The sequence below is a fragment of the Bradyrhizobium sp. CCBAU 11361 genome (genome assembly GCF_028128935.1).
GTDB lineage: Bacteria > Pseudomonadota > Alphaproteobacteria > Rhizobiales > Xanthobacteraceae > Bradyrhizobium > Bradyrhizobium niftali.
In genome coordinates this window covers 111528-167073 of the sequence record NZ_LBJZ01000189.1, presented here as the reverse complement: position 1 = coordinate 167073, position 55546 = coordinate 111528, and the positions used below count along the sequence as shown (strand labels likewise).

Below are 55546 nucleotides of genomic sequence, written 5' to 3'. Positions count from 1 at the left end.
CCCGCGCCACCGCCGCCAGCCAGGAGCCTCGACGCCGACACGCTGGCCGGCCTGATGGCGCGCGCCAAGAGCCTGTTGACCGTCGGCGACATCGCCGCGGCGCGGCTGCTGCTCGAGCGCGCGGCGAATGCGCAGGATGCGACGGCGGCGTTCCTGCTGGCGCAGACCTACGATCCAGCCGTCCTGGGCACCAAGGACACGCGGAGCATCACCGCCGACGCCGTCGCCGCACGCGACTGGTATCAGCGGGCCGCCAGCCTCGGATCGGCGGAAGCGCGAAAGCGCCTCACCCAACTCTCGAACTAGAACTCTTCAGGGGACATCATGCGTAACGCTCTGGGAATGGCGCTTGCCGCCATCATGACCATCTGTGCCTTCGCGGCCCGCGCCGAGCAGACCGAATACGATCCGGCCAAGGTCTCGGACAGCCTGAAGGCGATCTTCCAATTCGGCTCGACCTCGACCAAGCAGTCGCTCAACGCCAACACCGTCACGCTGATAACAGGCACGATCGGCGGCACCTATGTGCAGTTCGGCGCGGACCTTGCCTCCGTGCTCGACGACGGCAACAAGATCCGCGTGCTGCCGATCGTCGGCCGCGGCTCGGTGCAGAGCGTCGCCGACATCCTGTTCCTGCAAGGCGTCGATCTCGGCATCGTGCGGGCCGACACGCTCGACTATCTCGAGCGCAAGGGTTTTGCGAAGGATATCAAGAAGCAATTCACCTATGTGACCAAGCTCTACAATGAGGAGATGCAGGTGATCGCGCCGAAATCGGTCGCGACGCTGAAGGACCTCGAAGGCAAGACGGTGAGCGTCGACCTGCCGAACGGCGGCACCTTCGTCACCGCGCTCACCGTGTTCGAGCGGCTCGGGATCAAGGCGAAATTCGTCTATGTCGAGCAGCGCATCGCGATGGAGAAGCTGAAGGCCGGCGAGATCGACGCCGTCATCGTGGTCGGCGGCAAGCCGTACAAGTCGGTCTCGACCTTCGGCAATGACGGCCGCTTCCATCTTGCGAAGGTCGACTATGCAAAGCCGCTCCAGAGCGACTATCTGCCGGCGACGCTGACCGCAAAGGACTATCCGAACCTGATCAAGGAGGGCGAGAGCGTGGACACGATCGCGGTGCCTGCGGTGCTGGCGGCCTATAACTGGGCGCCCAACACCGAGCGCTATCGCAAGCTCGCGCTGTTCGTGGACGCGTTCTTCACGAAATTCCCCGCGCTCCAGAACCCACCCTTCCATCCCAAGTGGAAGGAGGTCTCGCTCGCGGCGCCCCTGTCCGGCTGGAACCGATTGCCGGTGGCGCAGCAATGGCTCGACAAGCATGGCGTCGAGCCGGTGACCCGCCAGCGCTTCGAGGCGTTCCTGAAGCAGAGTCCGACGGCAGCGAACGTTTCCGATGCGGACAAGGAAAAGCTGTTCAGACAATTCCAGGCATGGGACGCGGAGAAGGCGCGAGCGCAGGCGGAGAAGAAGTAGCGGTTGTCGTTGCGACCAGTAGTGTCGCAGGCGCTAGCCACGCACTCACTGTCATCGCCCGGCTCGACCGGGCGATCCAGTACTCCGAAGCGCCAGTGATTGAACCGAGAGGCCGCGGCGTACTGGATTCCCCGCCTTCGCGGGGAATGACCAGCCGTGGGGTGAGGCTACGCCGTGCCGCCAACATCTACTGCGCCACGTCAGCCTCGTCCACGCCCCGCTTCAACGCGGCGCGGGCGGCTTCGCGGTGCTCCGTCGTGATGTGGCTGGCGACCATGCGGATGGCGGTGGCGAGCACGGCGGCATCATCGGTGAAGCCGAGGATCGGCATCACGTCGGGGACGAAATCGAACGGCAGGATGAAATAGGCGATCGCCCCCAGCAACGACGCCTGGACATGGCGCGGAGTCTGCCGGTCGAACGCGCAGTAGTAGGCCGCGAGCAGGTCTTCGGCGAACGGCAGATGCGCGGCGACACGCTTCAGCTTGCGCCAGAAGCGGCGACGAACGCTTTCACGATCTTCCGCGAGCCGATCGGCCGGCTCAAAGCCGACGCTGTGTTCGGCAGCCATGCTCCAAAACTCCCCGTTCAGCCGGGAGCGGCGGATCGCCGCATCCCCTGCTGATCACAAGATGGGGATGCAGCCGGTCGCTGCAAGACGTCAGCCCGGTGTAAGCTTGGCGATGGCGTTCATCGCCCTGGCGAGCTCGATGTCGAGTGCCGTGACGCCGCCGGCGTCATGGGTCGATAGCACCACCTCCACGGTCTTGTAGACGTTGCGCCATTCGGGGTGATGATCCATCTTCTCGGCGACCAGCGCCGCGCGGGTCATGAAGCCGAAGGCTTCGTTGAAATCCTTGAAGACAAAGGTTTTCCCGATGGCGTCGCGGCCCGAAACTTCGGTCCAATCAGGTATTCCGCCCAGCGCCTGCTTGCGCGCCTCCATCGTCAGCCGTTCTGCCATGATCGTCTCCGTGCTTCAGGGAACTTTACCCTAACACCGTGCTTACGCCCGGGTTCATGCGGGATTTGCCCCATCCGCTAACCATGACGGAGAAGTAACCCCGCCGGACAAGAAATTTGCTACAATTGCGGGCGTAAATCGCCGGCCAAGATGAAACTGAGCCTCAAGCGCCTGTTTGGGAGATCGATGACCGGGGGATTGGACCTGGCCGAAGCGCCCACCCCGCCTTCGCCGCGATCAACGGCGCGGAAGACGGCACTCGTGTCTCTGGCGCTGGTGCTTGCGATCATCGGTGCGCTCGTCGGCGGCTACTATTTCGCGATGCGCCCTGTGACGCTGAAGATCGCGGTCGGTCCGGCCAATAGCGACGACCTCAAGGTCGTGCAGGCGCTGACGCAGGCTTTCGCGCAACACAAGAACTATGTGCGGCTACGCCCGATCCAGACCGACGGCGCCACCGCCAGCGCCGATGCGCTCGCGGAAAACAAGGTCGATCTCGCCATCGTGCGCGGCGACGTCGACGTGCCGAAGAATGCGCAAGCCGTCGCGACCCTGCGCAAGAACGTCGTGGTGCTGTGGACCGTACCCGGCAAGGGCAAGAAGAAGGGCGCGAAGATCACCAAGATCGCGCAGCTCGCCGGCCATCGCGTCGGCGTGGTCGGCCGCACGCAGGCCAACGTCAATCTGCTCAAGGTGATCCTCCAGCAATACGGCGTCGATCCCGCCAAGGTCGAGATCGTGCAGTACCCGGCCAACGAAGCCGCCGAGGCGATCAAGGCCCAGAAGGCGGACGCCTATCTCGCGGCCGGACCGGTCAACAGCAAGATCACGTCGGACGTAATCGCGGCTTCCGCCAAGGACAGCGGCACGCCGACCTTCCTCGCGATCGATTCCGCGGATGCGATTGCGCAGAACCATCCGGTCTACGAAGCATCGGAGATTCCCGCCGGCACCTACGGTGGCTCGCCCGATCGTCCCGACGACGAGGTCAAGACCATCAGCTTCTCGCACCACATCGTGGCGCGCAAAGCCGTGTCCGACACCACCATCGCGGCGTTCACGCGCCAGCTCTTCGCCGTGCGCCAGCAACTGGTGGCGGAATTCCCGATGGCGGCGAAGATCGAGACGCCCGACACCGACAAGGATGCGGTGATTCCCGTGCATCCGGGCGCAGCCGCCTTCGTCGACGGCGAGGAAAAGACCTTCCTCGACAAATACAGCGATTACATCTGGTGGACCCTGATGGCGCTCTCGGCGATGGGCTCGCTCGGCGCCTGGTTCGCGGGCTACCTGAAGAAGGACGAACGCGACAACAACAGCCATTTGCGCGACCGCCTGTTCGACATGATCGCGGCGGCGCGCAAGAGCGAGACGACGGAAGAGCTCGACCAGATGCAGACCGAGGCTGACGAAATCTTGCGCGACACGCTGCGCTGCTTCGATCACGGCGCGATCGAAGAGGGCGGACTCACCGCCATCAACATCGTGCTCGACCAGTTCCACGCCGCCGTCGCCGACCGCAAGGCCGTGCTGTTTGCCATGCCGCAAAGCCTGCAGCGCGCAGGCGCGCAATTCAGGGCCGCCGGCAACGCGTAATCGCTGCGTCACATTGTCTCAATATAGCTTTCGTTGTCATTCCGGGGCGCGCGTAGCGCGAATCCGGAATCTCGAGATTCCGGGTCCGGTCGGTCGGACCGGCCCGGAATGACGACACGAGATGCGCACGAGACAGCCAGCAAAGCCGCCATGAACATCAAATTCTCCCGCCGCCGTTTTCTCACCACCGGGGCCGGTGCGCTCGGCGCGATCGCGATGCCTCATCTCTCGCGCGCGGCCGACCGGCCGGCGGTTACGCATGGCGTGCAGTCCGGCGACGTCACGGTCGACGGTGGCGTGGTCTGGGCGCGCGCCGATCGTCCGTCGCAGATGCTGGTCGAGGTGGCCACGACCGAGTCCTTCAGGGACGCCCGCGCGCTGCCGCCGATCGCGGCACTGCCGGAGAGCGACTTCACAGCGAAGATGCTGATCGAGAACCTGCCGAGCGGACAGGACATCTTTTACCGCGTCCGCTTCCGCGACCTCTCGCACAGCGCGATCGAGGGCGAAGCCGTCATCGGCCGCTTCCGCACCGCGCCGGCCGACCGCCGCGACGTCAGCTTCGTCTGGGGCGGCGACGTCGCAGGGCAAGGCTGGGGCATCAATCCTGATGACGGCGGCATGTTCACCTTCTCCGCGATGCGCAAGCATCGCCCGGATTTTTTCCTGCACTCCGGCGACACGATCTACGCCGACGGCCCTATTCAATCCGAAGTCAAGCTCGCCGACGGCAAGACCTGGAAGAACGTCACCATCCCCGAAAAGGCCAAGGTCGCGGAGACGCTGGACGAGTACCGCGCCGCGCACAAATACAATCTCACCGACGACAACGTCCGCGCCTTCAATGCCGAAGTGCCGATCTTCGTGCAGTGGGACGACCACGAGGTGACCAACAACTGGTCGCTGTCGAAGGAGTTGCCGGCGTCCTACAAGGTGCGCGACATCTCGCTGCTCGCAGCCCGCGCCGGCCGCGCCTTTCACGAGATGTATCCGATGCGCGAGAGCATCAATGAGCCGGGCCGCGTCTATCGCCAGATCTCCTACGGCCCGCATCTCGACGTGTTCGTGCTCGACGAGCGCAGCTATCGCGGCCCGAACGGCGCCAATCTCGAAACCGCCTACGGCCCCGCCAGCTACTTCCTCGGCCCGGACCAGATCGCCTGGCTCAAGCGCGGCCTGCTCAACTCGCGCGCGACCTGGAAGGTGATCGCCTCCGACATGCCGCTCAGCCTCGTCGTGTCGGACACGCCGAAGGGCGGCTCTGAAGCCATTGCGCAGGGCGACGGCCCGGTGCGTGGCCGCGAGTTCGAGATCGCCGACATCCTGCGCTTCATCAAGATGGCGCCGATCAGCAACACGGTATGGCTGACCGCGGACGTGCACTACGCCGCCGCGCACTACTACGACCCGAACAAGGCGCAATTCCAGGATTTCGAGCCGTTCTGGGAATTCGTCTCGGGCCCGCTGCACGCAGGCACCTTCGGTCCGAACGAGCTCGACAACACGTTTGGGCCTGAGGTGCGCTTCGTCAAGGCGCCCGGCAAGGACAGCCAGAACCTGCCGCCGTCGGCCGGCATGCAGTTCTTCGGTCACGTCAAGATCGACGGCGCCTCCGGCCAGATGACGGTGACCTTGCGCGACCGCGCCGACGTTGCGCTGTGGTCGACCACGCTCGATCCGAAGCTCGCCTGAAGCCGCCTCAGCCAGAGCGGAGCGTCATGAACCGCGCGACCGCAGCGCGGCCTCGAGCGCATCGCTCGAGCACGGCTTTTGCAAACGCGGCCGGTTGACGAAATCGGGAGCGATCCGCGTCTCGTCGCCATAGCCGGTGACGAACACGAAGGGAATTTCCAGGGCCGCCAGCCGCTCGGCGACGGCAAAGCTCTTCTCACGGCTGAGCTCGACGTCGAGCAATGCGAAGTCGGGCGCGCGCTCCGCGATCGCGGCCAGCGCCTGCGCCACCGAGCCCACGGTGCGCACGCTCGGTACGCCAAATCCGAGCAGGCGATCCTCGAAATCGATCGCAATGATCGGATCGTCCTCGACGATCAGGACATCGGTGGGGACGTCGGACGAACCGTCCGGGGAAGCAGGTATCATGATCCTGGCTATTGAGGGCTGCATGTTCTTACCGATTAAGGACAGCCTCATCCCGACGCCTGCGCCCAGCGCACCGGAGGGTTCCCGGAACGAAACTCACCACAGAACAGTTCTTACGTCTGTCCACTTGTGCACACAGCCGGTGATCGAGACTGGCTAGTGTTGAAAGGAGAGCAGGGGACTGACGATGGACGCGCGTATCGGGAAGGCGACGGAGATCGGCAGCCGGCCGGCCAACAATCTGCTGCGACGCTTGAGTCCGGCCGACTATGCGCTGCTCGCGCCACACGTCATCATTGACGACGCCGCGGCCAACGAGCTGCTCTACAGTCCCGGCGACGATGTCCAGGTCGTGCACTTTCCCTGCGGGCCATCGCTCGCGACCTTTCTCGTTCCCAACGAAGACGGCCGCGACGTCGAGACCATCCTGGTCGGCCGCGAAGGCGCGGTCGGCGGCATCGTCAGCGAGGGATTTCTGCCGGCCTACACCCGCATCTGCGTGAAATTCGGCGGGCCGTTTGCACGCATTCACGTCGGCAAGCTGGAGGCGGCCAAGCTGCGCTCGGCCTCGCTGCGCAACATCTTCGCCCGCTATGCCGACTGCATGCTGGCGCAGATCTTCCAGTCGACCGCCTGCAACGCCATCCACTCGATTGAGCAGCGCACGGCGAAATGGATCCTGGCGGCGATGGAGCGTACCGGCGACGAGAGCAGCGTGCCGCTGACGCATGAGCAGCTCGCGACGCTGCTCGGGGTCGGACGCAGCTATGCGAGCCGCGTGCTCCAGTCGTTCAGGGCCGAAGGCATCCTCGACACGCGGCGCGGCTCGATCCTGGTCCGCGACCGCGACGGACTGCGCCAGCGCGCCTGCCTCTGCAACGAGGCGGTGAAAACCCATTTCGAGGAAGTGCTGCGCGGCGTCTACCCGACGGAGGAGGCGAGCAGCACCGGCTAACCCTCTCCGCCGCGCTCCCCCTGACCTGCTGCTCCATGGGAGGATGCCGGCGTACGACACCGCACGTCCGCTGTGCTATACCCGCTCCGCATGAGCGGGGCATTCCTTCACACTGTCTTCGATATTGCGGCGTGGCTGGCAGCGGGTGCGGCGGTCTACTGGCTGTCGCGACAAGGCTTGCGGTTTCCGGCGCAATCCTTCGAGCTGCCCTACATCGCCGCGCTGGTGTTCGGCGCCGGCCTTGGCGCCTATCTGTTCGGGTCCGCCAATCTGTGGCTGTCGGGCGAGAGCGGCGTTGCGCGCTCGGTCGAGGGCGCGCTTGCCGGCGGCATCGTGGCGGTCGAGCTCTACAAATGGACCGCCGGCATCGCCTTGCGCACAGGCGCCCGGTTTGCGCTGCCGCTGGCCCTCGGCATCGCGATCGGACGGCTCGGCTGCTATTTTGCGGGCCTCGACGATTTCACCTACGGCACGCCGACGGCATTGCCCTGGGGCCATGATTTCGGCGACGGCGTTCTCCGCCATCCCGTGCAACTCTACGAGAGCGCCGCGATGGGCGTGTTCGCGCTGCTCTACGTGCTGGCGGTCTTGAACCGGAGCGCGTTCGCGATCACCAATGGTTTCTACCTGGTTCTGCTCTACTATGGAGCGCAGCGCTTCCTGTGGGAATTCCTCAAGCCCTATGGCACGCTGATCGGCCCCCTCACGCTGTTTCACCTGCTGTCGCTGTCCATCCTGCTCTACGCCGCAATCATGCTGGCGACGGCGCCCAAAGCGAGACCTGTGCATGAACGCGCCGTTGCGTAAGTCGCGCCCCTACATCTTCTGGGGCCAGACCCAATCCCTTTGCGAAATCTGCCTGAAGCTGGTGCCGACCAAGATCCAGATCCTCGACAACGAGGTCTGGTACGAAAAGCGTTGCAGGGAGCATGGTGTCCAGTCGACTCTCGTTTCCACCGACGCGGCCTATTGGCGTCTGTGCAAGGACTTCATCAAGCCAGGCGACCGCCCGCTGCAATTCCAGCACCGCACCGAATTCGGCTGCCCCTATGACTGCGGCCTCTGTCCCGACCACGAGCAGCATTCCTGCCTCGCGCTGATCGAGATCACCGAGCACTGCAATCTCACCTGCCCGGTCTGCTTCGCCGAATCCGCGCCAACGCGAACCAAATTCACCCCGCTCGCGACGGTCGAGAAGATGCTCGACGCGCTGGTTGCCAGCGAGGGCGAACCCGACCTCGTGCAGATTTCCGGCGGCGAGCCGACATTGCACCCGGAGTTCTTCGAGATCCTGGACGCCGTGCGCGCCCGCCCGATCCGCCATGTCATGATCAACACCAACGGCCTGCGCATCGCCCGCGAAAAGGATTTCGTGGCGCGGCTCGCCGAGAACAAGCGCGGGCTCGAGGTCTATCTCCAGTTCGATTCGCTGCAACGCGATGCATTGGTCAATCTGCGCGGCGCGGACCTGCGCAAGATCCGCCAGCAGGCGCTGGAGAACCTCGAGCATTTCGGCGTGTCGACCACGCTGGTGGCGACCATCAAGCGCGGCGTCAATGACGCCGAGATCGGCGACATCGTGCGTCACGCGCTGACCTGGAAATGCGTTCGCGGCGTCACGCTCCAGCCGGTGCAGGATGCCGGCCGCAACGAGAATTTCGACAAGACCACCGACCGCATCATGCTGTCGGAGATCCGCAAGCGCGTCGTCGAGACCGGCGTGTTCGGCGACAAGGACATGATCCCGCTCCCCTGCAACCCCGAGAGCATCTCGATCGGCTACGGCCTGCGCAATGGCGAGAAGGTGCTGCCGCTGACGTCGCTGATTCCGCAGGAGCAGCTGGTTGCGGTGATGCCCAACACCATCAGCCCGGAGAAATATCCGGTGCTGCGGGAGAAATTCGTCGATCTTTTCTCGCTGTCGTCGGGGCCGCTCAACACCTCCGAACGGGTCTGCGAATTGCTGTGCTGCCTGCCGAGCTTCGAGGTGCCGGAAGGACTGTCTTACGAGAACGTGTTCCGCGTCACCATCGTGCAGTTTCTCGACCGCTTCAATTTCTGCGTCGGCAACGTCAAGCGAAGCTGCATCCATTTCGTGACGGAGCAGGGCGCGATCATTCCGTTCGACACCTATAATCTGTTCTATCGCAACGGACAGATCGACGGCATCCGCGCTGCGCTGGCTGGCGAGACCTATCGCGAGGCACGCCAAAGCGAGGAGGTCCCGCGGTGAGCGATACCGGTGCGCCTCCCCCAAGTCCGAAGCGGCCGCTTCAAGCGGACGCGTCTTCGATAGCGCCGCCACGGCGCGACGGTTGCCTGACCGCGTTCATGGTGGTCGCCGGCGTGGTGCTGCTTTTCCCCGGCCTATGCTTCCTGGCATTCGGCGGCCAAGGCGCCCCCTTTGTCCTGATTGGGTTTGTCCTGATCGGAATTGCGGTCTTCCTCTTCATCCGCGCGGCGACCCCACCCAAGCCCCGGCAGTAGCGTCGCATCATCATGAGCAACATCGAACCCCCGTCCCCTCCCCCGCTTTCGCTGCCGCCGCCGAACCAGCGCGGCGGCTGCCTGACCGCCCTGATGGCAGGCTTGGGCGTCCTCATGCTGCTGCCCGGCCTCTGCGCGCTCCTGTTCGGCGGAATGTCGGTGCTCGAGGACGGCAGAATCGGCTCCGACATGGCGCCACTGGTCTTCCTGGGACTGGTCGTCGGCATCGGAGGGGTCGCCCTGATCTGGGCGGCCATTAAGGGGCGGAAGGCCCCCACCCATCCCGGAACCGAGCCTTAACCCCCGGAGATTCCCGGACAAAATTCAGTCAACCAACCGGCAAAGAACACATTGTTTTTTGGCGTTTTTTGCATATATTGCGCCGCAACGCGCAGGGTGCCCGGTCGATATGGCCGGGCTTCCCTTTTTGGGCGGAAAGCGCCCGTTTCCAGTCTTCCAGCGTTGTTTCGAGAAGAGGTCCCGGTCTGACCGGCGAGATCGCGCTTAACCCATTGTTCGAACGCAAAGAAGCTCACTCATGAACCTCCGCAACGTCGCCATCATCGCCCACGTCGACCACGGCAAGACGACCCTGGTCGACAAACTCCTCCAGCAGTCCGGCACGTTCCGCGAGAACCAGAAGGTGACCGATCGCGCCATGGACTCCAACGACCTGGAGCGTGAGCGCGGCATCACCATTCTGGCCAAGGCGGCCTCGGTGCAGTGGAAGGACACCCGCGTCAACATCGTCGACACCCCCGGCCACGCCGATTTCGGCGGCGAGGTCGAGCGCATCCTCAACATGGTGGACGGCGCGCTGGTGCTGGTGGACGCCGCTGAAGGCCCGCTGCCGCAGACCAAGTTCGTGGTCTCCAAGGCACTGAAGGTCGGCCTCAAGCCGATCGTCGTCATCAACAAGGTCGACCGCCCCGACGCGCGCCCGACCGAAGTCATCAACGAGGTGTTCGACCTGTTCGCGGCGCTCGACGCCAGCGAGGAGCAACTCGACTTCCCGATCCTCTACGGATCGGCCAAGCAGGGCTGGATGGCCGAGAGCCCCGAGGGTCCGCAGGACAAGGGCATGGAGCCGCTGTTCGACCTGATCCTGCGCCACGTCGCGCCGCCGACGGTCGAGGAAGGTCCGTTCAGGATGATCGGCACCATCCTAGAGGCCAACCCCTATCTCGGCCGCATCATCACCGGCCGCATCTCCTCCGGCGTGCTCAAACCGAACCAGCAGGTCAAGGTGCTGCATGCCGACGGCAAGCTGGTCGAGACCGGGCGCATCACCAAGATCCTGGCGTTTCGCGGCCTCGAGCGCACGCCGCTCGACGAAGCCGAAGCCGGCGACATCGTCGCCATCGCGGGCCTGACCAAGGGCACCGTCGCCGACACCTTCTGCGATCCGACCGTCGAGGTGCCGCTGCCGGCACAGCCGATCGACCCGCCGACCGTGTCGATGTCGTTCATCGTCAACAACTCTCCGCTCGCCGGCACCGAAGGCGACAAGGTGACGAGCCGCATGATCCGCGACCGTCTGCTGCGCGAAGCCGAGGGCAACGTCGCGCTGCGCGTCGTCGAAGCCGCCGACAAGGACGCGATGGAAGTCTCGGGCCGCGGCGAATTGCAGCTCGCGATCCTGATCGAGACCATGCGCCGTGAGGGCTTTGAGCTCTCGGTGTCGCGCCCGCGCGTCGTGTACCAGAAGGACGAAGCCACCGGCGCCGCCATGGAGCCGATCGAGGAGGTCGTGATCGACGTCGACGAGGAGCATTCCGGCGTCGTCGTGCAGAAGATGAGCGAGCGCAAGTCCGAGCTGGTCGAGATGAAGCCGTCCGGCGGCAACCGCCTGCGCCTGGTGTTCTACGCGCCGACCCGCGGCCTGATCGGCTACCAGGGCGAGCTGCTCACCGACACCCGCGGCACCGCGATCATGAACCGCCTGTTCCACGGCTACGCCCCGTACAAGGGCGAGATCCAGGGCCGCCGCAACGGCGTCCTGATCTCCAACGACCAGGGCGAGGCCGTGGCCTACGCCATGTTCAAGCTGGAAGATCGCGGCCCGATGATGATCGAGCCGGGCTGGAAGGTCTACAAGGGCATGATCGTCGGCGAGCACACCCGTGACAACGATCTCGAGATCAACGTGCTGAAGGGCAAGCAGCTCACCAACATCCGCACGACGTCGAAGGACGAAGCCGTGCGCCTGACCCCGCCGATCCGCATGACGCTGGAAAAGGCGCTCGCCTATATCGAGGACGACGAACTCGTCGAGGTCACCCCGAAGTCGATCCGCCTGCGCAAGAAGCACCTCGACCCGAACGAGCGCAAGCGCGCGGAGAAGTCCAAGGAAGCGGTGGCTTGAGCTAGCGCTCTTAATGACTGTCATGCCCCGGCTTGACCGGGGCATCCAGTACGCCGCGGCTTCTCAGTAGACGACTACTGTCTCTGGAATACTGGATCACCCGCTTTCGCGGGTGATGACAGCTGTGCACGTGACGGCTTCAGCACCCCCAGCGAACGTGCTAGAGCCCGCTCATGAGCTCCCTTCCCTCCTCCGTTGATGTCGCAATCATCGGCGCCGGTGCCGCCGGGCTTGGCGCGGCGCACGCGCTGGCGGGCTCAGGCCTCTCCGCCATCGTGCTGGAGGCCCGCGACCGGCTCGGCGGCCGCGCCTGGACCGTGCAGGCCTCGCCCGAGGTGACGTTCGACGTCGGCTGCGGCTGGCTGCATTCGGCGGACCAAAACTCCTTCGTCGCAATCGCAAAGCAACTCGATTTCGAGGTCAACAAGGACCTGCCGCCCTGGCGCGAGCGCGCCTTCGGCAACGCGTTTCCGCAAAGCCAGCGCGACGAGTTCATGCACGCCATGGACGCGTTCTACGAGCGGCTCTGGCAGGCCGCGCAAAAGGGCAAGGACGAGCCCGCGAGCCTGAGCCTTGAGCCCGGCAATCGCTGGAATCCCATGATCGACGCGATCTCGACCTACATCAACGGCTGCGAACTCAAGGACATGTCGACGCTCGACTGGGATGCCTATGAGGACACCAATTTCAACTGGCGCATCCGCCGCGGCTACGGCGCGCTGGTCGCGGCCTATGGCGCACCCTGCCCGGTGGCACTGAACTGCATGGTCACGCTGATCGATCATTCCGGCCAGCACGTCCGCCTCGAGACGTCGCAGGGCACGCTGACCGCCGGCAAGGTGATCGTCACCGTTCCGACCAATCTGATCGCCGATGAGGCGATCCGCTTCTCGCCGCAGCTCCCGGCCAAGGTCGATGCCGCAGCCGGCCTGCCGCTCGGCGTTGACGACAAGGTGACGCTGGCGCTTAGCGATGCCGAAGCCTTCCCGAAGGAAGCCAATTTGCGCGGCGCCACCATGCGCACCGCGATGGGCACCTACCACATCCGCCCGTTCGGCCAGCCCTGCATCGAAGGCTTTTTCGGCGGCAGCTTTGCAAGACAGCTTGAGCACGCCGGCGGGGGCGCGATTGCCGCGCAGAGCATCAACGAGATCGCGGGCTTTCTCGGCAACGACATCAGGCGAAAGCTGAAGCCACTGTATGAGTCGCGCTGGGCGCGTGATCCCCTTGCCCGAGGCTCGTATTCACATGCGCTGCCCGGCCATGCCGGCGACCGTGCGGTGCTGGCCGCGCCGGTCGATGGCCGGCTGTTCTACGCCGGGGAGGCGACGTCGCCGAACTTCTTCACGACGGCGCATGGGGCAAGGGACAGCGGCGAGCGGGCGGCGAAGGAAGTGCTGGGGGCGATTGGGAAGCGCTGACTAAACGCCGTCGCTGCGGCGTCATACTCCAGCGTCGTCCCGGCGAAGGCCGAGACCCATACCGCGTGATTTCTCGATGAAGCGCGGTGCTTGTACCGCGGATTGATCCCCTCACTTCTAGTCTTCGCCAAACTCCGCCCTGTGGTTATGGTCCCGACCTTCGCCGGGACGACACCGAATTCGTGGGGCCGCCGTCGCGTCACTCGATCACCCGCGCCCGCAACTCGGCATCAGGCACGAAGCAGGCGTCATACTTCCCGAAGATGCGATAGCGGTTGCGGGCGATGAGGCTGTACACCGCATCGCGCAGTGGCTTGGGCACGGCGAATAGCATGCGCACCCAGCCCCATCCCGGCAATTGCGACAGCACGGTCAGTGCGGCGTCGGATTTCATGAGCGCCTCGCCGCCGTGGATCACGGCGTTGGTGTCGGGATCATCAGGATCGATGCCGAACGTTCGTGCGAGCCGCGTTCCATAGTCCGACTGGATCGGCGTGAAACGAAACCGCCTCGACGTATCGCGCTTTGCCACGAAGCGGACCCAGCGCGAGCAGAAGATGCAGACGCCGTCGAACAGGATCACGTCGTCGTCGGGCCATTTTGGCATCAGATTCTCTTTTTGACGCGTTTTCTTCACGCGAACCGGGATCCACTTCGCTCGAAAACGCTATCGATTATCCAACATCAGAAGCGCGACGAGCATCAGCACGATCGCCGGTCCCGTCTTCACAAGCGCACCAAGCGGCTCGATCCAGAGATCGGGCGTCAGGATCGCGGCACCGAACATATAACCGAGCGAGGCGGCGATGCCTGCAACCAAGCCGATCGCCGCGGTGCGGCGGAAGGCGATCAACACGCCGATGCTCATGTCCATCAGGCTGGTGCCGATCGTGATGGGATCGACCAGCGCCGGCGGAAAATTGTGCCCGCTCAGAATGCCGGCGGCGGCGCGGTAGGAGACGAACAGCGCGATGAAGCCGGAGACGACCCAGAACGCGACCAGGCTCGCGAAGATCAGCGCCTTGACCAGGAACAGCCGCGCGAACCATTTGTCCTGGACGGTGGCGGGGTGGCGCCCGATCGTCTCGGTCAGCGTCTTCGGCACGATGCCCGTGGCGGCAATCCACGCCGAGGGATCACCTCGCACGCCGCGGCGCAGCTCGGCGATGGCGGTGGAGCGCATCGGCGGCATCCAGCCGAGATGACTGGTGAGATCGCCAATTTTCGCGCCGAGATCGAGCATGACGGACGGCATCGCGACGTGCGGCCAACCAGCCGTGCCGAGCGCGAGACGAAAATGCTTGATGATTCCGGCCATTGTGACTGGCTCTGATAGCATCAGGTCCCAGCTCACTGATTTCACGGATGCATCTTCGCTGTCGCGCGCGGCGAGCCAGGCGATGGTGGCAGCGATGTCCCCGACCGCGACGGGCTGGAACGGCATCGCCATCTCCTCACGCGGCAGGTCGAGTGGAAAGGCCGCGAGCGCGCGCAGCATGGCGCTGCCGCCATAAGCTGACGGTGCGACCACGAATCCGGGCCGCAGGATGGCGTGGTCAACGCCGGAGGCCGCGATCAACCGTTCGGCTTCGCGCTTGGTCGTGGCGAAAGCGGTGCGGTCGGCTTCGGCCATTCCCGGAATCGAGATATGCACGAGGCGGATTGCGCGGCCGCTGCCGCCGATCGCCTGAAGCAGACGCGCGACGAAATCGCGATGCACCGCGCCTGTGTCGCTGCCCGGCCCATCCTGCAGCACGCCCAGACAATTCACGACGACATCCACGGCCTGCTCGCGCAGCAGGCGCGTCAGCGCGGCTGCATCAAGCGAGAGGATCGGCAGCTCAATGTCCAGCGCGCTCATCCTCTGCGCCTGCGACAGGCTGCGCGCCACGCCGACGACGCGAAAGCCTCGCTCGCGCAGATCGTCGGTGACGAAGCGGCCGATCAGGCCGGAGGCGCCGAGCACCAGGATGGTTCGCTGGTTCATCATTCCCTCAAAACGGCTTGGCGACCATCAGCCAGAGGATCAGCATCGTCGCGCCGAAGCCGGGGAAGCCGAACGCGAACCAGCGGCGGAACAGGACGAAGTAACGCTCCGGCAGGGCGGCGCGCTGCTCGGAAGCCTTGCGCGCGAGATCGCGCATCTCGATCTGCATGAAGACGACGGGGATCCAGAACAGGCCTGCGATGGCATAGAGCACGAGCGAAGCGAGCAGCCAACGCTCGGTGAACGACGTGGCCGAGAGCATCATCAGCAGGCCGCCGCTGACCGGCTGCAAGATCACGGCTGACAGCGTGAAGATCGCGTCGGCAATCACCACCACCGAGGCGGTGCGCGCAATGAAGTCCACATCGTTCGTGCGATGCGCCATCAGCATGAAGAAGGCGATGCCGGTTCCGGTACCGAGGATGACGATGGCACCGAGCACGTGCAGGTATTTGACCAGGAAATACAGCGTCATGGTTTCTTCGCCAACGCCGGCTTCAGCGCGCGCTCGAGCTCGCTGCTGGCGGCGTTGACGCCGGCTTCGGTCTCGATCATCCAGTGCCCCTCGCTGCCCACCGCCGGCAGTGCGCGGAAATCGACCTTGCCGCCACCGCCGCGAAATGCATCTGCCAGCGACTTCGAAAATGCCGGCGGGAAATAGCTGTCATTGCCCGCAACGAGCCATGTGACGGGAATGCGCGCCGCCTTGCCGAATTCAGCGGCAGCCGCGAGAAGCGAGTGTGGCGCACAGATCCGGTTCGGTTCGTCATTGGCATGGCCGCCGCGCCCCGGCGCAAACACTGTGATCGCCGAGATCGTCTTCGGATCGGCATTGGCAAGGCGCAGCGCGCCCCAGCCACCGGCGGAATGGCCGACCACGATCGCGGCATCCTGGCGGATGAAATCCTGCTTTCGCAAATGGTCCAGTGCCAGCGAAATTTCTCCGGCCGTCGCACGACCCGAGCGCGCGTAATCCGCTTCGTCGCAGCCGCCCTGGTCCTCGACATAGCGACCACCGGTTGCCCCATGGCCGAGCCGTTCCGGCACCAGCACGGCAAAGCCGCGCGCGACAAGGAAGGCCGTGAGCGCGCGGTATTCCGGCTGCGGCATTTGTGCGCGACGCAACACATTCTGCGTCGAGGCATGCGCGATGACCGCGAGCCGGAATGGCCCGGGTCCGAACGGGCGAAACAGCAGCGCATGCGCGGCAATGTCGCTATCCGGCGACGGCACACGCCATTCCTGCCGGCGAAACGGCTCGCCCTCCTCGCCCGATGCACCGAACGTGACCTGAGCGCACAGAGGCGGCGCGGTCAGCAAGGCCAGCAGAGGCAGGAGCGCAAGGATGTTGAAGAGCCGCATGAATTGCCGGAGGCGAACACGGACAGCGAGGGCCACACTAACGGGAACGAATCATCCTGGGCGGACTTTCTGCGTTGCCATCGCCGTTCATTGGTTGCCGCAACAGAGTTTTGCACCGACACATGGCAGTTCGTTGCCGTTCAAGGCAGCGCCTTGTCCTCTTTCGGTACAACAACCGTTAAATACTGATGCAGAAAGTCCACAGGTTAACCGATAATTAACGTTAGGTCTTGCCGCCGACGCGGCGACTTGATTTGATCGTGTCCATGAGCACAACCCTGATCGAGGTCCGGCCGGCCAAAGCCGCAGATGCAACTGCGGTGGCGTCAACCCATGACGAAGCCTGGCGTTCGGCCTATCAGGGCATCATTCCCGGCGCCGAGCTGGAGAAGCTGATCAACCGCCGCGGTCCGCAGTGGTGGGACAGCGCGATCCGCAAGGGCAGCCGCGTCAGCGTATTGGTGTTCGGCGACAAGATCGCGGGCTATGCCAATTACGGCCGTAACCGTGCCCGCAGCCTGCACTTCGACGGCGAGATCTACGAGCTTTATCTGCGCCCCGAATTCCAGGGCCTCGGTTTCGGCCGTCGCCTGTTCGCCGCCGCCCGCCGCGACCTGATGCAGAGCGGGCTGAAGAGCATGGTTGTGTGGGCGCTCTCGGACAACGATCCGGCCACCGAGTTCTACCGGGCCCTGGGCGGCCGCATGGTGGCGCGTTCCTCGGAACGATTCGGGCCGAAGTCGCTCGACAAGGTTGCCTTCGCTTGGACCAATTGAGCTGCTGAAAGTCTAGCCGGCAGCGTTTCCCATCCGTCGATACCGTTTGCCGCTTGAGCCGGTGATCGCTGGATTCATTATTTCACAAAAACACGATGGATTGGGGGGCCAAGCCCGCGTATGACAGCGCCAAAATCGCTGCCGGGCGCGATTTAACGTCGGCAACAACGGAGCCTTGAATGCGTATCGATGCGGTCTCGATCGGGAAAGACGTCCCACAGGACGTCAATGTCATCATCGAAGTCCCCGTGGGCGGTGAACCGATCAAATACGAGATGGACAAGGAGGCCGGCACGCTGGTGGTCGACCGCTTCCTCTACACGCCGATGCGTTACCCCGGTAACTACGGCTTCATTCCGCACACGCTGTCGGACGACGGCGATCCCTGCGACGTCCTGATCGTCAACACCCGCGCCATCATCCCCGGCGCCGTCATGAGCGTGCGCCCGGTCGGCGTGCTGTTCATGGAAGACGAAGCCGGCGGCGACGAGAAGATTCTCGCCGTGCCGTCGTCGAAGCTGACGCAGCGCTACGACAAGGTGAAGACCTATTCCGACCTGCCGGACATCACGCTGCAGCAGATCCAGCACTTCTTCGAGCACTACAAGGATCTCGAGAAGGGCAAGTGGGTGAAGATCTTGCGCTGGGGCGGCCCGGAGGAAGCGCACAAGCTGATCCTCGAAGGCATGGACCGCGAGAAGAAGAAGAAGGGCTGAGATCTGCTCCCTCGCCCCGCTCTTGTCCGCCGAAGCCTTTGGCGAAGGCGGATGCGGGGCCGCGACGAGCTTCGCTCGCGCTGAGAGGGTCGGGGTGAGGGGGAGTCTCCGCAAGGACAGTGAGAGTTGGACTCGCGGAGAGTCCCCCTCACCCGGAATTCAAGCTACGCTTGAATTCCGACCTCTCCCCGCAAGCGGGGAGAGGTGAAGAAAACCTACACCGCCGGCTTCGCCAGCCCCGCGATCGCGCAAGCGGCGCGCAGCGTATTCACCAGCAAACACGCGACCGTCATCTGGCCGACGCCGCCCGGCACCGGCGTGATGGCGCCGGCCACCGCGAGCGCTTCCTGATAGGCGACGTCACCGACGAGGCGCGTCTTGCCGTCGTCCTTCGGGATCCGGTTGATGCCGATGTCGATCACGGTCGCGCCCGGCTTCAGCCAATCGCCGCGCACCATCTCGGCTCTGCCGACCGCGGCGTAGACGAGATCGGCGCGCCTTACGAGGCCGGGCAAATCGCGCGAGCGCGAATGCGCGATCGTCGCCGTGGCGTTCTCGTTCAGCAACAACTGCACCAGCGGGCGGCCGACCAGGTTGGAACGGCCGATGACGATGGCGTTCATACCCTCGAGCGAGGCATGCACGCTCTTGGTCAGGATGATGCAGCCGAGCGGTGTGCAAGGCGACAGCGCCTCCAAGCCGCCGGCAAGCCGGCCGGCATTGTTCGGATGCAGGCCATCGACGTCCTTGGCGGGATCGATGGCGTTGATGACGGCCTCGGTGTTCAGACCCTTCGGCAGTGGCAGCTGCACCAGAATGCCGTGCACGGCCGGATCGCGATTGAGTTTTGCGACCAGCGCCAGCAGATCGCCTTGCGACACGTCGGCCGGCAGCTTGTGCTCGAACGAGGCCATCCCGGCGGCCTGGGTCTGGGTCTGCTTGGAGCGGACATAGACCTCGCTCGCCGGGTCGTTGCCGACCAGGACCACCGCAAGGCCCGGCACCAGATTGTGCTCGCGCTTGACGCGGGCGACCTCGTCGGCCACGCGCGCCCGGAGTTCCGCGGCAATGACTTTTCCATCTATGATCTTGGCCGTCATGTCAGTTCCCTTGGTCTGTCGATTTGGCCGAAGCAAGCCGGCGCAGGGCTTCTCCAAGCCGCGCGGGATCGCCGTCGACCGCGATCTGCTTCAGCCGCGAGGTCGCTCCGGACAGGAGTTTTACGCTGGACTTGGGGACGCCCAGCGATTTCGCCAGCAGGACCAAGACGGCCTTGTTGGCCTCGCCGCCATCGGCGATCGCGCGCACTCGCACCTTGAGCACGCTGCGGCCATCGGCCAGCCGCTCGATCCCGTCGATGTCGTCGCGGCCGCCGCGCGGCGTCACCCGCAGCGCGATGCTGATGCCCGCGGCCGAGTAACGCCAGGGTTCCTTGCAAGCGTCGTTGGCAACCAAGGCGCTCCAGCCTGCCTAGATCACGTTCGGGTAGATGTAATACAGGATCACCCGCTCGATGAACATGATGAGCAGGATCAGGATGATCGGCGAAATATCGAGCCCGCCGAGGCTGGGCAGGAAATTGCGAATCGGCGCCAGCAGCGGCTCGGTGATCCGGTAGAGGAACTCCGCCACCGCCGAAACGAACTGGTTGCGGGTGTTCACCACGTTGAAAGCGATCAGCCAGGACAGGATCGCGGAGGCGATCAGCAGCCAGACGTAGAGGTCGAGCACGATGATGACGATGTCGAGAACGGCACGCATGGCTTTTGATGACTCTGGCTTTTGAAAACTCTGGCTGCGGTCGGGATTGACGCCTTTTGCTAGATATCGGTTCCCCCCGGCCCAAACAAGGGAAGTTCGGGCGGCGGAATGGCTAAAACCGCGTTACGCCCGTCCTTGACTTGACCTTGGCAGGGACTTAAATGGCGCCCGGTTGTCGGCCGCATTTACCAGAGCGGCCAGCAAACGGGGCCATAGCTCAGCTGGGAGAGCGCGTCGTTCGCAATGACGAGGTCGGCGGTTCGATCCCGCCTGGCTCCACCACGCTTCGCCCTTCGGGCTACGCGTGGCGCAGCCGCGCGGTGCCCGAAGGGCGAAGCGTGGTGTCCGGCGAAGCCCGCAGGGCGAAGACGGACCATTTCAGCAAATCAACAAACTTGGCCAAGACCGCTCCGGGCTACGCGTGGCACAGCCGCGCGATGCCCGAAGGGCGAAGCGTAGTGTCCGGCGAAGCCCGCAGGGCGAAGACGGACTGCTCCCCTACCTCCCCGTAAACCGCGGCGGCCGCTTCTCCATGAAGCTCGCGACGCCCTCCCGGAAATCGCTGCCGCCCAGCGCCACCATCATCTCCCGGTTGGCCTCGATCGTGGCCTCGGCCAGCGTCTGGAACGGCACCTCGTAGAGCTGGCGCTTGATCACGGCCATCGCGCTCGGCGAGACGAAATCGGCGAGGTCGCGCGCATAGGCGTAGGTTTCCTCGCGGAGCTTCTCCGGCGAGCACAGACGGTTGACCAGCCCGATCCGCAGCGCCTCGTCGCTCGAAACACGGCGCGCCGAGAGCAACAGATCCATCGCGTTGGCATGGCCGACGATGCGCGGCAGCATCCAGCTGATGCCGTGCTCGGCAATCAGGCCGCGCCGCGCGAAGGCGGTGGTGAACACGGTATTGTCGGCGGCAAAGCGCAGGTCGCAATAGAGCGCGTGCACGAGGCCGATGCCCGCGGTCGCGCCGTTGAGCATGGCGATGACGGGCTTTCCGATCGACGGATAGAAGCCGTAGCGCGTCTGCCAGTCGGGCCGGCGATTCATGTCGAAGGGCGGCAGGTTCGATGCGCGCCTGACGTCGTCAGGGTCGAGCCCTTTCAACGCATCCATGTCGGCGCCGGCGCAGAAGGCGCGGCCCGCGCCGGTGAGCACGATGACGCGGACATTGTCGTCGGCGCTCGATGCTTCCATCGCATGGCGCACGTCGCGCTCCATTGTCGGCGTCCACGCGTTCATGCGGTCCGGGCGATTGAGCGTGATGGTCGCGACCTTGTCGCTCACCTCATAGAGAATGTGTTCATAGGCCATGACGCTCTCTCTTGTCTGCCGGCGCAATTTCGCGCGCGCTCGTTGGGAGCGAGCCTAGCATATCCAGGGATGAAGCAAGGGCCTGCGCGCTGTCAGCGCGATCACTCGGCGGCTTGCGCCAGCAGCGGCCGGCGCGCCAGCCAGCCATTGATGAAGTGATCGAGCCAGGCGCGTTCTGCGACATCGTACACGGCACGGTCCGTGAAGTGATGATGCCGCTCGCGCGCACCGGGCGCGCTGAACCCGTCATAGCCGCGCGTGGTCCAGCGATGCATCATGGCGTAGGTCACGTCAGGATGAAACTGCACGCCGAAGGCGTTGCCGGCGCGGAACGCCTGCACCGGAAAATCATCGCCTTCCGCAAGCAGCTCAGTGCCATCAGGCAGTTCGAATCCCTCGCGGTGCCAGTGATAGACCTGCGCCGGCCAAGCCGGGCAGAGCGCGTGGCCCGCGGCCGTCGGGCGGATCGGGTAGTAGCCGATCTGGGTCAGCGCCTCCGCATGCGGCGCGACGCGGGCCCCGAGCTGCATCGCCAGCATCTGCGCACCGAGGCAGATGCCGAGAAACGGCCGCTGTTCGCGGAGCGGAATTTCGATCCAGTCGATCTCGCGGCGGATGTAGTCGTCGCGATCGTTGGCGCTCATGGGGCCGCCGAAAACCACGGCGCCGGCATGCTGATCAAGCGTCTGTGGAAGGGGATCGCCAAAGCGGGGACGGCGGATGTCGAGGCGATGGCCGAGCGCGCGCAGCGCATTGCCGACACGGCCGGGCGTCGAGGATTCCTGGTGCAGGACAATCAGAACCGGCAACCGGGCTTCAGGACGAGCAGCAGATGCGCCTAGTGCCCTTCTCTTCGGGAAGGGGACCAATTCCGCGCCACCAAACCTGTCCGTCCGGAACGACATTGCCTTTCCAAATGCTATCGGTTCAGAGCGCCAGCATAGCTAAGCGATGGTTAACATCGTGTGAGTTCGCGCACACACGACACCGATTAAGGAAGCAAGCTCCGGGCCACGACAGGCGCTACGAGCGTTCTCTAGTCCCTCTGCCGCTGGAAGCGACTGGTGGCGGACAAAATGAAGCCGCGCGGAAAGAAACGCAGCGCGAATGGCACAATCTTGATGCAGAGACCGGGCAGCACTGCCCGTTTATTTGCCATCAGCCCACGATAGGCCTCCCGCGCAACATCGGAGGCAGGAACATTGAGAAGGGCCGTATTATGTCCGGATCCAACACCGGCGCGCGCCTGGAATTCGGTAGGCACCGGACCCGGGCAAAGTACGGTGACGCGGACGCCGCGCGGCGCGAGCTCCGCCCGCAGGGCCTCGGTGAGAGAAATCACATAGGCCTTGGACGCGTAATAGACCGCCATGCCGGGGCCGGGCAGGAAGCCGGCGATCGAGCCGACATTGAGAAGACCACCCTTGTTCCTGACGAGCTGATCGGCAAATCGCAGCGACAGATCCGTCAGAGCCCGGACGTTGACATCGACGATGCCAACCTGCTCGTCGCGATCGCACTCGATTGCATCGCCGAACACGCCGAAGCCGGCATTGTTGACGAGATGGTCGAGCTCGACGCCTTCGGCGGCGAGCGCTGCCGCGATCTTTTCTCCGGCGTCTGCTTCCTGAAGATCGCAGGCGATGACGATCGGCTTCTTGCCGCCCTTGGCGGCGAGCTCGTTCGCGAGCGCCTCGAGCCGGTCCGCGCGCCGCGCCGTCAGCGCGAGACGGTGTCCATTCGCGGCGAACACCCGCGCCAGCTCCGTGCCGATGCCCGCCGAGGCACCGGTGATCAACGTTACCCGCTCAGTCACGATCGAAGTCTCTTGAATTGAAGTTTTTTAGGCCTGCAATGGCGGAACGAGAGCATAGGCCGTACGCGACAGGCAAGCGGGCTGACAGCATGGCCGCTTGAGTGGGCACCAGGGAGGGCAGAAAACCCACAGATTTACCGGCAAACCCGGGACAAGGCGGCCGGGGGCCACATTAAAGTTTTGTCATGTGATCTGCACAACCGGCCGTCCGCCGTGCTGACGAAATCAGCCGCCGACGGCGCCGTCCTTCACCTGGCTACCGGCGCGGTCCGCCACGGCGTGCTTCAGGTCAATCCGGTCGCGCTGGGCAATCCCGAGCAGGTCGGAGGCGCGCCAGACCACGTTGTCCTCGAACTCGGAGACCTGGCCGTCGGCATAGACCAGCTCCCACATCATCTGGACGATGCGCTTGCGGCCCGCTTCGTCGAGCGAGCGCATGATGACGCTGGTAAAGTGATAGAGGTCGACCGCCTCGCCCTCGACCTGGGTTGCATCGGCGATCAAACGATCGGCGGTGCCGCGATCAAGCCCGAAATGGCTTTCGATCAGGCTGTGCAGCTTGCGCTGCTCGGCCGCCGTCGGTTGGCCGTCCAGCGAGACCACGTGAACCAGCAACGCGGTCGCCGCCAGCCGATAATCGCTGTCGCCGAATGCGCGGTCCTGGGCTTGAGGAGCCACAATGTCGGCGATGAATTGGCGCAAGCCGTCCAGCATGAAGTCCTACCGAAAACAATGACGCCGCGGGGGCGCGGCGCCTACCAGCATTATATGTGCGGGAAACTCAACCGGCGCAACGTGTGTCGGTTCCGCGCGCGGCATTACGTTTCGGCAATCTGTTCACTGTCACTCCGGGGCGCGCGAAGCGCGAACCCGGAATCCCGCGCTACAATCTCGAGATTCCGGGTCTGGCCCTTCGGGCCATCCCGGAATGACGGCGACTCACGGTATCTCGTACACCACCATCTTGTCGGCGATGCCGCGCAACGCGGCCTGCTTCTGGATCGGCTTGATCGCGCGCTGCTCCAGCACTTCCGCCACGGCCGGCGCATCCAGCACTGGCCCCGTGATGTGGATCTCCTGCGCGGTCGACAGGCTCTGCACGCGCGCGGCGATGTTGACGGTCTGGCCGAAATAATCCTGACGCTCGTTGAGCATCACCGCGAGGCACGGCCCCTCATGGATACCGATCTTGACGATGAGGTCGGCGGTACCGCGCTGTTTGTTGAGCTCGTCCATCGCCGCGCGCATCCGCAGGCCCGCGACGATTGCGTGCTCGGGACGGATGAAGGTCGCCATCACGGCATCGCCGATGGTCTTCACCACCGCGCCCTTCTCGGAGGAGATGATCTCGAGCAACGCATGGAAATGCGCGCGCACGAGATCGAAGGCGGCGAGATCGCCGACCCGCTCGTAGAGCGCGGTCGATCCCTTCAGATCCGTGAACAGAAATGTCAGGGACGTGATCTGGAGCCGCTGGTCGACACTGAGATTGTCCGCCTTGAACACATCGCGGAACGTCTGGTTCGACAGCATCCGCTTGGCGGTGAGGAACGGCTTGCGCTTACCGATGAGGTGATGAAGCGCCTCGGCCGCGATGAAGACCGACGGCAGCACGCGTATGCCGGCCTGGTTCTCCAGCGACAGCCGCAGCGGGCCCGGCCGCAGTGTCGTGGTGCCCGTTGGCGCCTGCACCCTGTTGTACATGATGGCGAACTGCTGGCGATCCTTGGTCGGCTCGCCCTGCACGTCGATGAAATGAGCGGCGTGCGTCACCGGCTCGAAGATGATGATGAAGTCGTTCGGCAGCTGCAGCGACATGGTCGCCTTCTCGCCGGCCGGCAGCTCCATCGTATCCAGCGTGACCTCGTTGGCCAGCGTCGCGAACGATTCCTTGTTGAAGTCGACGCCGGAGCTCCAGAACACCTGCTTGAAATACTCCCACACCGGAAGCGTATCCGGGTCGTGCGCCGCGATGCGCCGGACGCGTGGATTCACGGTGAAGGAAACCTCGACCTGGTCGTCCACGGAGGCCTTGTAGCCGCAGGCACAGAGTGCGCAGTGGTAATCGTCCGGCTTGAGCGCCTTCAGCGTCGCGTGAGCACCGAGCACACCACCGCAGCCCGGACACAGCACGTTCCAGCCGAGATCGAACAGCCCGAGCCGCGCTGCATGCAGGAAGGCGGAGATCGCGCGCTCTTCGTCGACACCATGCTGCCTGGCGAAATCGAGGACATTGACGCGGTTGAGCTCGTGATCCTCTCCGTCCTCGATGAGGCGCGCAATTTCATCGACCGCCTTCGGATCGGCGGTCTGCTTCAGAACGGAAAACTGGGCCTGGATGTCGCTCATGGCGTAACTCTATCTAGGGTCGATCACGCCATTGGCCAGGCGATCGCCTGTCACCGACGCGTGATGCGGAACATGGGTGAACGATCCGGCTGGGTCGTGACGACGCCATGCGGGATCACGGGAGCCGTATCGACCAGCTCGACGCGGAACGCACCGATCAGCCGGGCCAGCGCAAGCACGGATTCGGCTTGCGCAAACGGCGCGCCGACGCACACGCGCGGACCCGCGCCGAACGGCAAATAAGCGAAACGGTCGGGTGCTTCAGTCGACATGAAGCGCTTTGGAACGAACGCGTCCGGCTGATCCCACAGCTTTTCGTGCCGGTGCAGCAGCCAGGGCGCGATCATGATGATGTCGCCCCTGCCGATCTCGATTCCGGCCACACTGTCCTTGTCGCGCGCGGCACGCGCGATGAGGAAGGCGGGCGGATAGAGCCGCATGGTTTCTTCGATCACCGCGCGGGTGAATTTCTGGCGATCGATGTCGGCCATGCTGTCGAGATGTTCGCCGCGGGTCTCGGAGGCCACCTCCTCCTGCGTATCAGGGTCGAGCGCGAGCAGATAGAGCGCCCAGAACAGCGCGGTCGCCGTGGTTTCGTGACCGGCGAGAATCATGGTCGCGACTTCGTCGATGAGCTGCGCGTCGGAAAAGCCCTTGCCCGTTTCAGGATCGCGCGCCTCGTCCATGAGGTCGAACAGGTCGCGCGGCGGCGCGCCGTCCTTTTTCCCGGCGGCGCGCCGCTCGGCGATCAGCATCGCGACGAATTCGGTCCAGCGCTTGCGGAATCGGGCGCGGGCAAAATCCATCGGGCTCGGCCAGGACACCGGCAGCAGCATGTCGAGGAAATAGGGCCGTCCCAGCCGTTCGCCATATTCCATGACGAAGTTGCGCAAGGTGGGGCCATGCCGGTCCATGCCGAAGGAGAACATCGTGCGCCCGGCGATCTCGAGGGTCATGCGCTGCATGGTCTCGCGCAGATCAACGGTCTCGCCGTTGCGCGCATCCAGCTTCGCGATGGTCTCGTCGAGCACCGCAGTCATGTGCGGAACGAGATTTGCGGTGGCGCGCGGCGTGAAGGCCGGCGCGAGCGTGCGGCGCTGGAACGTCCAGGCATGACCTTCCGCAATCAGAAGGCCTTCACCGAGCACGGGACGCAGCATGCGGATGCCGGCCGGCGTGCGCGTGTAGTTCTCGTAATTGCTGAGCAGGACATGCCGGATCGCGTCCGGACGGTTCAGGATGAAGCTCTTGTGGAGGAAGAAGCGGCCCTCGAGAACGTCCTCCTCATAGGCGCGCTGCCCCCACGTTGCGATCATGTTCTGCCGGATCACCGCGACCCGGCCGAAGAACGACATGTCGTCCGGCGCACGCGGCGGCGTCGGAGGGACGATGGGCCGACGCACGCTGGCGATATTCATGGCTCTCTCCCGCAGATGTGACGCAGGCAAATAGCTAGTAAGTCAGCTCGGCGACCGCAATCCTGTTCTCGGAGGCAGGCCAGAGGCGTGCCACAATCCGTTCTTCGCCGAACTGGGCCACGATGTTACGCCCGATCTCGCTGGCCGGAAGCCGCAATGTTGCTGCCGAATCCGTGGGCACGCCCGGCTTGACGTCGGCCGGCTCCTTGCCGTCGAGCAGAACGACATCCCGCGGCAGGCCGAAATAGCCGCGCGGACGTGACATGATCAGGACCGCTCCGGCGTCCTTGTCCGCCGGCCCGAGCGGACGCGCGGCGCGCAGGTGGACGACGTCGGACGAGCGCGGAAAGGGCGAGCGATAGAAGTGCGTGGTCGGCGCATCCGGCGACGCGAGGGCGAATTCGAGCGACCAGGAGGATTCGACCTGCGCCGGCCCCCAGCGGCCGTCGGCGCCGGTCTTCGAGCTGTGCACGGCATTGCCCTTGCGCTCACCGGTATCAGGATCGACGCGGAAGATATCGACGGTTGCGCCCGCCACCGGACGATTGGTCGGCACGCCGCCGGGCGTTCCCGTGACGAGGCCACTCAGCCTGACGCTCGGTTCCGGCACGATCGCGAGGCGCGTCGGCTCGCGGCCGGCGATGAACTTGTAGATCTCGCGGAACGCGCGCGGGTGAAACGCCACCTCGCGATGATCGAGCGCACCGAGCACGAGGTTGGTGGCCCCCTGCAGCTCCGGCCCCTCGGTGGCGACACCGGTCGGCGTGCCAGGCTTGCCGATGAAGCGGCCGTCGGCTTGCGCGTATTTGTCCATGCCATCGCTGCGCAAGGTGAGGAAAGCCGTGCCCGGCGTCACCTCGCTCTCACCCTCGTTCAAGCCGCGCAGGAATGGACCGCGGCCGTTGAACTCGTTTCCGAGCTGGTCGTCGGTCGCGAACACGCCGTGATTGGGCGTGCCGCACAGGACGGCGTGGCTGACGTCGGCCACACCGCCGTTCCTGATGACATTGCGGATGGCATTGCCGCCGCGCGAGCTGCCGACCAGCGCCACGCGCGGTGCGCCGGTACGGCGCTTCAGTTCAGTGATGGCGGCAGTGAGCTCGCGGCGCTGGTCCTCGGTCGAGGAGCGGTTCGCCTGTTCGACCTTGTCGTCGCTCCGCGCCAGGGGATCGGTGAAGTTGATCGCCAGCATGCGATCGCGCGCGACGCCATTGGATTCCATCCGCCACATCGTGGTCATCCAGAGCGCGTCGTAGTCGCCATTGCCGTGGACGAACAGGATCGGCGGCACCTCGGCGCCCTGCGCCGCGGGCGTGGTTTGAGCGAAAGCGTCCATCCGGATGCTCGCAAGCGCAAAAGACAACGTGCCGGCACCCTGCAAGATCGTCCGTCGCGACAGCTTCATCTGTTCCTCCCCGGCAAAACCGCCTCTTTGCACCGCTTATAGCGTCCTAACCACTGGACAGCGAAGGACTTTCGCGGGCATCACTGAATTTGCCGGAATCACCAGGATCACTTCTGCCAGCCCTTTTGGAAGGGGATATGACCGAGCAGCCGAACCGTCAGAGAATCGCGGCCGACGGCATCGCCGCGCCGCTGCGGTACACCGTTTTCCGCCGCATCTGGCTCGCCAGCCTGCTCTCCAATCTCGGCCTGCTGATCCAGGGCGTGGGCGCCGCCTGGGCGATGACGCAGATGGCGGCCTCGGCCGACAAGGTCGCGCTGGTGCAGACCGCGCTGATGCTGCCGATCATGCTGATTTCGATGCCGGCCGGCGCCATCGCCGACATGTATGACCGCCGCATCGTCACCCTGGTCTCGCTCATGATCGCGCTGACCGGCGCGACCGCGCTCACGATCCTGGCCGGGCTCAAGCTGATCACGCCGGAAACGCTGCTCGCCTTCTGCTTCGTCGTGGGCAGCGGCAACGCGCTGTTCGGCCCGGCCTGGCAATCCTCGGTCAGCGAGCAGGTGCCGCCCGAAGCATTGCCGTCGGCCGTCGCGCTGAACGGCATCAGCTACAACATCGCGCGCAGCTTCGGTCCCGCGGTCGGCGGTGTCATCGTCGCCGCGCTCGGCGCGGTGGCGGCGTTTGCCTGCAACGCGATCCTCTATCTGCCGCTGCTGGTCGTGCTGCTGCTGTGGCGGCGCAGCACCGAGCCCTCGCGCCTGCCTCGGGAGAAGCTCAACCGCGCCATGGTCTCGGGCTTCCGCTACATCACCAATTCGCCGCCGATCAAGATCGTGCTGCTGCGCACGCTGGTGATGGGCCTGATTGGCGGCGCCATCATGGCACTGATGCCGCTGATCGCGCGCGACCTGCTGCATGGCGGCGCGCAGACCTACGGCATCATGCTCGGCGCCTTCGGCATGGGCGCGGTTGTCGGCGCACTCAACATCCACGAATTGCGCAAGCGCATGAGCGGCGAGTCCGCGATCCGCGCCTGCACCATCTCGATGGCCTTCGCGATGGCCGCCCTTGCCGTAAGCACAGAACCGGTGCTGACGGCGGCCGCGCTGGTGCTGGCCGGCGCGGTCTGGATGGCCGCCGTCGCGCTGTTCAATATCGGCGTGCAGCTCTCGGCACCGCGCTGGGTCGCAGGCCGGTCGTTGGCAGCGTTCCAGGCCTCGATCTCCGGCGGCATCGCGATCGGCGCCTGGGGCTGGGGCCATCTCACCGACTATGCCGGCGTCGAGGTCGCGCTTCTGGTCGCGGCAGGCCTGATGCTGGTCTCGCCGCTGCTGGGAATCTGGCTCACGATGCCGCGCGTCGGCGCCCGCAACGAGGACGCCGAGGTGCTGGCCGATCCCGAAGTCAGGCTGTCGCTCACCGGCCGCAGCGGACCGCTGGTGGTCGAGATCGAATATCGGGTGTCTCAGGAGAACGCGCGCGCCTTCCACAATGTGATGCAGGACGTGCAGCTCTCAAGGCAGCGCAACGGCGCCTATGGCTGGTCGATCGCGCGCGACATCGCCGATCCCGAATTGTGGACCGAGCGCTATCACTGCCCGACCTGGTTCGACTATCTGCGCCAGCGCAACCGCTCGACCCTATCCGAACGCGCGCTGCATCAGCAGGCGATCGATTTCCACGTCGGCCCCGAGCCGGTGCGCGTCCGCCGCATGCTGGAGCGTCCGTTCGGCTCGGTGCGCTGGAAGGAAGAGACGCCGGACCAGGGTGCAAGCGAGGTGCTGCCCGTGGTCGCGGCGGGGAGCAGCACGTAACTCTCGTCATTCCGGGGCGCGCCGTCAGGCGCGAGCCCGGAATCCATTTCTCTCAGGAGATTGCCGCTCGATGGATTCCGGGTTCGCGCTTCGCGCGCCCCGGAATGACAATCACTGCCCGTGATCCGTCAGCACCTTGTCGCAGCCTTTGCTCAGCCGCGTGCGATTCTGTTTGAGGCAGGCGAGCACAGCCTGGTCGCCATTGTTCATCACGGCGCGGCAGAAGCGCGTGACGTCGCGCGCGCAGGCGTCGTGTCCGGGCTGCTGTTGCGCTGATGCGCCAGATGCGCACAGGAGAAAAGGAACGATCAAAAGAAATCTGGTCATCGCGTAATGCCTCTTACCCGGAAGAAAGTGCGGGCGAAGCTAGTGCGACGATCCCGGAGCCGCAACGGCTTTATTGGCAGGAGGCGTTTTCGACGCCGCGTGGCCCCGGCTTGACGCCGGGGCACTGCGCGAAGGGAGCTAACCGACGCAACGATCGCTGTGTTGCTCTTACTGCTTGTCCTGGGCGTCAGCGACCTTGCGTGAGGCGCCCTTGGCGAGGTCCTTGTCCATCACCGCGCGGCAGCCGGCGCTCAGGTCCGAGCGATGCTTCATCATGCATGCAGTGATCTTCGGGATGTTGGGGATTTCCGACGAGCACAGGCGGAAGGCATCGCCGGTGCACATCTGCTGCGCTTCGGACGAGAAGGCGAAGCTCGACGTCGTGGAAACGATCGAGACGATGGCGGCGAAGCCCAGAGCGAGGCTGGTGTCGCGGATCTTGCTACTCAAGGACTTGGCGGTAAACGACGTGGTCATTTTGAAGCTCCCATTGGCACCGCAGGAAGCGGGCCCGTTGTTGATGGGAACTACGATGCTCCAGCAAAACAGTTTCCACTGTGATGATGGTCACGGCGCGCGCCCCAACTGTGACTTCGGTCACATTGGCGCACCTCACTGAAAATCCGGCGCAAACGCCGTCGTGTTGGTGTCACGTTAACTGTTCCTTCGCATTAATGGCTCGTCGCGCGGGAAATTCCGCAGGTTTGGTTGCGTAATTGGAAAGAGTAGCGATGCGTAATGCGTTGGGCCTGATGCTGGCCAGTGTAGTTGCGGCGGTCGTGATTGCCGCCGGAGGTTGGTTTTATTATTCCTCGCGCGCCGATCAGGCCGCTCCCAAGACAGTTGCCGCCCGTGCCGCCGACCCGTTGCCGGCACAGGCGAAAATCGCCACCAAGGACGACGTCGCGACCACCGCGGCGATCGCGGCGAAGCCGACGGCCGTTGCCCAGGCATCGGCGCCTGCGCCCGCCCCGGTCGCGCCAGTTCAGCCGAAGCAGGCCTGCGCCAATCCGAACGCGCTGGGCGTCGCCCGCGTGGTCGAGATCGACACCACAGGCGGTCCCGGCTTCGGCTTCGAGCACTTCAAGCAGTTCGATTTCCTCACCGACAAGGAGGTCGTGCTGACCTTCGACGACGGTCCGTGGCCGGTCAACACGCCCGCGGTGCTGAAGGCGCTCGCGGATGAATGCACCAAGGGCCTGTTCTTCTCGGTCGGCAAGCACGCGACCTACCACCCGGAGATCCTGCGCCAGGTTCTGGCCCAGGGCCACACGGTCGGCACGCACACCTGGTCGCATGTCAACCTGAACAGCAAGAAGATGACGGAGCAACAGGTCAAGGACGAGGTCGAGAAGGGCTTTAGCGCAGTGAGGTTCGCGCTCGGCACCAACCCGGCGCCGTTCTTCCGTTTCCCGCAGCTTCAGCACAATCCGGCGATGGTGACCTATTTCGGCACCCGCAACGTCGCGATGTTCTCGACCGACATCGATTCCTTCGACTTCAGGAAGGGCGCGACGCCGGAGAAGATCGTCGAGACCGTGATGGGCAGGCTCGATAAGCTCGGCAAGGGCATCATCCTGATGCACGACTTCCAGAAGCACACCGGCGAAGCGATGCCGGCGCTGCTCGCGCGGCTCAAGGCCGGCGGCTACAAGATCGTGCAGATGAAGGCCAAGACCACCTTCCAGACGCTGCCGGAATATGACGAGGCGCTGCTGAAGGACCTGAAGGTGCCGACCTCGAGCGCACGTCCGATCGGAAGCGTGGTGCAGACGGTTTCGCAGTAAGCTCGGATCAAATCGCTGTCTCAATACGCGTCATGGCCGGGCTATCGCCCGGCCATTGGCGTTTCGGGGAAGGCAAGTCGCCGCTTACCAGTAGATGCCGTGGCGATGCAGCTCGCTGATGATGCGGCGTTCGGTCCAGCTATGCTTGTGCTTCGGCTTGTTGGCTTTCGCCGTGGTCTTCGGCGCAGGCTGAGTCGCGGTCGCGGCGGGCGCTGAAGTCGTCGTGGTCACGGCGGGCGCCGGTGCCGCGGCAGGCGCGGGGGCCGAAATCGCCGGCGGACGGTCGACATATTTCGGAGCCTCGGTGACGGGTGCGGCTTCGCTCACTTGTGTGGCCGTGGTTGTCGCTGTCGTCGTCTGCGGGGCCGAGGCCTGTTCGCTCGCCGTGACCAGCGAGAGGCTGCGTGGGCCGTCCGCCTGGGCAGATGCGGAAGCCAGGACCATGGCGGCTACCAGAATGATCTTGCGCATGTGAAATCTCCCCGTGTTGGCGTGACGGGGACGCTACGCGAGAGACGCGCGACACTATGTGATCGCAATCACGCAGGCGACCGGACGATCTCGAACCCGCGCACGCTCATGCCAGCTGGATGCGTCGGTTAGGACGCTTGTCTGCGACGATCGGATGAATTCGGGGCGCTGGTGCCGCAAGAGGGATTCGAACCCCCGACCCCGTCATTACGAATGACGTGCTCTACCGACTGAGCTATTGCGGCGAACCCTGCCGGGGCCCGGGCGATGCCGGCCCCGATACGCGCGCTCCTGATATCGGGCATGGCCCGAATTGGCAAGAACAAGCGGGGCGCGAAATGCGGCTTAGGCGCCCCAACGGGACCAGAATCCGCGCCAGCCGCCGGCCTGGGCCTTGGGCGTGCCGATTTGTTCCGTAAATTCATCGCTTGGGCCCTCGTCATCGATGCCGGGATCATCCGGGGCACGGACGATCGGGATGACAGCGGGAATCGGGGCGGGTGCGGGCTTGCCGAGGTCGGCGCGGGTCCGAAACACGGGCGTTTCCGCCACCGGCGCTGATTCGGCCGGCTCGGGAGCCGGTTCAACCGGCTCGGTGGGCGTGACGACGGGCTCTGCCTTTGGCTCTTCCTTGGCCGCCGGAGGTGTATTGTCCTGCTCGGCGGGGGCCGATGCAGCCGGAGCCGGTTCCATCGGGGTGTCGTTCGCAGGCGCCGTGACCCGTTTCGGCGGCGGGGCCGCCAGCATGGCTTCCTCGAAGGCTGAGGACTCGATCAAGTCGCCCTTGTCGGAAGGAAGGCTCGCGACCGGCGTCTGCCACTGGAAGGCGTCGAGGCGGCCGGTGACCGGGGAGACCGGGCGCCAGCGATCACTGACATAGCCGTCGGCGGTCCAGGCCGGATCGTGGCGAGCACGCACCGCGCGCAAGGTCCAGGCGCGGGCGCGGCCGCCGTCGCCGTGCTCGGTGCGCTCGATCTCGGCCATCAGCAGTGCGACGCGCTGGGTCGGATCGTTGACGTAGGGCGCCAGCACCGCACGTGCGCGGGCGAACTCGGAGGCATCGATCGCGGCACGTGCGAGCGCGAGCTGGCCTTCAATATGGCCGGCTCTATCGGCAGGCGTCTTGGCCGCAAGCGTCTCGATCCGCTGCAAGCGCTGCCGTGCGGAATCGCCGATCCTCACATGTGCATAGGCCTCGGCCAGATCGGGATGCGGATTGGCGAGCCAGGCGACCTCGACCAGCTTCATGGCGCGGCGCACCTGATGCGCCTCGCTCTCGAACTTTGCGGCGAGCACGGCGGCCGGCACCAGGGTCGGTGCGAGCTTGATCGCCTCCATCACGCTCTCGCGTGCGACGTCGCGGTCCATCGTCTCCAATTCCAGCGCGCGTGCGGTGAGCAGCACGCCACGCTGGCGGCGATAGGCCGGCTTGTCGATCAGGCCCGCGGACAGGTTCGAATCGAGGATCGCGAGCGCGCCGCTCCAGTCGCCGCGCGCGCAGCGGAAGCCGAGCACGGCATGCGAGGCCCAGGTCGAGGACGGCGACAGCTTGATCGCTTCCTCCGCGATCATCACGGCGCCGACCGCATCGTCGGCGCGCTGCGCCTCGATGAACAGGCCACGCAGGCCGAGCAGCCGCGTATCCTCGCGCTCGGCCATGGCACGGAAGGCGCGCTGCGCCGCGTCGCGATTGCCTTCGAGCTGCGCCGACTGGGCGTGCAGCAGCAGCGCGAGCGGATCGTTCGGCGCATGCCGCCGCGCCGTCTCGGCGTGACGCCGGGCGAGCGCGGTGTCGCCATGACCGATCGCGAGCAGGCCGTGGGTGATGGCGTGGCGGCCGCGGGCGTGGCGCTTTTCGTGGCGACGGCGGCGCAAACGTCCCGGCGTCCGCCAGATCGTCGTCAGGATGCTCCAGACGAGCACGACGGCCGCGGCAAAGAGGCCCAGCAAGAACACGAACCTCGGCAACGTCGTTGAGGCGCGGAAACCGCCCGCGGTCAGGACGAGGTCACCGGGCTGATCGGCAACCCAGGCCGCGCCGGCCGCCGCCAGCGCAATCAAGACGAGGAAAAGGACGATGCGAAGCATGACGATCCCTATACGCGCTGATTATTGCGCGAAGCTTTATTGAGCAGGCTTGACGAGATCCGCCATGGCATCGTCGGCGAACTTGCGGGACGCGGCGAGCGCGGCATCGCGGGCATTGGCCTTGTCGAGCCAGGCCTGCGCCGGCGCGCGATCGGCATCGGGCAGCGTCTTCAACTCGCGCCGCGCCTCGACGAAATCATTGCGGAGCGCAGCAGCCGTCACCCGCGCCACGATGGCGCCGCGGTCGTTGCCGACCCCGTCGGTCCGCTCGATGCGGACGAGCTTTGACGCTCCCGCCTGGAGACGCTCGACGATGCCGGTGCCGCTGGACTGGGCATCCGCCGGCGGCGACAGCTTTGGCACGATGTTGAGGAGCTCGCGGCTCAGCGCAACCGGTGTCGGGATGCCCGACGATGCAAAGGTGTCGAGTGGCTTCAGCATGTCGGGCTTGGCCGCCAGCGACCGCGCCGCGGCGAGCTGCGCCTCATAGGGATCGCCATGGCGCACGGCGACGTCGAGCAGGGCCGCCGCCACCACATGGCGCAGCGGCTTGTCGTCCATCGTCTTGGCGTCGGCAATCTTCTCGCCCTGCTGCGCGAGCTCGGCCCGCTCCGTCTTGCTGGCGCGCTCGAGCTGCGCGATGCGGTCGTTGAGAGCGGCAAGATCAGGCGAAGCGGCGCCCGGCGCAGATTTCGCATCGTTCAGAGCGCTCGCGGTCTTGTCGGCCTGGGCGCGCAGATTGGCGATGTCGCTGCGCAGGCTGCCTGCGGATTTTTCCAGCGCATCGATCCGCGCCACCATGGCCGGATCGGCGGCGGGCTTGCCAGCCTTGGCTTCGACCGCGGCAACGCGACCGTTCAGAGCATCGACCGTCGCGCTTGTCACTTGTGGCGCGGCAGGCGGCGCCTGCACGGCGGGCCAGCCCAGCATCCAGCCGACCCCGATCACGACGGCCGCCGCCACCGCACCGGAGAGCGGTGCAATGACCCAGGGCGAAACCGGACGCGACGCGGGAGCGGCCGCAGCCTGCGCCTCGGCGCGCTCCGGCTCGGCGTCGGCCTGCTCGGATTTTACCTGCTCGGGCTCGGTGTGCTCGCTTACCGGCGAAGCCTCGGGCTCGCCTGCCACCTCCTGCGGCTGGGTCGAGACTTCGGTCGCCTCGAGGTCGATGGTGGTCGGGGTGCGCTTGGCACGACCGGACTCGGGGGCCAATCCTGCGTCTTCAGGCTTGTCGTCGGCCATCGTGACGGTTCCTCACACTTCCATACCTTGCGCGGCAAAGGTCCTTGGCAAAAATCCTTGGACGGACCCGATCGCGTCGGATTCGGCCCGACCTCTTACGCCAAACGGGTGCGCAAAGCACGCTCCAAGGTGTCAAATAAGGCATTTTCGTCCGGCTTCGCGGCTACCAGAACCTGCGATGCACCGGCATCGCGCAGCACGCTGGCGACCGTCTCGGACAGGCAGCATTGCGGTATGGCCAGCGCCGAGATTTCGACGCCTTCGCCCCGCGCTGCATCCAGGAAGGCCCGGGCGCTGCGCCGGGAGTAGTGCAGCACGGCCTCGATCCCATGCGCGGCGAAGCCCTCGCAGACATCGCGCGGGAGAATCTTGACCGGCGCCATGCGATAGGTGGTCTGCGTAACCACGTTGAAGCCTTCGGTGCCGAGTTCGCCGCCGAGATCGCGCGACAGATCCGCGCCGGCGAGATAAAGCAGCGTGCTTTTCTTCTTCAGCACCTTGTCGCGCGCACTTTGTATGACCTTGTCGCGCAGGGCCGCGGAATCGCCGCCGGCGATGATCACCTCGGCAAAGCCGGCGTCGCGCGCGGCAGTCGCGGTGTGCTCGCCGACCGCGAACAGCGGCAGCTTCAACAGGCCGAGATCCTGCAATTGCGGCGCGACGGCGCGGATCGCATTGGCCGATGTGACAATGATGGCGCTATAGTTCGCCTCGCTCTCGTCGTGGAAAGCGACCGGCTCGAACTTGAGCACGGGCGCGAGCAGCACCACATGACCCCGCGCGCGCAAATTGTCCGCCGTCGCCTCATTTTCGGGATGCGGCCGTGTGACAAGAATGGACATCGCTTGTGTTCCCGAACCGCGTGACGGTGACGCATTCGCAAGGACGGCTGCGCGTGACGATTGCGCAAGCCGACCCCGGAATGCTACCGGACGTACCAGAACTCTGCTTTCCGGATGAGCGCAAGGGCGCAAATTGGATAACAATTCGCCAATGCTGGTATTGGGCATCGAAACCACCTGCGACGAGACCGCCGCGGCCGTGATCGAACGCGCGCCTGACGGCAGCGGCAAGATCCTGTCCAACATCGTGCGGTCGCAGGTCGAGGAGCATGCCCGTTTCGGCGGCGTGGTGCCGGAGATTGCCGCCCGCGCGCATGTCGACCTGCTCGACGGCATCATCGACCGCGCCATGCGCGAGGCCGGCATCGACTTCGCCCAGCTCAATGGCGTCGCGGCGGCGGCGGGACCGGGCCTGATCGGCGGTGTCATCGTCGGGCTCACCACCGCGAAGGCGATCGCGTTGGTGCACGACACGCCGCTGGTCGCGGTGAACCATCTTGAGGCGCACGCGCTGACGCCGCGCCTCACCGACGGAATTGAATTTCCGTACTGCCTGTTCCTCGCCTCCGGCGGCCATACCCAGATCGTCGCGGTCACCGGCGTCGGCCAATATGTGCGACTCGGTACCACCGTCGACGACGCCATCGGCGAGGCCTTCGACAAGGTCGCGAAGATGCTGGGCCTGCCCTATCCCGGCGGCCCGCAGGTCGAGCGCGCGGCGGCAAGCGGCGATGCCGCGCGCTTTGCCTTTCCGCGACCGATGCAAGGCAGGCCGGATGCCAACTTCTCCCTGTCGGGATTGAAGACCGCGGTGCGCAACGAAGCGAGCCGGATCGCCGAGATCACGCCGCAGGACATCAGCGATCTCTGTGCAAGCTTCCAGGCCGCCGTGCTGGATTCGACGGCCGACCGGCTGAGTGTCGGCTTGAGACTTTTCCGCGAACAGTTCGGCGCACCGCGTGCGCTCGTGGCCGCCGGTGGCGTCGCCGCCAATCAGGCGATCCGCGGCGCGCTGCACGACGTCGCGCGGCAGGCCGGGACGCAACTGATCATGCCGCCGCCCGCGCTCTGCACCGACAACGGCGCGATGATCGCCTGGGCCGGCGCCGAGCGCCTCGCGCTGGGAATGACCGACACGATGGAAGCTCAGCCCCGCGCACGCTGGCTGCTCGACGCGAATGCGACAGCGCCCGCGGGCTACGGCAAGACGCGAGCGGGATTCTAGCGATGACCGCGTTCCAGTCCGTTGCGGTGATCGGAGCGGGCGCCTGGGGCACGGCGCTGGCGATGGTGGCAGCACGGGCCGGGCGAAGCGTCACGCTCTGGGCCCGCAACGCCGAGCATGCGGCGCGGATTGCATCGACCCGCGACAATCCACGGCTGCCCGGCGTGCGGCTCGCGCAGGAAATTGTCGTGACGAACGAGCTGGCGCTCGCCGCGCGCGCAGACATGCTTCTGATCGCAACGCCGGCGCAGCATCTGCGCGGCGCCGTCAACATGCTGGCCTCGCATCTGACGATGCAGACGCCTGTCGTCGCCTGTGCCAAGGGCATCGAGCACGGCACCCACAAATTCATGACCGACGTGATCGCCGAAGCCGCGCTGCACGCGCAGCCGGCGATCCTGTCGGGCCCGAGCTTTGCCGACGACGTCGCACGCGGCCTGCCGACGGCTGTGACGCTGGCGGCGAAGGAGGAAGAGCTGGCCAGCAGCCTGGTGCAGGCGTTGGGCTCGCCGACGTTCCGGCCCTATCACTCCACCGACGTCCGCGGCGTCGAGATCGGCGGCGCCGCCAAGAACGTGCTGGCGATCGCCGCCGGCATCGTGGTCGGCCGCAACCTCGGGGCCTCCGCGCTCGCCGCGCTGACCACGCGCGGCTTCAGCGAGCTGGCACGGCTCGGCCGCGCCTGCGGCGCGCGCACGGAAACGCTCTCGGGCCTCTCCGGCCTCGGCGATCTGCTGCTGAGCTGTTCGACCGCGCAATCGCGCAATTTCGCGCTCGGCATCGCGCTCGGCCGCGGCGAGGCGGCGCCGGCGGGCAAGCTTGCGGAGGGCGCATTCACCGCGCCGGTGCTGGTCGAGCTCGCGGCCGCACGGAACGTCGACATGCCGGTCTCGCAAGCGGTCGCGGCCATCCTCGACAACAAATTGACGATCGACGCCGCGATCGAAGGGCTGTTGACGCGGCCGTTCAAGGCCGAGGAATGACATCTTCCGTCATGCCTGCTCTTGTCTCGGGCATCCACGTCTTGATATTGAACACGGAAGCAGAGACGTGGATGGCCGGGCATAGGCAAGCGGAAGCGACGCCGTCCTTCGGACGGCTATGCCCAGCCATGACGAACGGATAGGGCGCGCGATGAACTACTGGCTGGTGAAATCCGAACCGTCGGTGTGGTCCTGGGATCAGCAGGTGGCGAAGGGCGCCAAGGGCGAAGCCTGGACGGGGGTGCGCAATTACACCGCGCGCCAGAACCTCGTCGCCATGAAGAAGGGCGACAAGGCGTTCTTCTATCATTCCAACGAGGGCAAGGAGATCGTCGGCATCGCGGAGATCATCAAGGAGGCCTATCCCGATCCGACCGACAAGACCGAAAAATTCGTCTGCGTCGACATCAAGGCCGACAAGCCGCTGAAGACGCCGGTGACGATGGTCGCGATCAAGGCTGAGAAGAAGCTCGCCGACATGGCACTGGTGAAATATTCGCGCCTGTCGGTGCAGCCGGTGACGGCGGAGGAGTGGAAGCTCGTCTGCAAGATGGGCGGGATGTAGTCGCTGCCGTAGCCCGGATGGAGCGAAGCGCAATCCGGGAAAGTCTTCACGCCGCACGATCCCGGATTACGCTTCGCTCCATCCGGGCTACGATACCCGAGCTCACGTCTCCGGCAGCGCGAAGACCTCGCATGGCGCGGCAATGCCGCGCAGCGGATGCGATCCCAGCGCAACGAGAGCCATGTCCGTCTCCGCGGCGAGCGCGCCCGACACCAGCACGGTCTCGCGAAGCGGCTTGCACAATCCCTCGAGCCGGCTGGCGAGATTGACGGCGGGACCGATCGCCGTGAAATCGAGCCGGTTGGCGGCGCCGATATTGCCCCACAGCATCTCGCCGAGATGGAGCGCGGCGCCGAACGACAGCGGCGGCAGGCCCTGGTTGCGGCGCTCATTGTTGAGATGGGCCATCCCGGCCCTGGCCGCGCTAGCGGCGCGCAAGGCCGCATCGCACGCCCGGCGCGGTGATGCCTCGACCACCGGAAAGATCGCGAGCACGCCGTCGCCGATGAATTTCAGCACCTCGCCGCCAAAGGCGTGGACGGCACCGGCGATGCGGTCGAACCAGGCGTCGAGCGCCGCGATGACCTGGGCCGGCGGCGTGGTTTCCGACAGGATCGTGAAGTCGCGCAGGTCCGCATAGAGCAGCGCGGCCTGAATGGTTTCGCCGAGATCGCGCCGCAGCGGTGCCGCCAGCACCCGCGCGGCGCTGCGCTTGCCAAGATAGGCATCCAGCGTCGCCCGCAACGTGTCGCGCGCAGCGAGCACGGCAAGGGGCGTCGCGGCAAAACGCGCAGCCTGGCGCAGTTGCTCGATTTCATCCGCGGTGAACGGACGCGGTCCGATCCAGCCGAGCAATGGCCCATCGGACCCCCCGACGACATCTTCGTGCACGGCACCGTCCGCAATGCCGCGGAGCCAGCGGCGACCGGCATCGTTGGGCGGGTCGGGCGCCAATCCGCCCGGTGCAAAGCCGAGCGCTTCGATCACCGCGCCGTTCTCGGCTCGCCACAGCCAGGTCCGCTTCGCGATCAGCGGGTGTGGCACCTCCAGCGTCAGGCTGCCTGCCGCAAGCGGCACGCCGTCGGCGACCAGGTGCGCGCCGAGTTCCGCAAGCAGGCGGTCGGCTCCGGGACTATCGGAGGCGGCATCGACGAGCCAGGCGAGGGTCGGAGCGAGGTGCATGGCCCGATCATGGCGAAGGCAGGCCGTCTTTGTCACGAGGCAATCCTTGACGTACCGCTCGGCCGCCGCCATGTGCCAATGTCAATCCAGGGATGATCGCCGATGCCCGAACCGTTCATAGTGCGACGCGAGACCCAGATCGCAGCCCCGCGTGCCACCGTCTTCGCCTATTTGACCGATCCCGAGAAGATCTTGAGCTGGATGGGTTCCGACGCGACCACGGAGCTGCATCCCGGCGGGCTCTATCTGCTCAAGGGCGTCGGCCCGCGCGGCGGCGCCGCCCGCGGCGCCTTCCGCGAGGTCGTGCCGGTGCATCGTCTGGCCTACACGTTTGGCTGGGAGGGCGGCCAGGAAGTGCCGCCCGGCTCGAGCCTGATCGAGATCGACCTGATCGAGCGCGACGGCGGCACGCTGCTGCGCATGACCCATAGCGGGCTGCCGACCGAGGAACAGGCCGCCGCACACGCGAAGGGTTGGGCGCACTATCTGGAGCGACTCACCACCGCAGCCGCAGGCAACGATCCCGGTCCCGACAAGGGTGTTTCAGACAAGATGTAGCGACGGGCGGCTTAGACCGCCGCGGTCGCGACCACCTGCGCCAAAAGCTGCTCACGCCTCGCCTGCGAGCGCTGGCCCTTCATGGTCGCGGCGAAGCGCTCGAGGATGCCATCCTCGAAGGCGGTGACGATGGTGTCGTGGACATAGCTCTTGCGGCAGATCGCCGGCGTGTTGGAGAGCTTGTCGGCCGCGGCACGGATCGCGTCCAGCACCTGCTTCTTGCGGCCGCGCTGGCTGGTCGCCGGCGTGATCCGCGACAGCGATTCCACCACGACGGCTGAGGCCATCAGCGTGCGAAAATCCTTCAGCGAAATCTTGATGCCGGCGATCTCGCGCAAGAACGCGTTCACCTGCGTGGTGTTGACCGCGCGCACGATGCCGTAGGCATCGCGATACTGGAACATGCGCTTGCCGGGAACGCCGCGCAGGATGCCGATGGCGCGCACCAGCTTGGCCGCGTCGCATTCCTTGCGCACTGCCTTGCCGCCCTTCGCCTTGAAGGTCAGCACGAAGCAATCGTCTTCCAGCGTCACGTTCGACTTCAGCAGCGTGGTCGCGCCGCGGGTGCCGTTGAGGCGGGCATAGGATTCGTTGCCGGGACGGATCGCGGTGCGCGCGATCAATTCGATCACCGCGGAGAGCGCGAACTCGCGCGTCGGCTCGTCGCCCGACAGGAACGCCGAGACCTTGCGCCGGATCTTTGGCAGCGCGCCGACGAGCTTCTCCAGGCGATGCGCCTTGCGGTGCTCGCGGACCTTCTCCCAGTCGGCATGATAGCGATATTGCAGCCGGCCCGCGGCATCGCGTCCCACGGCCTGGAGATGCGTGCTCGGGTCGGCCGAGTAGCGCACCTCGCGATAGGCCGGCGGCACCGCCATGGCGTGGAGCCGGCGGATGGTGCGGGCGTCGCGGATATGCGCGCCGTTGGGGCGGACGAAGGAATAGCCTTTGCCGCGCCTGATGCGGCGGATGGTCAGCTCGTTCTGGTCGCCGAGTCGCAGGCCCAGCTCCCTGGCGAGCGCCTCGACCGTCGCCGCGGGCGCCGCGTCGAAGACCTTTTTCGGGCTGAGACGCGCTGATGCGGCCGGTTTCGGCCATTGTCCGAGGGCTTTGGCCAGCGCAATAGCGGAAGGATCGGCGGAAGCGGGCCGCATCGTCCCGAGATTCTGCTGATCCATCATAGTGTTACGCCTTAGCCCTGCCTGTTACCGGTCAATGCCGCTGTTCTGATGTTTGTTCCTGGGGGTCTCTTTGGACCCGGGTTGGCCATTTAGGGTGTTCCGAACCGTATTGCGAGTCCCGAATCAGTGAGAGGCGGTTCCTAAATACCTCCAAAGGGCGCATGGGGCTCTGCGCGGGCCTGTTCCGGAGATCTGGGTAAAGGGCCAAAAGGCGCCGTCCGGCCTGTTTCAGATTTGCGACAGCCGGCCTGCGCACCTTGATCCTCCGCATGGCCGGCCGCTCGCCGAAGGTCCAGCTTGTGCACCTTGTCGGGTCCGGTTAGCCCGACGCATAATCGGTTTAACGATCAAGTCGGCTCGCCGGTCGCTTGTGTTCGGCTTGCCGCATCTGGAGGGAAACAATGTCCGAGAAGATTTACGACGTCCCGGCGGAGTGGGCGAAGCGCGCCTGGGTCGACCAGGCCAAGTACAAGGAAATGTACGCCCGCTCGATCTCGGACCCGAACGGTTTCTGGGCCGAACAGGCCAAGCGCCTCGACTGGATGAAGGCGCCGACGAAAATCGAGAACGTCTCGTTCGCACCGGGCAACATCTCGATCAAATGGTTCGAGGACGGCGTCCTCAACGTCGCCCATAACTGCATCGACCGGCATCTGCACAAGCGCGCCAACCAGACCGCAATCATCTGGGAAGGCGACGACCCCTCGCAGTCCAAACACATCACCTACAAGGAGCTGCACGACGAGGTCTGCCGGATGGCCAACATCCTGCGCACCCGCAACGTCAAGAAGGGCGATCGCGTCACCATCTACCTGCCGATGATTCCGGAAGCGGCCTATGCGATGCTGGCCTGCGCGCGGATCGGCGCGATCCACTCCGTGGTGTTCGCGGGCTTCTCGCCCGACAGCCTCGCCCAGCGTATCAACGACTGCCAATCCAAGGTGATCATCACCGCCGACGAAGGCCTGCGCGGCGGCAAGAAGGTGCCGCTGAAGGCCAATGTCGACGCCGCGCTCACTAAAGCCGATGGCGTCGACTGGGTCGTCGTCGTCAAGCGCACCGGTGGCAGTGTCGAGATGAATCCGTCGCGCGACCTCTGGTACCACGACGCGGCCAAGATGGTGACGACCGAGTGCCCGGCCGAGCACATGCACGCCGAGGATCCGCTGTTCATCCTCTATACCTCAGGCTCGACCGGCCAGCCCAAGGGCGTACTGCACACCTCGGCCGGCTATCTCGTCTATGCCGCGATGACGCATCAATACGTCTTCGACTATCACGACGGCGACATCTACTGGTGCACCGCCGACGTCGGCTGGGTCACCGGCCACAGCTACATTCTCTACGGTCCGCTGGCCAATGGTGCGACCACGCTGATGTTCGAGGGCGTGCCGAATTATCCGGATAATTCGCGCTTCTGGAACGTCATCGACAAGCACAAGGTCAACATCTTCTACACCGCGCCGACGGCCATCCGCGCCCTCATGCAGAGCGGTGACGAGCCGGTGAAGAAGACCTCGCGCGCTTCGCTCCGCCTGCTCGGCTCGGTCGGCGAGCCCATCAATCCGGAGGCGTGGGAGTGGTATCACCGCGTCGTCGGCGACGACCGCTGCCCGATCGTCGATACCTGGTGGCAGACCGAGACCGGCGGCATCCTGATCACGCCGCTGCCGGGCGCAACCAAGCTGAAGCCGGGCTCGGCGACGCAGCCCTTCTTCGGCGTGGTGCCTGAAATCGTCGATGCCGACGGCAAGGTTCTGGAAGGCGAGACTACCGGCAATCTCTGTCTCACCCGGTCATGGCCGGGCATGATGCGCACGGTCTATGGCGACCACGCCCGGTTCGAGCAGACCTATTTCTCGACCTACAAGGGCAAGTACTTCACCGGCGACGGCTGTCGGCGCGATGCCGACGGCTATTACTGGATCACCGGCCGCGTCGACGACGTCATCAACGTCTCCGGCCACCGCATGGGCACCGCGGAAGTCGAGAGCGCACTGGTGGCGCACGAGAAGGTCTCGGAAGCGGCCGTGGTCGGCTTCCCGCACGACATCAAGGGCCAGGGCATCTACGCCTATGTCACCCTGATGGCCGGCGTCCAGCCGACCGACGATCTGCGCAAGGAGCTCGTGACCTGGGTGCGCAAGGAGATCGGCCCGATCGCCTCGCCCGACCAGATCCAGTTCGCGCCGGGCCTGCCCAAGACCCGCTCCGGCAAGATCATGCGCCGCATCCTGCGCAAGATCGCCGAGGACGAGCCGGGCAGCCTGGGCGACACGTCGACCCTGGCCGATCCCGCCGTGGTCGACGACCTCGTCAAGAACCGGCAGAACAAGAAGTCGGCGTAACAAGTCGGCGTAAAGTTCGCTTGAGTGCCCCGGACGCGGCGTAGCGCTTCCCAGGCGATGCGAAGCATCGTCCAGTAGCGATGCGACGCAGAGCCGGGGCCCATGCCGCTTGCCGTGTCCCGGCTCTGCGTCGCGTCACTTTGTGCCGCGCCGCGTCCGGGACACGACGCCACTTCCGGGTTGTATCCACGCCCCCGAAACAACAGCCGTTCACACCCTAACGCTCTTGTCAGGGCGCGTGCCGGCATGGCCGTATCTTTCCCGCCAAGTGTTGTTTTCAGGTCATTTACTTTATTTCGAACATTTCCTTTGTTCCCGTGCCGGCTGGCCCTCGGCGGCCGCGCGTGGAAACCATCCGGTTAACGGGCGCGGTTAATACTGTGTGGGCGAGCGGGCAATTGCCGGGTTTGCGTAGATTTGGACGACCCGTTCGGGGCAACGGAAGGCGAGCATCGATGTCGATGAGGATTGCGGTGGCGTTGGCGGCCACCATCGGGGCGGGGATCTTGATCTCAACGGCGGCGGAGGCGCGGCCGGAAATGGTGGGGGCGCACCTGGCCGACTATTCGCCGGGCACCATCGTGGTCAAGACCAACGAGCGGCGGCTCTATCTCATTCTCGATAACGGCCACGCCGTGCGCTATCCGGTCGGCGTCGGCAAGTCCGGCAAGCAGTGGGCCGGCACGACCCGTATCGACGGCAAATATCGCAATCCGGCTTGGTCGCCGCCCGCCGAGGTGAAGCGCGACAAGCCGCAGCTTCCCGACGTCATTCCCGGCGGCTCGCCGCGCAACCCGATGGGCGTTGCGGCGATGACGCTCGCCGGCGGCGAATATGCGATCCACGGCACCAACGTGCCGGGCTCGGTCGGCGGCTTCGTCTCCTATGGCTGCATCCGCATGCTCAACGACGACATCACCGATCTCTACAGCCGCGTCTCCGTCGGCACGACGGTGGTCGTGACGCGCTGATCGAAGGATCAGGACAAGACAGCGAAAGCCGCGTCATTCGACGCGGCTTTTTTGTTACCAGAAGCGCCAGCTGCGCCCGCACCAGCCGTCGCGATGGCCGCCATTGTAACTGCGCGCATAGCCACCCGCGAGCAGCACGGCCGAGACGTTGGCAGTGCGTTTGGTCGCGACGTCGGCGAGAACACGCCCATACTTGTCGGGGCCGAGATTGGTGATCGTGACGCCGCCCTGGCCGAGCAGATTGCGTAGCGCGTCCGTGGCGGCTTCGGCCTTGTCCAGTTCCTCCCGGCAGGACGCCTTCATCTCGGGCGCGTCGATACCGCGCAGGCGAACGCGCGCGACGAGAACGCGTCCATCGCGCTGATGCACGCGAGCGAGAAAGGTATCACCGTCGATCGTGCGAATGACGTCGACCGGCTGACGGATGTCCGGATTGGCCTGCTGCAAAATGATCTCGGCATCTCGCGATTGACCGTCGGTCGCATGCGGGAAGGGCCAGTTCATCCCGTGCCGGAACGTAAGCACGACGGCCACCACGATCCCGACCACGAACATCCACGGCAACAGCCCCGAAAAGTGACGGCCGAACGGCGAGCCACTGTATGAGGGCCGGTATGGATGGCTGGGATCGAAACGCGGCATCCGTGCACGCTAGGGCTGAGTCGGGCGATCCGGCAAGACAACCTAAAAAGGCAGCCTAAAAAGACAGCCTCAAAAGTCCGAGGCGATACCCTTGCGCTCCCAATCGCCGTAGCGGGTGGGCTCAGGGCCCTTCGGTCCCTGCAATTCCTTCGGCGCCCCCTCGGCGTGGGCAGCCGCCTGCCGGCGCGCTTCGGCTTCGGCCAGCGCACGCTGGGCGGCCGGCGTGAGCTGCTTGCGATCGGAAACGGAGGGCTGGTCACTCATCGTCGAGGTTCCTAGCGCAGGATCACGCGGCGTGCGACGCCCAATAACGCATTGCTGAAATGGTCACGGCGGGCTGTAAACGCGAGAGGCCATTCTTACATTTGGCATATTCGCGTGCCAGATATCGCTTTCTCAAGGCATGCGCCCATATCGGCGGAACTGCCGCTTGCTCAGAACCTTACTTCCGCATGCCATCTCAACGTTTCGCCCCACCATCCGAAGTGCCTGGTCTTGCGGCGCGGCGGATTGCCGCCGACATCGTCGACGGAGTCCTGCACAAGCACCGCACGCTTGACGACCAGCTCGACGGCGGCGGCGCCCATCCCGGACTGAAGACGCTGGCCGACCGCGACCGCGCGCTGATGCGCCGCCTGGTCGCGACCGTGCTGCGCCGGCTCGGCACGCTCGGCCATGTGCTGTCCCGCCTGCTCGACAAGGGCATTCCCTCCGACGCACCGCGCGCGCAGAGCGCGCTGCTGATCGGCGCCGCCCAGATCCTCTGGATGGACGTGCCCGATCATGCCGCCGTCGATCTCTCCGTCCGCCTCGTGCAATCCGACCGGCGCGCTGCGCGCTACGCCGGCCTCGTCAACGCCGTGCTGCGCCGCTGTGCGCGCGAGGGCCAGGCGCTGGTCGAGGAAGTTGCCACGCAATCGTTGGACCTGCCGCCATGGCTGCTGGCGCGCTGGAGCGCACATTATAGCGAGGCGACCGCAAGGAACATGGCACTGGCACTCGGCCATGAGCCGTCGCTCGATCTGACCGTGAAGTCGGACACCGAACAATGGGCGAGCCGCCTGCATGGCGAGACTCTGCCGACGGGGACGGTGCGGATGCTGCTGCATGGCTCGGTGACCATGCTGCCCGGCTTCGCCGAAGGACAATGGTGGGTGCAGGATGCCGCCGCCGCGTTGCCGGCCCGGCTGTTCGGCGACATCAAGGGCAAGTCCATTGCCGATCTCTGCGCCGCCCCCGGCGGCAAGACCGCGCAACTGGCGCACGCGGGCGCGCATGTCACGGCGGTCGACCGCTCGCCTGCCCGGGTGGCACGGCTGCGCGAGAATCTGGCGCGGCTGTCGCTCCAGGCCGAGACCGTCGTCGCTGACGCCGCGGAATGGGCCGGCCCTGCCGAAGGTTTTGACGGTATCCTGATCGACGCGCCCTGCACCTCGACCGGCACGATCCGCCGTCATCCCGACGTGGCCTGGCTGCGACAGGAGTCCGACATCGCCGCCCTGACCGCGCTCCAGCAGCGGCTGCTGCGAAAATCGGTCGCGCTGCTCAAGCCGGGTGGGACGCTGGTCTACTGCACCTGTTCGCTGGAACCCGAGGAGGGCGAGCACGCCATCGCCGCGCTGCTGGCCGCCGAGCCTGCTCTTCGCCGCCTCCCGATCGAGGCATCAGAGGTCTCGGGGCTGTCCGAGATCATCACCGCCGAGGGTGACCTGCGCACCCTGCCCAGCCATCTGCCGAACGCCGATCCCAAGCTCGGCGGGCTCGACGGATTCTTCGCCGCCCGGCTCGTTAAATCCTGATTTTGCACTGGTTTTTACAAACTCGACGTTGATTCCCGCCGTTCAAGGTGGTGTCAGACGGCCGATTTTGGGATTAATAAGGATTCGTCGGAATCCTCCTCTCCCCCTTCAAGGCAAGGCGTGTCGGTCGCTCAACGCAGACGTATCTCGACGCTGGTGATGAACCGCTTCGCGCGGAACATGCTCGCGCGCGCGAGCGGCGGTTCCGTTGCGCTGTCGCGGGTCTGGCCCGGCCGCACCGACCGCCTGATCATCGCGCCGCACGATCTGCGCACAGCGGACGCCACCCGCGCCGCCGAGATCTATGCCGGCCGTTTCGTCTTCGCCGGCAAGATCGTCAATTGCCAAGGCCGTTCGATCTTCGATCTCGAGCCGCCGTCGGAGGATTGGGAGGTTGCGCTGCTCGGCTTCGGCTGGCTGCGTCATCTGCGCGCCGCCGACACCGCGCTGACGCGCGCCAATGCGCGCGCGCTGGTCGAGGACTGGATCGCCAACCCCGCCAACAAGCGCCGCCCCGTCGCGCGGCGCGCCGACGTGCTGGCGCGGCGCGTGATCTCGCTGTTGTCGCAGGCGCCCCTGGTGCTCAACGACACCGACAACAAATTCTACCGCCGCTATCTGCGCGCGCTGGCCCGCGAGATCCGCTTCCTGCGCTACACCATGGTCAACATCCCGGACGGGGTGCCGAAGCTCCAGGTGCTGATCGCGCTTTGCTACACGACGCTCTGCCTCGCCAACCAGGCGCGACACATCCGCAGCGCCTCGAAAAAACTTTCGGACGAGTTGCAGCGGCAGATCCTGCCCGACGGCGGACACATCTCCCGCAATCCGGGCGCGCTGATCGAACTCCTGATCGACCTCTTGCCGCTGCGGCAGACCTTCGCCGCGCGCAACATCGCGCCGCCGCCGGCGCTGCTCAACGCGATCGACCGCATGATGCCGATGCTGCGCTTCTTCCGGCACGGCGACGGCAATTTCGCGCTGTTCAACGGCATGAGCGCAACGCCCTCGGACCTGCTCGCGACGCTGCTCGCCTATGACGACACCCACGGCGCGCCGATGTCGAACATGCCGCATACCGGCTTCCAGCGCCTCGATGCCGGCCAGACCACGCTGATCATCGACACCGGCCCGCCGCCGCCGGCCGGCGTCAGCCACGACGCCCATGCCGGCTGCCTGTCGTTCGAATTGTCCTCCGGCATCAGCCGCATCGTCACCAATTGCGGCATGCCGACCACGGGACGTGACAATTGGCGGCCGTTCGCGCGCGGCACGGCGGCGCATTCGACGCTGACCTATCACGACACCTCCTCATGCCAGTTCGTGGAGATGTCGGCGATGAAGCGGCTGTTGCATGGTGCGCCTGTCACCAGCGGCCCCGTCGAGGTCGAGAGCTATCGCGAAATCGTGCAGAACGGCACGCTGCTCACGACGTCGCATGACGGCTATCTCGCCAAATTCGGCGCGATCCATCGCCGCGTCCTGATGATCGCCAATGACGGGGCGCGCATCGACGGCGAGGATACGCTGTCGCCGCCGCAAGGCGGACGTTTCAAGGGCGCCGATGCCGATTTCGCGGTCCGCTTCCATCTGCATTCGGCGGTGAAGGCGAGCCGGCTGTCGGATGCCCGCGGCGTCATGCTGGTGCTGCCGAACCGCGACGTCTGGACCTTCGAGGCGCTCGACGACAAGGTCGATCTCGAGGACAGCGTGTTCCTGGCCGGCAATGACGGCCCCCGCCGCACCGCGCAGATCGTGATCCGGCAGGATGCCCGCCAGGCGCCCTCGATCCGCTGGAGTTTTGTCCGCTCCACCGCTTCGCCCGCGGTCACCAATGCCCGCCGCAACGCCCGGCGCGAGCCGGAACTTCCGCTGTAGAAGCGCACGATTCGGCCCCATCTCATCGTTGTGAAAATGGCCGAAAGCTGCTATCGAGCGCTCGCTCGCGCGACTGGCGACCTTGGATGGAGCACCATCGGGAAGCGCGGGACTTAAGACGCCGCGCGCCTGGGCATAGACACTCCTTAAGACAGAGGATCTTGCTCATGACTGACCACCCCCGCCGCGTCACCCGTGCCCTGCTTTCCGTGTCCGACAAGACCGGCCTGATCGGATTCGCCAAGGCGCTTGCCGCGCACGACGTCGAACTGGTTTCGACCGGCGGCACCGCAAAGGCGATCGCAGCGGCCGGCCTCAAGGTGAAGGACGTCTCCGAGCTGACCGGCTTCCCTGAAATGATGGACGGCCGCGTCAAGACGCTGCATCCGAAGGTGCATGGCGGCCTGCTCGCGATCCGCGACAACAAGGACCATGCAGACGCGATGAAGGCGCACGGCATCGCGCCGATCGATCTCCTCGTCGTCAATCTCTATCCGTTCGAGGCGACCGTGGACAAAGGCGCGGGCTTCGAGGATTGCATCGAGAACATCGACATCGGCGGTCCCGCGATGATCCGCGCCGCCGCCAAGAACCATGACGACGTCGCCGTGGTGGTCGAAGCCGAGGACTACAAGGCGGTGCTCGACGAGCTCGCCGCCAACAACGGTGCGACCACGCTGAAACTGCGCCGGCGGCTTGCCGCGAAGGCCTATGCGCGCACCGCGGCCTACGATGCTGCGATCTCGAACTGGTTCAACCGGCAGCTCGAGATCGACGCGCCCGATTTCCGCGCCTTCGGCGGCAGGCTGATCCAGTCGCTGCGCTATGGCGAGAACCCGCACCAGACCGCAGCGTTCTATGCGACCCCCGACAAGCGCCCGGGCGTCTCGACGGCGCGGCAGCTCCAGGGCAAGGAGCTCTCCTACAACAACATCAACGACACCGACGCGGCCTATGAATGCATCGGCGAGTTCGACGCCAAGCGCACCGCGGCCTGCGTCATCGTCAAGCACGCCAATCCCTGCGGCGTCGCTGAGGGCTCCGACCTCGTCAGCGCCTATCGCAAGGCGCTGGCCTGCGACTCCACCTCGGCGTTCGGCGGCATCATCGCGATGAACCGCGCGCTCGACGCCGACACCGCGCGCGAGATCACGAAGATCTTCACCGAGGTGATCATCGCGCCCGACGCCAGCGAGGAGGCGATCGCCATCATCGGCGCGCGCAAGAATTTGCGCCTGCTGCTCGCCGGCAGCCTGCCCGATCCGCGCGCGCCCGGCCTCACCGCCAAGACGGTGGCCGGCGGCCTTCTGGTGCAGAGCCGCGACAACGCCGTGGTCGACGACATGACCTTCAAGGTCGTAACCAAGCGTGCGCCTGATGAAGCCGAGATGCGCGACCTCAAGTTTGCGTTCCGCGTCGCCAAGCACGTCAAGTCCAACACCATCATCTACGCCAAGGATCTCGCCACCGTCGGCATCGGCGCGGGCCAGATGAGCCGGGTCGATTCAGCCCGCATCGCGGCGCGCAAGGCGCTGGATGCGGCGGCTGAGCTGAAGCTCGCCGAGCCGCTCACCAAAGGCTCGGTGGTGGCATCGGATGCGTTCTTCCCGTTCGCCGACGGCATGCTCGCCTGCATCGAAGCCGGCGCCACCGCCGTGGTGCAGCCCGGCGGCTCGATGCGCGACGACGAGGTGATCAAGGCCGCCGACGAGCACGGCATCGCCATGGTGTTCACGGGCACGCGGCACTTCAGGCACTGAGCTTTTGGTGCACTAAGCTCTCAACGGGTCGTCCCGGCCTAGTGCGCAATTGCGCACGGGGGCCGGGACCCATACCCACAGGGAGTAGTTTGGTCCGCGGTACTAGCCGCGTCGCGCCAACGATAGATCACGCGGTATGGGTCCCGGCCTGCGCCGGGACGACATCGGATGTGTGGCGATTGCGCTTCGCTCTATCCGGGCTACGAAGCTACTCCCGCACCCGCATCAACAGCCCCAGTCCCGCGACGAAGAACACGACCAGCACGGCCATGCCGCCCTTCTGGCTCGCCGTCGCCGCGGTGATCACGCCGATCAGCAGCGGGCCGATGAAGGACGTCACTTTCCCGGTCAGCGCGAACAGGCCGAAATACTGGGCGATGCGATCCTTGGGTGCGAGGCGGATCAGGAGCGTGCGCGAGGCGGCCTGAAGTGGTCCGCCGGCAGCGCCGATCAGGCAGCCCAGCACGAGATAGGCGCGCTCCGCGGCGCTCGAGAACAGGGGCGCGCCGGGCTGGGGGGCTGCGACCTTGACGAACAGCACGCTGTCCTTGTCGACCAGAAGGATCGCCGCCACCGACAGCAGCAGGATCAGCAGGCTGCCGGCAATGACGCGCTTCGGCCCGAGTCGATCGTCGAGCTTGCCGCCAAGCCACGCGCCGAGGGCGCCGGCAATCGCGAGCATGATGCCGAAAGTGCCGATCTGGATCGTGTGCCAGCCGAAGGTGCCCGCGGCATAGATGCCGCCGAAGGCGAACAGCGACACCAGGCCGTCGGTGTAGATCATGTTGGCGAGCAGGAACGCTGCGAGCGATTTCTGCTGCGGCAAACTCCTGATCGATTGCTTCAGCTCCGACAGGCCTTCGCGCAGCGCTTCGCGCACCGGGCGCTTCGCCGGATAGTCCGGCGTGAACAGGAACATCGGCGTCACGAAGATGATGAACCACAACCCGGTCAGCGGTCCGGCGGCGCGATCTCCCCGATGACTGGCGGGATCAAGCCCGAACAGCGGCGTGAGACCGAGCAGCGTGCGTCCGGTCTCGGGATTCGCCGCGAGCAAGCCGAGCACGATGATCAGGCTGACGATGCCGCCGATGTAACCCGTGGCCCAGCCGGTGCCGGAGAGCCGGCCGATCCGCTCCGGCGGCACCAGGGTCGGCATCATAGCGTTGTTGAAGACGGTGGCGAATTCCGCGCCGACGCTGGCGAGCGCGACCGCGGTGAGGAGGGGCGGAATGACCGAGGGATCGCCGGGCTTGCCGATCCACAGCGTGCAGGACGCCAGCACCAGCAGCGCCCCGAACCCCGCGATCCATGGCTTCCTGCGGCCCGAGGCATCTGCGATCGCACCCAGCACCGGCGACATCAGCGCGATGGCGAGGCCCGCAGCCGCCATCGCAAAGCCCCACAACGATTGGCCGGTGGCAGGATCTGGCGCAATGCTGGTGGCGAAATAAGGCGCGAACACGAAGGTCGTGATCAGCGTAAAATAGGGCTGCGCGGCCCAGTCGAAAAAGATCCAGCTGACGACGGCGGCGCGCGGCGGATAGGTCCGCTGGGCGCTGGCCATGCGCGCATCCGAGGCGATCGTCGTCATCACGCAGTCCTCATCACGAACAGTTTTGCCTGTCTTGGGGCAACCGTATAGCATTGCAGCGGCACGTGTGAACCGTCCCGAGGACCCCGCGGAAATTTGATTATGTCGTCATTTTCGACACGGCGGACATTTTTGGCCTTCCTTGCCGCTCTGGCGCTTGGAGTGGCGTCTGCGACCGCGCAGGATGCGCGGCGCGCCTATGTCCCGCCCGCGCTCGACACTGTGCATGCCGTTGCAGCCGAGCACGGCATGGTGGTGGCGCAGGAAAAGATATCGGCGCAGGTCGGCGCCGATATCCTGCGACGCGGCGGCAATGCCGTCGATGCCGCGGTCGCGACCGGCTTTGCGATGGCCGTGACCTATCCACGCGCCGGCAATATCGGCGGCGGCGGCTTCATGGTGATCCATTCCGCTGAGCGCAACGAAGACATCGCGATCGACTATCGCGAGACCGCGCCGGCAGCGACCACGCCGCAGATCTTCCTCGGTCCCGACGGCAAGCCCGACACCGCGAAGTCGCGCGATTCCGCACTCGGCATCGGCGTGCCCGGCACTGTCGCGGGCCTCGCGCTGGCGCTGGAGAAATACGGCTCGGGCCAGTTCACGCTGGCGCAATTGCTCGAGCCCGCGATCGCGATCGCCCGCGACGGATTCATCGTCAGCGACGATATCGCCGATAGCCTGCCAGGTTGGCACCGGCGCCTCGTGCGCTGGCCTTCTTCGGCCAGGATTTTTTCGCGGCCTGATGGCACCTCACTCGGTGAAGGGGATCGACTGATACAGAGTGATCTCGCCGAGACGCTCTCGACCGTCGCCGCGCAGGGTCCGCGCGGCTTCTATGAGGGCCCGGTTGCGGAAAAGCTCGCCAAGGCCCTGTCCGACGCCGGGGGCATCATGACGGCTGCCGACCTGAAGGCCTATCAGCCAATCCTCCGCGCGCCCGTGCGCGGCACCTATCGCGGCTACGACATCGTGTCGATGCCGCTACCTTCCTCCGGTGGCGTGGTGCTGGTGGAGACGCTCAACATCCTCGAAGGCTTTCAGCTCGCGGAGCTGAAGCAGGGCTCGCCGGCGTCGCTGCATCTCCTGATCGAGGCCATGAGGCGCGCCTATGCGGACCGCGCGCGCTATCTCGGCGATCCCGCCTTCGTCAACGCACCGACCGAAACGCTGACCGCAAAGGACTACGCCGCCAAGCTGCGCGCCGGCATCTCCGCCGATCGCGCCACGCCGTCGAAGGAGCTCGTGTCTGCCGCCACCTCACCCCGCGAGGGCAGCAACACCACGCATTTCTCCGTCGTGGACGGCCGCGGCAACGCCGTCAGCAACACATACACGCTGAACTTCAGCTATGGCGTCGGTCTCGTCGCTGATGGCACCGGCGTGCTGCTCAACAACGAGCTCGACGATTTCACTGCGGCGGTCGGCGCCTCCAACGCCTATGGCCTCGTCGGCTTCGAGGCCAATTTGCCAGGTCCCGGCAAGCGGCCGCTCTCCTCGATGTCGCCGACCATCGTGCTGAAGGACGGCAAGCCTATGCTGGTGACGGGCTCGCCCGGCGGCAGCCGGATCATCTCCACCGTGCTCCAGGTGATCGTGAATGTGCTCGATTACAAAATGGACGTGGCCGCCGCCGTTGCCGCACCGCGGTTGCACCATCAATGGCTGCCGGACGAGGTGCGCATCGAGCGCGGTTTTCCGGAGGATGTCCTGCTCGCGCTGAAGGCGATGGACCATGTCATCGTTGAGCCGATGGGACAGACCTCCGCCAATTCGATCGCGGTGACACCGAGCGGCCCCCTCGGCGCACCTGATCCGCGCACGCGCGGCGCGGAAGCAGCGGGCCAGTAACTCGTCCGCCGCATGGCACCGAAGCTGGCGCCGGCTTGCGCCCGCTGCCACGCGTGCTACCACCGCGCAGCTTCAGAAACTGCCGGGGAAACGCAACATGACCACAGCCGATCCGAACCAGCGCATCGAACGCGCCGAGATCGAGGATACCAGCCTTC

General features: G+C 65.6%; 55 protein-coding genes, 2 tRNA genes and 1 riboswitch (2 of these 58 only partly in view). Of the genes, 27 read left to right on the top strand and 30 right to left on the bottom strand.

Features of this window, described 5'->3' with window-relative positions; all coding sequences use genetic code 11:
• Together XI08_RS29910 and XI08_RS29905 are read left to right on the top strand one after the other, a co-directional pair.
• A protein-coding gene (locus XI08_RS29910; protein ID WP_245284222.1) for a hypothetical protein crosses the window boundary here: on the top strand, positions 1 to 306 show its 3' end. Its footprint begins 417 nt before the window's first position; only the last 306 of its 723 coding nucleotides appear in the window; its start codon lies off the left edge, out of view; it ends in the stop codon at positions 304 to 306.
• 18 nt (positions 307 to 324) lie between these two features.
• The gene (locus XI08_RS29905) at positions 325 to 1485 is read left to right on the top strand and encodes a TAXI family TRAP transporter solute-binding subunit (protein WP_271577134.1); all 1161 of its coding nucleotides are present in this window, start codon (positions 325 to 327) and stop codon (positions 1483 to 1485) included.
• 187 nt (positions 1486 to 1672) lie between these two features.
• Here XI08_RS29905 and XI08_RS29900 read toward each other — a convergent pair whose 3' ends face one another.
• Both XI08_RS29900 and XI08_RS29895 read right to left on the bottom strand, forming a co-directional pair.
• A complete protein-coding gene (locus tag XI08_RS29900; RefSeq protein WP_271577133.1) occupies positions 1673 to 2056 on the bottom strand; it encodes a YkvA family protein in 384 nt (127 codons plus the stop codon).
• 90 nt (positions 2057 to 2146) lie between these two features.
• Positions 2147 to 2449, bottom strand: coding sequence for a 4a-hydroxytetrahydrobiopterin dehydratase (locus tag XI08_RS29895; protein ID WP_027543881.1), 303 nt, complete (start codon positions 2447 to 2449; stop codon positions 2147 to 2149).
• 150 nt (positions 2450 to 2599) lie between these two features.
• Here XI08_RS29895 and XI08_RS29890 point away from each other — a divergent pair, with 150 nt between their 5' ends.
• Both XI08_RS29890 and XI08_RS29885 read left to right on the top strand, forming a co-directional pair.
• On the top strand, positions 2600 to 4045 hold the full coding sequence (locus XI08_RS29890) for a TAXI family TRAP transporter solute-binding subunit (protein ID WP_271577132.1): 1446 nt from the start codon (positions 2600 to 2602) through the stop codon (positions 4043 to 4045).
• Between the two features lie 150 nt (positions 4046 to 4195).
• Positions 4196 to 5737: an alkaline phosphatase D family protein gene (locus tag XI08_RS29885; RefSeq protein WP_271577131.1), complete on the top strand. Its 1542-nt coding sequence runs from the start codon at positions 4196 to 4198 to the stop codon at positions 5735 to 5737.
• Positions 5738 to 5761: 24 nt separating this feature from the next.
• Here the strand turns inward: XI08_RS29885 and XI08_RS29880 are convergent, their stop codons facing one another.
• The gene (locus XI08_RS29880) at positions 5762 to 6145 is read right to left on the bottom strand and encodes a response regulator (RefSeq protein WP_271577130.1); all 384 of its coding nucleotides are present in this window, start codon (positions 6143 to 6145) and stop codon (positions 5762 to 5764) included.
• 187 nt (positions 6146 to 6332) lie between these two features.
• Here XI08_RS29880 and XI08_RS29875 point away from each other — a divergent pair, with 187 nt between their 5' ends.
• The 5 genes from XI08_RS29875 to XI08_RS29855 all read left to right on the top strand — a co-directional run bounded on the left by XI08_RS29875 (position 6333) and on the right by XI08_RS29855 (position 9887).
• A complete protein-coding gene (locus tag XI08_RS29875; protein WP_271577129.1) occupies positions 6333 to 7100 on the top strand; it encodes a Crp/Fnr family transcriptional regulator in 768 nt (255 codons plus the stop codon).
• A 90-nt stretch (positions 7101 to 7190) separates the two neighbouring features.
• The gene (locus XI08_RS29870; RefSeq protein WP_271577128.1) at positions 7191 to 7907 is read left to right on the top strand and encodes a prolipoprotein diacylglyceryl transferase; all 717 of its coding nucleotides are present in this window, start codon (positions 7191 to 7193) and stop codon (positions 7905 to 7907) included.
• The gene (locus XI08_RS29865) at positions 7888 to 9333 is read left to right on the top strand and encodes a radical SAM protein (protein ID WP_271577127.1); all 1446 of its coding nucleotides are present in this window, start codon (positions 7888 to 7890) and stop codon (positions 9331 to 9333) included. The genes XI08_RS29870 and XI08_RS29865 overlap by 20 nt, the downstream gene beginning before the upstream one ends.
• On the top strand, positions 9330 to 9587 hold the full coding sequence (locus XI08_RS29860; protein ID WP_333928514.1) for a hypothetical protein: 258 nt from the start codon (positions 9330 to 9332) through the stop codon (positions 9585 to 9587). Before XI08_RS29865 ends, XI08_RS29860 begins: the two co-directional genes overlap by 4 nt.
• 12 nt (positions 9588 to 9599) lie before the next feature.
• Entirely contained in the window at positions 9600 to 9887 is a 288-nt protein-coding gene (locus tag XI08_RS29855; RefSeq protein ID WP_027543875.1) for a hypothetical protein, read from the top strand.
• Here XI08_RS29855 and XI08_RS29850 read toward each other — a convergent pair.
• Positions 9884 to 10123, bottom strand: coding sequence for a hypothetical protein (locus tag XI08_RS29850; protein WP_156936853.1), 240 nt, complete (start codon positions 10121 to 10123; stop codon positions 9884 to 9886). The two genes, XI08_RS29855 and XI08_RS29850, sit on opposite strands and share 4 nt — an antisense overlap.
• A 2-nt stretch (positions 10124 to 10125) precedes the next feature.
• On the opposite strand from XI08_RS29850, the gene typA reads away from it, so the two are divergent.
• Together typA and XI08_RS29840 are read left to right on the top strand one after the other, a co-directional pair.
• Positions 10126 to 11952, top strand: a complete 1827-nt coding sequence (gene typA, locus XI08_RS29845; RefSeq protein WP_027543874.1) for a translational GTPase TypA — start codon at positions 10126 to 10128, stop codon at positions 11950 to 11952.
• A 173-nt stretch (positions 11953 to 12125) separates the two neighbouring features.
• Positions 12126 to 13373, top strand: coding sequence for a flavin monoamine oxidase family protein (locus tag XI08_RS29840; protein WP_271577126.1), 1248 nt, complete (start codon positions 12126 to 12128; stop codon positions 13371 to 13373).
• Between the two features lie 199 nt (positions 13374 to 13572).
• Here the strand turns inward: XI08_RS29840 and XI08_RS29835 are convergent, their stop codons facing one another.
• From XI08_RS29835 to XI08_RS29820, 4 genes are read right to left on the bottom strand one after another with little or no spacing between them, the layout of a single operon-like run.
• A complete protein-coding gene (locus XI08_RS29835; RefSeq protein ID WP_271577125.1) occupies positions 13573 to 13980 on the bottom strand; it encodes a thiol-disulfide oxidoreductase DCC family protein in 408 nt (135 codons plus the stop codon).
• A gap of 60 nt (positions 13981 to 14040) precedes the next feature.
• Positions 14041 to 15360 carry an SDR family oxidoreductase gene (locus tag XI08_RS29830; RefSeq protein ID WP_271577124.1) on the bottom strand — a complete coding sequence of 440 codons (1320 nt, stop codon included), beginning with the start codon at positions 15358 to 15360 and terminating at the stop codon, positions 14041 to 14043.
• A 7-nt stretch (positions 15361 to 15367) separates the two neighbouring features.
• Positions 15368 to 15835: a DUF2269 family protein gene (locus XI08_RS29825; protein WP_271577123.1), complete on the bottom strand. Its 468-nt coding sequence runs from the start codon at positions 15833 to 15835 to the stop codon at positions 15368 to 15370.
• On the bottom strand, positions 15832 to 16722 hold the full coding sequence (locus tag XI08_RS29820) for a dienelactone hydrolase family protein (protein ID WP_271577122.1): 891 nt from the start codon (positions 16720 to 16722) through the stop codon (positions 15832 to 15834). The genes XI08_RS29825 and XI08_RS29820 overlap by 4 nt, the downstream gene beginning before the upstream one ends.
• 266 nt (positions 16723 to 16988) lie before the next feature.
• On the opposite strand from XI08_RS29820, the gene XI08_RS29815 reads away from it, so the two are divergent.
• Positions 16989 to 17498, top strand: a complete 510-nt coding sequence (locus tag XI08_RS29815; protein ID WP_008136728.1) for a GNAT family N-acetyltransferase — start codon at positions 16989 to 16991, stop codon at positions 17496 to 17498.
• Positions 17499 to 17677: 179 nt separating this feature from the next.
• Positions 17678 to 18214, top strand: a complete 537-nt coding sequence (gene ppa, locus XI08_RS29810; protein ID WP_271577121.1) for an inorganic diphosphatase — start codon at positions 17678 to 17680, stop codon at positions 18212 to 18214.
• A gap of 215 nt (positions 18215 to 18429) precedes the next feature.
• Here ppa and XI08_RS29805 read toward each other — a convergent pair whose 3' ends face one another.
• Genes XI08_RS29805 through XI08_RS29795 form a run of 3 tightly spaced genes read right to left on the bottom strand, consistent with a single transcriptional unit; the run spans position 18430 to position 19975 of the window.
• Positions 18430 to 19314 carry a bifunctional methylenetetrahydrofolate dehydrogenase/methenyltetrahydrofolate cyclohydrolase gene (locus XI08_RS29805; RefSeq protein ID WP_271577120.1) on the bottom strand — a complete coding sequence of 295 codons (885 nt, stop codon included), beginning with the start codon at positions 19312 to 19314 and terminating at the stop codon, positions 18430 to 18432.
• Position 19315: 1 nt separating this feature from the next.
• Positions 19316 to 19669, bottom strand: a complete 354-nt coding sequence (locus XI08_RS29800; RefSeq protein WP_271577119.1) for a DUF167 domain-containing protein — start codon at positions 19667 to 19669, stop codon at positions 19316 to 19318.
• A 15-nt stretch (positions 19670 to 19684) separates the two neighbouring features.
• A complete protein-coding gene (locus XI08_RS29795) occupies positions 19685 to 19975 on the bottom strand; it encodes a YggT family protein (protein WP_008539240.1) in 291 nt (96 codons plus the stop codon).
• Between the two features lie 206 nt (positions 19976 to 20181).
• Here XI08_RS29795 and XI08_RS29790 point away from each other — a divergent pair.
• Positions 20182 to 20257 (top strand) — tRNA-Ala (locus XI08_RS29790).
• Positions 20258 to 20473: 216 nt separating this feature from the next.
• On the opposite strand, the gene XI08_RS29785 is transcribed toward XI08_RS29790, so the two are convergent.
• The 7 genes from XI08_RS29785 to XI08_RS29755 form a co-directional block, all read right to left on the bottom strand.
• On the bottom strand, positions 20474 to 21286 hold the full coding sequence (locus XI08_RS29785) for an enoyl-CoA hydratase (protein WP_092189387.1): 813 nt from the start codon (positions 21284 to 21286) through the stop codon (positions 20474 to 20476).
• Between the two features lie 101 nt (positions 21287 to 21387).
• Positions 21388 to 22191, bottom strand: coding sequence for a glutamine amidotransferase (locus XI08_RS29780; RefSeq protein WP_271577118.1), 804 nt, complete (start codon positions 22189 to 22191; stop codon positions 21388 to 21390).
• Positions 22192 to 22322: 131 nt separating this feature from the next.
• Complete coding sequence (locus tag XI08_RS29775) at positions 22323 to 23102, bottom strand: SDR family NAD(P)-dependent oxidoreductase (protein ID WP_271577117.1); 780 nt, start codon at positions 23100 to 23102, stop codon at positions 22323 to 22325.
• Between the two features lie 225 nt (positions 23103 to 23327).
• Positions 23328 to 23816: a tellurite resistance TerB family protein gene (locus tag XI08_RS29770; RefSeq protein ID WP_135178575.1), complete on the bottom strand. Its 489-nt coding sequence runs from the start codon at positions 23814 to 23816 to the stop codon at positions 23328 to 23330.
• A gap of 225 nt (positions 23817 to 24041) precedes the next feature.
• Entirely contained in the window at positions 24042 to 25451 is a 1410-nt protein-coding gene (locus XI08_RS29765; RefSeq protein ID WP_271577116.1) for an adenylate/guanylate cyclase domain-containing protein, read from the bottom strand.
• Positions 25452 to 25501: 50 nt separating this feature from the next.
• Positions 25502 to 26869, bottom strand: a complete 1368-nt coding sequence (locus XI08_RS29760; protein ID WP_271577115.1) for a cytochrome P450 — start codon at positions 26867 to 26869, stop codon at positions 25502 to 25504.
• A 34-nt stretch (positions 26870 to 26903) separates the two neighbouring features.
• Positions 26904 to 28274 (bottom strand): hydrolase, encoded by a 1371-nt coding sequence (locus tag XI08_RS29755; RefSeq protein WP_271577114.1) that lies wholly within the window; start codon positions 28272 to 28274, stop codon positions 26904 to 26906.
• Positions 28275 to 28411: 137 nt separating this feature from the next.
• On the opposite strand from XI08_RS29755, the gene XI08_RS29750 reads away from it, so the two are divergent.
• Positions 28412 to 30094, top strand: coding sequence for an MFS transporter (locus XI08_RS29750; protein WP_027543858.1), 1683 nt, complete (start codon positions 28412 to 28414; stop codon positions 30092 to 30094).
• Between the two features lie 111 nt (positions 30095 to 30205).
• Here the strand turns inward: XI08_RS29750 and XI08_RS29745 are convergent, their stop codons facing one another.
• Positions 30206 to 30421: a hypothetical protein gene (locus XI08_RS29745; RefSeq protein WP_027543857.1), complete on the bottom strand. Its 216-nt coding sequence runs from the start codon at positions 30419 to 30421 to the stop codon at positions 30206 to 30208.
• A 168-nt stretch (positions 30422 to 30589) separates the two neighbouring features.
• Complete coding sequence (locus XI08_RS29740; RefSeq protein ID WP_271577113.1) at positions 30590 to 30898, bottom strand: hypothetical protein; 309 nt, start codon at positions 30896 to 30898, stop codon at positions 30590 to 30592.
• A gap of 254 nt (positions 30899 to 31152) precedes the next feature.
• Between XI08_RS29740 and XI08_RS29735 the strand changes: the two genes are divergently transcribed.
• Positions 31153 to 32208: a polysaccharide deacetylase family protein gene (locus XI08_RS29735; RefSeq protein ID WP_271577112.1), complete on the top strand. Its 1056-nt coding sequence runs from the start codon at positions 31153 to 31155 to the stop codon at positions 32206 to 32208.
• 84 nt (positions 32209 to 32292) lie between these two features.
• On the opposite strand, the gene XI08_RS29730 is transcribed toward XI08_RS29735, so the two are convergent.
• From XI08_RS29730 to XI08_RS29710, 5 genes are all read right to left on the bottom strand, one after another.
• A complete protein-coding gene (locus XI08_RS29730) occupies positions 32293 to 32679 on the bottom strand; it encodes a hypothetical protein (protein ID WP_271577111.1) in 387 nt (128 codons plus the stop codon).
• 169 nt (positions 32680 to 32848) lie between these two features.
• Positions 32849 to 32924 (bottom strand) — tRNA-Thr (locus XI08_RS29725).
• A gap of 100 nt (positions 32925 to 33024) precedes the next feature.
• Positions 33025 to 34767: a heme biosynthesis protein HemY gene (locus tag XI08_RS29720; protein ID WP_271577110.1), complete on the bottom strand. Its 1743-nt coding sequence runs from the start codon at positions 34765 to 34767 to the stop codon at positions 33025 to 33027.
• Between the two features lie 36 nt (positions 34768 to 34803).
• Positions 34804 to 36009 carry a COG4223 family protein gene (locus XI08_RS29715; protein ID WP_271577109.1) on the bottom strand — a complete coding sequence of 402 codons (1206 nt, stop codon included), beginning with the start codon at positions 36007 to 36009 and terminating at the stop codon, positions 34804 to 34806.
• 95 nt (positions 36010 to 36104) lie between these two features.
• Positions 36105 to 36851 (bottom strand): uroporphyrinogen-III synthase, encoded by a 747-nt coding sequence (locus XI08_RS29710; RefSeq protein WP_271577108.1) that lies wholly within the window; start codon positions 36849 to 36851, stop codon positions 36105 to 36107.
• Positions 36852 to 37002: 151 nt separating this feature from the next.
• Here XI08_RS29710 and tsaD point away from each other — a divergent pair, with 151 nt between their 5' ends.
• The 3 genes from tsaD (at position 37003) to XI08_RS29695 (ending at position 39624) form a co-directional block, all read left to right on the top strand.
• Positions 37003 to 38076, top strand: coding sequence for a tRNA (adenosine(37)-N6)-threonylcarbamoyltransferase complex transferase subunit TsaD (gene tsaD / locus XI08_RS29705; RefSeq protein WP_271577107.1), 1074 nt, complete (start codon positions 37003 to 37005; stop codon positions 38074 to 38076).
• A 2-nt stretch (positions 38077 to 38078) separates the two neighbouring features.
• Positions 38079 to 39059: an NAD(P)H-dependent glycerol-3-phosphate dehydrogenase gene (locus XI08_RS29700; RefSeq protein ID WP_271577106.1), complete on the top strand. Its 981-nt coding sequence runs from the start codon at positions 38079 to 38081 to the stop codon at positions 39057 to 39059.
• A gap of 151 nt (positions 39060 to 39210) precedes the next feature.
• Positions 39211 to 39624, top strand: a complete 414-nt coding sequence (locus XI08_RS29695) for an EVE domain-containing protein (protein WP_271577105.1) — start codon at positions 39211 to 39213, stop codon at positions 39622 to 39624.
• A 102-nt stretch (positions 39625 to 39726) separates the two neighbouring features.
• Here XI08_RS29695 and XI08_RS29690 read toward each other — a convergent pair whose 3' ends face one another.
• Entirely contained in the window at positions 39727 to 40806 is a 1080-nt protein-coding gene (locus tag XI08_RS29690) for an adenylate/guanylate cyclase domain-containing protein (protein ID WP_271577104.1), read from the bottom strand.
• Positions 40807 to 40908: 102 nt separating this feature from the next.
• Here XI08_RS29690 and XI08_RS29685 point away from each other — a divergent pair, with 102 nt between their 5' ends.
• Positions 40909 to 41364, top strand: coding sequence for an SRPBCC family protein (locus tag XI08_RS29685; RefSeq protein WP_271577103.1), 456 nt, complete (start codon positions 40909 to 40911; stop codon positions 41362 to 41364).
• Between the two features lie 11 nt (positions 41365 to 41375).
• Here the strand turns inward: XI08_RS29685 and XI08_RS29680 are convergent, their stop codons facing one another.
• Positions 41376 to 42545 carry a DNA topoisomerase IB gene (locus XI08_RS29680; RefSeq protein ID WP_271577102.1) on the bottom strand — a complete coding sequence of 390 codons (1170 nt, stop codon included), beginning with the start codon at positions 42543 to 42545 and terminating at the stop codon, positions 41376 to 41378.
• 401 nt (positions 42546 to 42946) lie between these two features.
• Between XI08_RS29680 and acs the strand changes: the two genes are divergently transcribed.
• A complete protein-coding gene (gene acs, locus XI08_RS29675; RefSeq protein WP_271577101.1) occupies positions 42947 to 44893 on the top strand; it encodes an acetate--CoA ligase in 1947 nt (648 codons plus the stop codon).
• A gap of 455 nt (positions 44894 to 45348) precedes the next feature.
• Entirely contained in the window at positions 45349 to 45864 is a 516-nt protein-coding gene (locus XI08_RS29670) for a L,D-transpeptidase (RefSeq protein WP_271577100.1), read from the top strand.
• Positions 45865 to 45918: 54 nt separating this feature from the next.
• Here XI08_RS29670 and XI08_RS29665 read toward each other — a convergent pair whose 3' ends face one another.
• Together XI08_RS29665 and XI08_RS29660 are read right to left on the bottom strand one after the other, a co-directional pair.
• On the bottom strand, positions 45919 to 46506 hold the full coding sequence (locus XI08_RS29665) for a thermonuclease family protein (protein WP_271577099.1): 588 nt from the start codon (positions 46504 to 46506) through the stop codon (positions 45919 to 45921).
• Between the two features lie 69 nt (positions 46507 to 46575).
• Positions 46576 to 46770 (bottom strand): DUF1674 domain-containing protein, encoded by a 195-nt coding sequence (locus XI08_RS29660; protein WP_271577098.1) that lies wholly within the window; start codon positions 46768 to 46770, stop codon positions 46576 to 46578.
• Between the two features lie 188 nt (positions 46771 to 46958).
• On the opposite strand from XI08_RS29660, the gene XI08_RS29655 reads away from it, so the two are divergent.
• The 3 genes from XI08_RS29655 to purH all read left to right on the top strand — a co-directional run bounded on the left by XI08_RS29655 (position 46959) and on the right by purH (position 51943).
• The gene (locus XI08_RS29655; protein ID WP_271577097.1) at positions 46959 to 48305 is read left to right on the top strand and encodes an RsmB/NOP family class I SAM-dependent RNA methyltransferase; all 1347 of its coding nucleotides are present in this window, start codon (positions 46959 to 46961) and stop codon (positions 48303 to 48305) included.
• 159 nt (positions 48306 to 48464) lie between these two features.
• The gene (locus XI08_RS29650; protein WP_271577144.1) at positions 48465 to 50183 is read left to right on the top strand and encodes a heparinase II/III family protein; all 1719 of its coding nucleotides are present in this window, start codon (positions 48465 to 48467) and stop codon (positions 50181 to 50183) included.
• 59 nt (positions 50184 to 50242) lie between these two features.
• Positions 50243 to 50325, top strand: a riboswitch (ZMP/ZTP riboswitch).
• A 25-nt stretch (positions 50326 to 50350) separates the two neighbouring features.
• Complete coding sequence (purH, locus tag XI08_RS29645) at positions 50351 to 51943, top strand: bifunctional phosphoribosylaminoimidazolecarboxamide formyltransferase/IMP cyclohydrolase (RefSeq protein ID WP_271577096.1); 1593 nt, start codon at positions 50351 to 50353, stop codon at positions 51941 to 51943.
• Positions 51944 to 52151: 208 nt separating this feature from the next.
• Here purH and XI08_RS29640 read toward each other — a convergent pair whose 3' ends face one another.
• On the bottom strand, positions 52152 to 53537 hold the full coding sequence (locus tag XI08_RS29640) for an MFS transporter (protein WP_271577095.1): 1386 nt from the start codon (positions 53535 to 53537) through the stop codon (positions 52152 to 52154).
• A gap of 102 nt (positions 53538 to 53639) precedes the next feature.
• On the opposite strand from XI08_RS29640, the gene ggt reads away from it, so the two are divergent.
• Complete coding sequence (gene ggt / locus XI08_RS29635) at positions 53640 to 55388, top strand: gamma-glutamyltransferase (RefSeq protein WP_271577094.1); 1749 nt, start codon at positions 53640 to 53642, stop codon at positions 55386 to 55388.
• 97 nt (positions 55389 to 55485) lie between these two features.
• On the top strand, positions 55486 to 55546 hold the beginning of the coding sequence (locus XI08_RS29630) for an MFS transporter (protein ID WP_271577093.1). 1235 nt of this gene lie beyond the right edge of the window; the window shows 61 of its 1296 coding nt (coding positions 1–61); it begins with the start codon at positions 55486 to 55488; the stop codon falls past the right edge of the window.

Bases quoted from the DNA above. Each gene is read 5' to 3' on its own strand.
- XI08_RS29905 (WP_271577134.1), top strand. From the start codon at position 325: ATGCGTAACGCTCTGGGAATGGCGCTTGCCGCCATCATGACCATCTGT.
- XI08_RS29900 (WP_271577133.1), bottom strand. From the start codon at position 2,056: ATGGCTGCCGAACACAGCGTCGGCTTTGAGCCGGCCGATCGGCTCGCG.
- XI08_RS29895 (WP_027543881.1), bottom strand. From the start codon at position 2,449: ATGGCAGAACGGCTGACGATGGAGGCGCGCAAGCAGGCGCTGGGCGGA.
- XI08_RS29890 (WP_271577132.1), top strand. From the start codon at position 2,600: ATGAAACTGAGCCTCAAGCGCCTGTTTGGGAGATCGATGACCGGGGGA.
- XI08_RS29885 (WP_271577131.1), top strand. From the start codon at position 4,196: ATGAACATCAAATTCTCCCGCCGCCGTTTTCTCACCACCGGGGCCGGT.
- XI08_RS29880 (WP_271577130.1), bottom strand. From the start codon at position 6,145: ATGATACCTGCTTCCCCGGACGGTTCGTCCGACGTCCCCACCGATGTC.
- XI08_RS29875 (WP_271577129.1), top strand. From the start codon at position 6,333: ATGGACGCGCGTATCGGGAAGGCGACGGAGATCGGCAGCCGGCCGGCC.
- XI08_RS29870 (WP_271577128.1), top strand. From the start codon at position 7,191: ATGAGCGGGGCATTCCTTCACACTGTCTTCGATATTGCGGCGTGGCTG.
- XI08_RS29865 (WP_271577127.1), top strand. From the start codon at position 7,888: ATGAACGCGCCGTTGCGTAAGTCGCGCCCCTACATCTTCTGGGGCCAG.
- XI08_RS29855 (WP_027543875.1), top strand. From the start codon at position 9,600: ATGAGCAACATCGAACCCCCGTCCCCTCCCCCGCTTTCGCTGCCGCCG.
- typA (WP_027543874.1), top strand. From the start codon at position 10,126: ATGAACCTCCGCAACGTCGCCATCATCGCCCACGTCGACCACGGCAAG.
- XI08_RS29840 (WP_271577126.1), top strand. From the start codon at position 12,126: ATGAGCTCCCTTCCCTCCTCCGTTGATGTCGCAATCATCGGCGCCGGT.
- XI08_RS29835 (WP_271577125.1), bottom strand. From the start codon at position 13,980: ATGCCAAAATGGCCCGACGACGACGTGATCCTGTTCGACGGCGTCTGC.
- XI08_RS29830 (WP_271577124.1), bottom strand. From the start codon at position 15,360: ATGAACCAGCGAACCATCCTGGTGCTCGGCGCCTCCGGCCTGATCGGC.
- XI08_RS29825 (WP_271577123.1), bottom strand. From the start codon at position 15,835: ATGACGCTGTATTTCCTGGTCAAATACCTGCACGTGCTCGGTGCCATC.
- XI08_RS29820 (WP_271577122.1), bottom strand. From the start codon at position 16,722: ATGCGGCTCTTCAACATCCTTGCGCTCCTGCCTCTGCTGGCCTTGCTG.
- XI08_RS29815 (WP_008136728.1), top strand. From the start codon at position 16,989: ATGAGCACAACCCTGATCGAGGTCCGGCCGGCCAAAGCCGCAGATGCA.
- ppa (WP_271577121.1), top strand. From the start codon at position 17,678: ATGCGTATCGATGCGGTCTCGATCGGGAAAGACGTCCCACAGGACGTC.
- XI08_RS29805 (WP_271577120.1), bottom strand. From the start codon at position 19,314: ATGACGGCCAAGATCATAGATGGAAAAGTCATTGCCGCGGAACTCCGG.
- XI08_RS29795 (WP_008539240.1), bottom strand. From the start codon at position 19,975: ATGCGTGCCGTTCTCGACATCGTCATCATCGTGCTCGACCTCTACGTC.
- XI08_RS29785 (WP_092189387.1), bottom strand. From the start codon at position 21,286: ATGGCCTATGAACACATTCTCTATGAGGTGAGCGACAAGGTCGCGACC.
- XI08_RS29780 (WP_271577118.1), bottom strand. From the start codon at position 22,191: ATGTCGTTCCGGACGGACAGGTTTGGTGGCGCGGAATTGGTCCCCTTC.
- XI08_RS29770 (WP_135178575.1), bottom strand. From the start codon at position 23,816: ATGCTGGACGGCTTGCGCCAATTCATCGCCGACATTGTGGCTCCTCAA.
- XI08_RS29765 (WP_271577116.1), bottom strand. From the start codon at position 25,451: ATGAGCGACATCCAGGCCCAGTTTTCCGTTCTGAAGCAGACCGCCGAT.
- XI08_RS29760 (WP_271577115.1), bottom strand. From the start codon at position 26,869: ATGAATATCGCCAGCGTGCGTCGGCCCATCGTCCCTCCGACGCCGCCG.
- XI08_RS29755 (WP_271577114.1), bottom strand. From the start codon at position 28,274: ATGAAGCTGTCGCGACGGACGATCTTGCAGGGTGCCGGCACGTTGTCT.
- XI08_RS29750 (WP_027543858.1), top strand. From the start codon at position 28,412: ATGACCGAGCAGCCGAACCGTCAGAGAATCGCGGCCGACGGCATCGCC.
- XI08_RS29745 (WP_027543857.1), bottom strand. From the start codon at position 30,421: ATGACCAGATTTCTTTTGATCGTTCCTTTTCTCCTGTGCGCATCTGGC.
- XI08_RS29740 (WP_271577113.1), bottom strand. From the start codon at position 30,898: ATGACCACGTCGTTTACCGCCAAGTCCTTGAGTAGCAAGATCCGCGAC.
- XI08_RS29735 (WP_271577112.1), top strand. From the start codon at position 31,153: ATGCGTAATGCGTTGGGCCTGATGCTGGCCAGTGTAGTTGCGGCGGTC.
- XI08_RS29730 (WP_271577111.1), bottom strand. From the start codon at position 32,679: ATGCGCAAGATCATTCTGGTAGCCGCCATGGTCCTGGCTTCCGCATCT.
- XI08_RS29720 (WP_271577110.1), bottom strand. From the start codon at position 34,767: ATGCTTCGCATCGTCCTTTTCCTCGTCTTGATTGCGCTGGCGGCGGCC.
- XI08_RS29715 (WP_271577109.1), bottom strand. From the start codon at position 36,009: ATGGCCGACGACAAGCCTGAAGACGCAGGATTGGCCCCCGAGTCCGGT.
- XI08_RS29710 (WP_271577108.1), bottom strand. From the start codon at position 36,851: ATGTCCATTCTTGTCACACGGCCGCATCCCGAAAATGAGGCGACGGCG.
- tsaD (WP_271577107.1), top strand. From the start codon at position 37,003: ATGCTGGTATTGGGCATCGAAACCACCTGCGACGAGACCGCCGCGGCC.
- XI08_RS29700 (WP_271577106.1), top strand. From the start codon at position 38,079: ATGACCGCGTTCCAGTCCGTTGCGGTGATCGGAGCGGGCGCCTGGGGC.
- XI08_RS29695 (WP_271577105.1), top strand. From the start codon at position 39,211: ATGAACTACTGGCTGGTGAAATCCGAACCGTCGGTGTGGTCCTGGGAT.
- XI08_RS29690 (WP_271577104.1), bottom strand. From the start codon at position 40,806: ATGCACCTCGCTCCGACCCTCGCCTGGCTCGTCGATGCCGCCTCCGAT.
- XI08_RS29685 (WP_271577103.1), top strand. From the start codon at position 40,909: ATGCCCGAACCGTTCATAGTGCGACGCGAGACCCAGATCGCAGCCCCG.
- XI08_RS29680 (WP_271577102.1), bottom strand. From the start codon at position 42,545: ATGATGGATCAGCAGAATCTCGGGACGATGCGGCCCGCTTCCGCCGAT.
- acs (WP_271577101.1), top strand. From the start codon at position 42,947: ATGTCCGAGAAGATTTACGACGTCCCGGCGGAGTGGGCGAAGCGCGCC.
- XI08_RS29670 (WP_271577100.1), top strand. From the start codon at position 45,349: ATGTCGATGAGGATTGCGGTGGCGTTGGCGGCCACCATCGGGGCGGGG.
- XI08_RS29665 (WP_271577099.1), bottom strand. From the start codon at position 46,506: ATGCCGCGTTTCGATCCCAGCCATCCATACCGGCCCTCATACAGTGGC.
- XI08_RS29660 (WP_271577098.1), bottom strand. From the start codon at position 46,770: ATGAGTGACCAGCCCTCCGTTTCCGATCGCAAGCAGCTCACGCCGGCC.
- XI08_RS29655 (WP_271577097.1), top strand. From the start codon at position 46,959: ATGCCATCTCAACGTTTCGCCCCACCATCCGAAGTGCCTGGTCTTGCG.
- XI08_RS29650 (WP_271577144.1), top strand. From the start codon at position 48,465: ATGAACCGCTTCGCGCGGAACATGCTCGCGCGCGCGAGCGGCGGTTCC.
- purH (WP_271577096.1), top strand. From the start codon at position 50,351: ATGACTGACCACCCCCGCCGCGTCACCCGTGCCCTGCTTTCCGTGTCC.
- XI08_RS29640 (WP_271577095.1), bottom strand. From the start codon at position 53,537: ATGACGACGATCGCCTCGGATGCGCGCATGGCCAGCGCCCAGCGGACC.
- ggt (WP_271577094.1), top strand. From the start codon at position 53,640: ATGTCGTCATTTTCGACACGGCGGACATTTTTGGCCTTCCTTGCCGCT.